This is a genomic window from Legionella sp. (assembly GCF_047605385.1).
In the GTDB taxonomy this organism is placed as follows: domain Bacteria; phylum Pseudomonadota; class Gammaproteobacteria; order Legionellales; family Legionellaceae; genus Legionella.
Genome location: NZ_JASGFU010000017.1, coordinates 1 through 51997, shown reverse-complemented (window position 1 = coordinate 51997; position 51997 = coordinate 1). Strand labels below are relative to the sequence as shown.

Here is a 51997-nt window from a genome sequence, read left to right as displayed (position 1 = left end):
TGCTACGATTGCTGGCTAATGACAGTGGGAAACTGCCGGTTAAATATTGTTTTGCATCGTTCAACTCTTGGTCACTTGGGCCATTTTCAATGTAGTTGTGTAACACATTTTGAATAACATCCAAAGCTTTAGGAGCTTGTTCATTGTGCGTAGACAAACTGATTAGAAACGGCCCTTCGCCAGGCATAGGAGCAAATTGACTGTCCACACCATAAGTCAAGCCACGTTTTTCGCGTACTTCAACAGCTAAACGCGAAACTAAAGAGCCGCCACCTAAAATATAATTACCTACCATTAAGGGAAAGTAATCAGAATTATGATGATCAATACCTAACTGACCAAGACGAATCATCGTTTGTGATGATGGGAATGGGGTATTAAGCGTTTCTGCTTTTGCCAATTGATGCGCCTGCATCACTGGGATTGCTTTTTCTCCCTTAGGTAATTCTTTGGTGAGCTTGTCAGCGAGCTGATGTGCTGTTTGACTGTTAATGTCGCCTACCAGAACTAAAACTGCATTATTAGCAATATAATAGCGATGGTAAAAATCCAGTAACTGTTGTTTACTGATGGTTTTTAATGTTTCTTTGGTGCCGTTTACCGGATGTGCATAGGGGTGATCCTGATATAAAGCTTGGAAAAAGTTAAGATCAGCCACTTCTTCCGGAGATTCTTTACTTTGTTCAATGGACATCAGCAATTGTTGTTTTTCACGATTAAAGGCGTCATCGGGAAAATCGGGATGATTGATAATCTGAGCAAGAGTGGTAGTGGATTGAGCCAAGGCTTCTTTAGTGACTAAAGTTCTTAGATTTAAAACGACCATATCTCGGCTGTTATCGATGTTAAATTGCGCGCCAGTATCTGCCAAAGAATCTGCAATTGCAGAAGCATCAAGACCTGCATTGCCTTGGTTTATTAAGCGACTAGTTAATGCGCTCAAACCATATTGCTTGCCATCATAGGAGGAGCCGGCAGCAAAAGCTAAGCTAATATCGAGCATAGGGACTTCTGGTGCAGGGTAAAAGATTACTTGTACACCATTGGCGGTGTGCCATTTTTCTGTTTTAAAAGTATAGGCCATCACTGTTTGTGAGAGACTAAGTGCGAGTGCCATTAGGCAGGTACTAAAAATTCTCATGGTTTTACCTTCGGTTGCGATTCAGGTTCTAATTCGGCTACCGTCATATTTTTTTCTTGGAAGTAGCGTTGTGCAGTTTGTTGTATTTGCTCTGCAGTAATTGAGTTGATAGCTTGAGTATATTCCTGCGCTTTTTTCCATCCTAGACCAACGGTTTCTAATAAGCCTAATTCATTGGCTTGGCCAAAAATGGAATCTTTTTCATAAATCTTTTGCGCAATAATTTGGTTTTTAACGCGCTGTAATTCTTTTTCGCTGACCGGATTTTTTTTCAAGTCATTCAATTCGTTAACTAAAGATTTTTCTAAGTTATGGATATTTTGATCTTCTGTGGGGGCGCCATAAACAATAAATTGCGTTTGATAGCGGGTGTATAGATTGTAATAAGTGCTGGCCCCATTAGCAATATGCTTGCCACGAATCAAATTTTTCGCAAAACGAGAGCTGTCACCCGCATCAAGAATACCGGCAATAAGCTCTAGTGCATAAGGCTCATAAGTTTTTTGGGCAGTGTTTAACCCTGGGACAGTATATCCTAGCACCACAATAGGCAATTTCGCATTGCTTTGCACATGCACTATTTTTTTCCCTAATCCTGGTGGTTCTAATTGCTGTTTTCGCTCAGGAATTAATTTCTTGGGAAGATCACCAAAGTATTGCGATGCTAAATGATGTACTGCGTCACTTTGAACATCACCAACAACTACAAGAGTTGCATTATTAGGTGCATAATAGGTTTCATACCATTTTTTAACGTCATCAACAGTCATTTGTTGCAGATCACTCATCCAGCCAATAACGGGATGACTATAAGGAGCAGATAAATGCGCTGTTGCTAGGAAGCGCTCAAAGGCTAACGCTTGCGGATTATCGTCTGTACGTAAGCGACGTTCTTCTTGAATAACCTTAATTTCTTTAGCAAACTCATTGGGATCCAGCAGTAAATTGTTCATTCGATCTGCTTCCAGTTTGAAGCTAGTTGCTAGCTGTGATGCTGCTGTTTTTTCAAAAAAAGCGGTATAATCGTTATTGGTAAATGCATTCGATTGGCCACCAATTGTAGCAATGGTTTTGGAAAAAACACCTAAAGGATAATTTTTGGTTCCTTTAAACATTAAATGCTCAATAGCATGGGATACGCCAGTAATGCCACCTGGCTCATCAGCAGAACCTACATGATACCAAATCATGGAAACGACAATAGGAGCACGATGATCTTCTTTGACCAATATTTTTAATCCATTATTCAAGGTATACTCTTGAACTTGGCTGAAGGTCTGGCAAGATAGTACCATTAATAAAGCGATGATTATTTTGCGCACAAATTAACCTCAAAGCAAAAAAGATGATAGAATTTCACATTTTTTAGGATTTGTACACTAACATGATTAAATGGTTTAAACGAAGCCGCGATGAAACCCAAACTAAAAATGATAACCCAGAGACTATTATAGCACCTTTATCTGAGAGTGCAGAACCTGCGATAGTTGAATCAGTGGTTGAAACGGCAAAAGAAGGCATTTTTGCTCGTTTTCGCAAGGGATTAAGCAAAACCCGCCACCAATTAGGAGATGGCATTGGTCGCTTACTATTGGGTAAGAAAGAGATCAGTCAAGAGCTATTTGATGAATTAGAGGCCCTCCTGATTACTGCAGATTTAGGCATTGACACAACGCAAGCGATACTTAAAGAATTAGCCGAAGGATTAGAGCGCAAACAGCTCACTAACGGGGATGCTGTTTATAAGGCACTTAAAGAAAAATTACAGGCTATTTTAAATAAAAATAATTATCCTTTGACTTTGGAAACCGAAGATCATTCACCTTTTGTTATTTTAATGGTTGGAGTTAATGGTGCAGGTAAAACCACCACCATAGGCAAATTAGCCAAGCAATTTCAACAACAAGATAAAAAGGTAATGTTGGCTGCTGGTGATACTTTTAGAGCAGCAGCAGTGGAACAACTGCAAATTTGGGGTGAGCGTAATAATATCCCGGTGATTGCCCAGCAAACAGGCGCAGACAGTGCTTCTGTAGTGTTTGATGCTTTGCAAGCGGCTAAAGCACGTAAGATTGATGTTTTGATTGCAGATACGGCCGGGCGTTTACATACGCAAGACAATTTAATGGATGAATTAAAGAAAGTGAAACGTGTGTTACAGAAGCTGTCAGTGGCTGCACCTCATGAAACAATGTTGGTTTTAGATGCAAGTATTGGACAAAATGCATTGGTTCAGGCACGCGAATTTCACGAAGCAATCGGTGTCACGGGTGTGACCATGACTAAGTTAGATGGTACAGCAAAAGGTGGAATTTTATTTGCCATTGCGAATGAATTAGGAATACCGTTTCGTTATCTAGGGATTGGTGAAGGAATAGAAGACTTACGTCCTTTTAATACTGAACAATTTGTGGGTGCCTTATTTGATGATCACATTTGAGCAGGTAAGCAAACGTTATCCTGGAGGCTTTGAAGCCTTGAGTAATGTTAATTTCTCTATGCAAAAAGGAGAAATGGTTTTTCTTACAGGGCATTCTGGAGCAGGTAAAAGTACCTTATTAAAATTAATCGCCTTGCTTGAGTGGCCTACTTCAGGACGAGTTGTCGTCAATGGTGTGCGTCTTAACCAGTTAAAGCAACGTGATGTAGCTGTACATCGTAGTCAATTAGGCATTACGTTCCAATCACCTTATTTGCTTAATGATCGTAGTGTTTTTGATAATGTCGCTTTGCCTTTACACATTCATGGAACTCATTATCCAATGATTGCAAAACGAGTGCATGCCGCATTGGATATGGTTGGTTTATTAAATAAAGAAAAAATGTTGCCTTCTCATTTATCAGGTGGTGAACAGCAACGTGTAGGAATTGCACGTGCAGTTGTACATAAGCCTGTGTTGTTGCTTGCTGATGAGCCAACAGGGAATTTAGATCCCAAATTATCTAGTGAAATCATGTCCCTTTTTGAGCAATTTAATCAAGTTGGCGTAAGTGTTCTTGTTGCCACTCATGATTTGCCGCTAATTGCACGTATGAAACATCGCATTGTTATGCTCAAAGGAGGTCGGTTAGTATGTTAAAAAAATGGCATTCACTTTTGGCTTTTCACCTCCAGGCAGCTACTCAGAGCTTCAATTATTTATGTAATCGACCTTTGGCGACCTTAATGACTTCTATTGTTATTGCCATTGCATTGGCATTACCCGCATTGTTTTGGGTCTTTAGCGATAATATTCATAAATTAACGGCTGACTGGCAGCGTGGTGGGTATATTTCCTTGTACTTAAAGGTTAATTTGGCTGATGCACAGCAGCAAAAAATAGTGCAACGTATCCGTGAAACAGAAGGTGTTGCCCAAGCTTCTTTAAAATCGGCAGCAGAAGGCTTATCGGAGCTAACGCAACAAGAAGGCATGCAAGACATTATGCAACATTTACCAGAAAATCCTTTACCAGCGGTGATTCATGTTGTTCCCGCGCTCAATATAGATTCGCCAGCGAAATTAGATTTATTATCAAGACAATTACAATCCATACCTGAAGTTGAACAGGCAAAAGTGGATATGGAATGGATTCGTCGTTTAGATGCAATTTTAGGTTTTGCAACTAATTTTGCCAATGCGTTATTGGCGTTATTAGCGTTAGCGGTAATTTTAATTATAGGTACTACCTTACGTTTAGCGTTACATAGCCGCCATGAAGAGATTCAGGTATTAAAATTGATTGGCGCTAAAGACCCCTTTATTTTGAGGCCTTTTTTATATTCAGGTGTTTGGTATGGTGTGATTGGGGCGATTTTTGCCGTGTTCTTAGTGAATATTTTTATTTTAAGTTTAGGTATGGCGGTTAATCAATTGGTAACTGTTTATCAAATACACTACTCGTTAAATTTATTATCGATAAGACAGGTGTTGATACTTATTATTTTTGCTATTATACTTGGCTTGATAGGGGCTCGTTTATCCGTTAAACGCCAGTTGGCCTCTATGGAGCCACATTTATAGTTTTTTTCAGATCTTATGACTAGAGGAAGTAGTATGAGTCAGCAATTGCAACTTACAGCAATAAATTTACCTATTGGTAGCCTTGATGCGTATATTCATAGGGTTAATCAAATTCCTATGTTAACGTTAGAGGAGGAACTCTCTTGCGCAGAACGTTTTCATTTGGAAGGAGACCTTGAAGCCGCACGCCGCTTGGTTCTTGCTCATTTACGTTATGTTGTTCGTGTCGCTCGTGGTTATATGGGCTATGGTCTACCATTAAATGATTTAATCCAAGAAGGTAATATTGGCTTGATGAAAGCAGTAAAACGCTTTGATCCTAAGATGGGAGTGCGTTTGGTCTCTTTTGCGGTACATTGGATTAAAGCAGAAATTCATGAGTTTGTGTTACGCAATTGGCGTATTGTTAAAGTTGCCACGACTAAGGCTCAGCGTAAATTATTTTTTAACCTTCGCCAAATGAAAAATCGTTTGGGTTGGTATACTAAAGAAGAAGTTGCTGCGGTTGCTGAAGATTTAGGTGTCAGTACTGAAGATGTGCTCCTGATGGAACAACGCATGAATGCGATGGACACCGCGTTTGATGCATCGGATGATGACAGTGATGATTTTCATATCGCTCCAGAGCGTTACTTATTTAATCCTGACGATGATCCAGCGGCGACAATCGAAAAAGAAAGAGTGGGCGATCAAGGACGTGAAAAGCTATTTTTGGCTTTAGAGCAGCTTGATGAACGTAGCCAGGATATTTTGCAACAGCGATGGTTGGCAGACAACAAGCTGACTTTATATGATTTAGCAGATAAATACGGTATATCTGCGGAGCGCGTTCGTCAGCTTGAAAAAAATGCGATGAAAAAGCTTCGTCAATTTATTGAAGCTTAAATACCGGTTTATGCTAACAAGGTAAAACTAAGGCTTATTCTAAAAAATCACAGACGATATGTTCCACACGTTCATCCATGAGTACACTGACATGATCTGCATCAGGCAAAATGCGTAAGTCAGCATTTTGATAAGTTCTGCAAAAGCGAATGGACTCGCGTGTATTTACCGTTTTATCTAATTCACCATGAACGCATAAAAAAGGAATATTAGGTGTTTGTGAAACGAAATGATTCAATTGCACCCGGTTTAAATCAATTTTAGCTTGTCCTTGTATGAGATGACGTAAGAGTAAATATCCATTACCACTTAATCTAAGTTTTTTCGCCATATGGTTTACTGGACTACGCATTTGAGTAGGGGAGGCAATTAATACTGCACGCTCAGGTTTATGGTTTAAGCGCCATTCAGGTAATTGTCCTGCCAAATTTAAGGTATTTAATAGCATGGAACCACCAAAGGAATGGCCAATAACTCCATAGAAGGGGCCGTAATGGTTAAGCGTTTTATTGATGACTGCTATTGCATCAGTCCAGGGTAATTGTAATCCTTTGGCCTCACCATGGGCAGGGAAATCCAAAGCATAGACTTCATAACCTTTAAGATGTAATGCATTAATAAAGCGTACCATATAAGCTGCACGTGACATCCAGCCATGAGTAATCAGAATTTTTTTATTTTTCATCTTGGTTTCGGGAACAAAATGATGCAATACATGGTGACGAGGAACATGCTCCTGAATAGCTTCTGTACGTTTTTCTTCCATAATGGAACATGCTAATCGTGCAAAATGGCGATATTCTTTTTCAATTGGTAAATGAATGGGTGTAATAAAAACCTGATAACAGAACTGCGCATGAAGTATATCTCTTACTTGAGCTAATGAATCAGTTATCATGATGTCTATTCCTTTAGTGTTTATTTTTAGTTTAGACCAATTTTTTAGTACGCAAGGAAGAAAAGTATGAATAAATTGATTAAGTTACTGTTCTAAAGTATTGGACATTTACATGGATTAACCTAGACTATCCATATCATTTATTTCAGGGATAAGATATGCATACCTCAAATCATATTTATCAACAAGGCGATCATGAATTACATGGTTTTCTAACCTATAACACAAGCACTAAAGAACCTCGTCCAGCAGTGATTGTGACTCATGATTGGTCGGGACGAGGGGAATTCGCATGCCAGAAAGCTACAATGCTTGCAGAAATGGGGTATATTGGTTTTGCGCTGGATATGTATGGAAAGGCTCATACTGCAATTACGACTGAAGAAAAATCAGCCTTAATCCAGCCTTTTTTTGCAGATCAAGCGATGCTTCGTGCACGTGTTACTGCTGCCTTCGATGCAGTGCGTTCTTTACCTGAAGTAGATAAAAATCGAATTGCAATTATTGGCTTTTGTTTTGGTGGCTTATGCGCCCTGGAATTAGCACGTTCTGGAGCAGATATTAAAGGTGCTGTAAGCTTCCATGGTTTATTGCATAAAACTGGCTCAATGAAGTCTGGAGCGATTAAAGCCAAAATCTTAGTGTTGCATGGTTATGATGATCCTCTGGCTAAGCCTGATGTAGTTCATGAGTTTTGTCAGGAAATGACTGAAGCACAAGTGGACAGGCAAGTACATATGTATGGCTTGGTACAACATTCGTTTACGAACCCACAAGCGCATGATATTCAATCAGGTTTAATTTATAATGAAATAGCTGCTAAACGTTCTTGGCAGGCAATGACTAATTTCTTGCAAGAAATATTTGTTTAGGTAGTCGATTGTCGTTAAAGAAAGAATTATAATCGCCGCAGAAATTGGCTCTGCGGTTGAGTTTTTTGTAATTCTTTTACTATTTGCCATAAATATAATATATTTAATCATACGATCTAACAGCTTCTTTTTAAAAATAAACAATAAAATAAATAATAATGTAAAAAACGATGCAATTAGTAGGAGCAAGCCAACTGTGAGTTTTTCATCCGGTGATAACACTATGTATTTGCATCAATTTTTTGAGCGGGCAGCTGATAACTGGCCCAGTAATATTGCTTTGGTTTGTGATAATGTATTTATTTCTTACCAAGAATTAGAATGTCGTGCTAATCAGCTAGCTCACTATCTTCAAGGCCAAAATATTAACCAGAACAGTATTGTCGGGATCCTTTTAGAGCGTTCTGTAGAGTGCTATGTAGCTATTTTAGCGACTCTTAAAGCTGGGGCGGCTTATGTGCCAATTGAGGTAGATTATCCGGAAGAACGGATTAATTATATTTTTTCTGATCTTCCTTTAAATGCGGTTTTGACTTCTTCGAGTCAATTAGCGCACAAAAAACTGGCATGGCCACAGGCTTTTGCTCTTGATCTTTTGAGTGAAGAAATTTCGCAACAGTCTACTAAACGTCTCATATTCGATAATCATGAGCAAGATGGTGATAAGCTCTGTTATGTTATCTACACTTCAGGTTCCACAGGTCAGCCCAAAGGTGTAGAAATTCCCCAAAGAAGTATTTGTCATTACGTGAGCGAAGCATCCAGGCTTTATGAGATGACTAGCGAGGATCGCGTTTATCAGGGATTTTCTTTAGCTTTTGATGCCTCACTTGAAGAGTTGTGGATGGCTTTTGCCAATGGAGCAAGTTTAATCGCATGCACTTCAAAAGAAGTTCGTTCTGGCTTAGGATTAGTTTCTTTTTTACAACAGCATCAAATTAGCGTTTTTTCCACAGTCCCTACGCTCTTATCCACTTTGGAAGGGGCGTTGCCTGCTTTGCGTTTGCTCGTCTTAGGTGGAGAAATATGCCCTGCTCGATTGGTAAAACAATGGAGTCGTAAGGGCTTACGTATTGTTAATACTTACGGTCCTACTGAAGCTACGGTCATTGCGACTTATGCAGAATGTTATCCTGACAAAGAAGTCACTATTGGTCAACCGTTACCTGGTTATGAAGTCTTAATTTTAAATGAGCAGTTACAAGAGGTAGAACCAGGGCAAGAAGGTGAGTTATGTATTGGTGGTCTGGCTTTGGCTCGTGGTTATGTGAACCGTCCAGAAGCCACTGCAGAAAAATTTATTGTTCATCTTGTCAATAAAAATCAACGCTTATATCGTACAGGAGACTTGGCTTCCAGAGCAGAGAATGGTGATTTACGTTTTGCAGGACGAGTTGATGATCAAGTCAAATTACGTGGATTTCGTATTGAATTAAATGAAATTGAAAACGTTATGATGCAGTTTGCAGGAATAAAGCAAGCTGTAGCTTCCGTACAAACTTTGGAGCAACCTACTTTAGTCGCTTATGTAGTTTTGGAGGAAGCCAAAGTCTTTAATGTGAATGAGCTTAAAACTTTTTTACGGGCCAATTTACCCGATTATATGCTTCCTGCCCTGATTGAAACTTTGGAATCGTTTCCAGTTTTATCTAGTGGTAAGGTAAACCGGAAGGCGTTACCTAAACCCACATTAACAAAAACAGAAAAGGCTTATGTTAAGCCTCAATCTGAATTGGCAAAAGAAATTTCTCGCGTTTGGGAAAAAGTTTTAGATTATCCGCAAATTTCTATAGACGCAGATTTTTTCTACGATTTAGGTGGTCACTCGTTGCTTGCAGCCAAAGCCATTTCTAACTTAAGAAAGATCCCGGCGTTAAAAAATATTTCCATTTTAGATCTCTATAAAAATCCTACAATTGAGCAATTAGAGCAAAAATTTAAACTTTTAAATGCCAATCATATGGAAGAAGAGCCAGTCAATAAGCCAAAATATCGTGCGCCACAGTGGAAATATTATCTTTGTGGTGTAGGACAATTTTTTGGTTGCTTATTACAATATGCAGTAGGTACTTTACAATTGTTAGCTGTAGTCTTGTGCTACAGCTGGATTACCTCTGAATATTCAATTATTTCTCGCGAATCACAACTCGCATTTTTAGGCTTATTTTTATCGTTACCTATCATTTCTTTGTTGATTACAGTAGGGCTGAAATGGATCTTGTTAGGGCGTGTGAAGCCGGGTGAATATCCGCTTTGGGGCTGGTTTTATTTTCGTTGGTGGTTGGTACAGCGCTTACAAAAGAACCTATTTTTAGCTAAGTTTTTAGTAGGATCGCCGCTTGCGAATATTTATTATAAGCTTTTGGGTGCAAGAATTGGAAAGAATTGCTATTTAGGTTCGATGCAAATTGCAACGCCTGATTTGTTAAATATAGGGGATAATACATCGATTGGCACCGACAGTCGCCTTTATGGTTATACCGTTGAAGATGGCTGGCTAAAAATTGGTACGATTGATATTGGTAATAATTGCTATATTGGTTCAAGAGCAGTTGTTGGTTTTAATACCGTGATTGAAGATAATGCGGTGCTTGATGAGATGTCGATGTTACCTGCGCAAGGCTTTATTCCTCATGGTACTTATTTTGCTGGTTCTCCTGCGATTCCAGGTATTCTACCAGCTGACCATGTCACTCGAAATAAAGTAAAGCCAAGTAATTCATCCCTAATCGAAAATACGCTGTTTGGCATTTTGCATTACTTGGGTGTCGTATTTGTCATGGTAATGTTTTATTTATGCTTTATTCCTGGCATTTCTTTGGTGACTTATTATTATGATCAAAATCGTTATTTTACCACCATGTTTTTCGCAATACCTTTAGGTTCAGTACTCTTTTTAAGTCTTTATTATTTATGCATTATTGTTTGTAAAAGATTACTTATGGATAAGATAAAACCTGGCCAATACACATTGAAAAGTTTTTACTATTTACGCCATTGGATCATTGTGAAAATGCTTGATAGCGATGAGATTTCAATTATGGCAGATACACTTTATCTGCCTGCATTTTTACGTCTGCTTGGTGCTAAATTGGGTAAAGGCGTAGAAATGGGTGAAACACCGCATATTATTCCTGATTTAGTAACTATTGAAGAAGGAGGATTTACCGCAAGCTCAGTGGCACTCGCTTGGCCTTTGGTACATCAAGGCATGATTACGTTTGCTCCAGTTACTATTGGCCGTAGAGGGTTTGTTGGTAATGTGAGTTTATTATCTTCAGGAAAAGCAATTGGTGAAAGTGCATTATTGGGATGTTTGTCGGTTACACCTCCTGGAGATAAGGCAACTGAACCAAATTCAGCTTGGTTAGGTTCACCTGCGGTTTATTTACCTAAACGGGAATTATTTGTTGGTTTTTCGGATAAAGATACTTTTTATCCCTCCAAGAAACTGTTTCTCACGCGTTTAGCAATTGAATTTTTCAGGATTCTCTTACCAACGGCTTTTTCCTTGATTGTTTTATTTAACATGCTCTATGTGTTGGATTACATGTTAAATAATTACTCATGGCTTGCAACAGCATTGGTATTGCCTGTTTCAGAGCTCTTTTTTACCGTGTGCTTAATTGGGGTATTAGTTGGCTTAAAGTGGATTTTACTCGGTAAGCTAAAACCATTAACCAAACCCATTTGGGATCCATTTATTTGGAAAAATGATGTAATTGAGTATTCCTATAACTATTATACTAATCCGCATTTCACGAATAAAGTTTTGGGTACGCCATTTGCATTGTGGGTTCATCGTTGCTTGGGAACTAAAGCTGGGAAACGTGTATTCACTGACAGTGCCGAATTTTCCGAATTTGATTTAATTACTATTGGTGATGATGTCTGTATTAATGCAGAAACAATCATTCAAACGCACCTTTATGAAGATCGTATCTTCAAAGTATCTAATGTGATCATTAATTCAGGATGTAATGTAGGTGTTGGCTCAATAGTCCTTTACAACACGGTAATGGAAGAAAATTCTGCCTTAGGTAGTCTTTCATTATTAATGAAGGGAGAATGTTTGCCTGAAAACACGCAATGGGCCGGTATCCCTGCACAATCTACGTTACTCTGCTCAAGCTATCTACAAGCTCCCCAAGCAGTCGTTGCTGAAGCAGTTGCTGCGGCTACTGCTGTTCCGGAACTATCATAAAACCTATAGATGCTACCAAAGAAAAAACTTTTCAAACAAGAACTTGCTTGACTACCAACAGGTTCTTGTTTAGTTTTGTCATTCACGTTCACTTTAGTTTTAATAAAAATCTAAAAGTATATTTTATATTAAATATGTTTATTTAATTTACACTTAATGATAGAGATAGTATAATTACCAAATTTCATTGAATAACTTGAATTTTGCCATGTATTTTTTTTCAGACGCTAAAAACTCTCGTAATGCAACAGCATATTCTGCAACTTTATACGACTTACAGAACCTATTAAAAAGCAGTTTTGTCATTGGCGAACGTCATTTTGATATTACACCTAAAAAGTTTTTAATCTTAAACATGGCTGCTTTAAAAGAGGCAGGTTTTACAACTTTATTTTTAGAGGGATTACCAACTACCATTCAAGAAAAACTCGATAGATTTATCTCAAGTAATGACGTTGAGCTGGATCCTGAAGTGCAAATAATATTAACCGAAATGGACCAATGCCTGCCGCTGCAACAAATTAGAGATAAAATATTAGAAGGTATGGATGAAGATTCGGAACATTGGCCATTAAAAAACTTCCGTAAGGAGTTAATCCTTAATGCAAAGCACATAGATCAAAATATGAAAACAATCTGTGATAAGGTAGAAAAAGATTTAATCCGTGCCAGTAAAATAGTTCGTCTTCATAGAGAAGAAAAAGAAGGGAAAGTATCCCCCTTAATTAAGCAGGTACAAGACAATAATTATACTCAAGTTGTTTTAGCTGCTAAAAAGAATGGAATAAGAATTATTGCCATGGACAGTCAAGAAATGCTACAAGAGGGTTCATCCATATTCAAGTCTTCTCTTTATATAGATCGAGGAGGTTTTGTAAATAAAAGAGTAAAAGAAGGTAATGCTTTTTTTTCTTCTGTTATTGAAAATAATCTACCTATAATTGGAGAAAAGTGGGTTGCGCTAATGGGAGAAGAGCATGCCAAAAATTCAGAACATCAAGGCATAGCTCAGCGGTTTAATGTAGGCTCGCTTTATTTTAAAACCTTTCTTAACGAGCAGCGTTGGTTAATCGAGCGTGTAGATAATTCTTTTTCGTCAACAGCCAAAAAAGCTGCTCATTTTTGTATTATCACAACATCTCAATATGATGTGCCTAGGTTTTGCTTATCCTTTCTACAAGAAATGAAATATAAAATGAGCAATTTAAGTTTAAGCAGCGCAATTGGTAGTTCCTTATTATATTTAGGAGAAAATTTATCCCACAGTAAAATTTACAATAAATTTTTTTTAATGTTCTGTGCTATTGATAATTTCCTCTTTCGGTCAAACTTTATGAAGCATCTTGATCAAGTAATCATCGAAAAGTTTCTTTCGAAAGGTAGTGTTGATGATTTACAAGATACTGGTTTGTCTCAAAGATAAGTTGAACAAAGTATCTAATGAACTGAGGGGGAACATATTAAATATGTTCTCCCCTGAATATGGTACAATAATTACACAGTTTCTTTAAGAGTTATAAAATAATTATCAATAAGACGAATTTCACCAATTTTCACCGCTGCAAAACGTCGTTCTTGATATTCTGCAATATATTCTACGTTAATGCCTTGAGCAGTAAGCTCCATTTTAATTTGTTCACTGCTTTTATCATGCTGTTGAAATATTTGCGCAAAAACTACAGCTAAAGCTTTTTGCTCTTGATTCAAGCGATTATTTCGTGAGCTGTAAGCTAATCCACTTGGTTCACGAATAATTGGGCAGGCAATGATTTGTATATTCATAAAAAATGCATGCACCATCTCGCGAATGAGTAAATATTGTTGATAATCTTTTTCACCAAAGTAAGCCCGATGAGGTTTCGTTAAATTTAATAACTTCATTACTACTGTTAATACTCCATTAAAATGCCCGGGACGGTGGGCTCCTTCCATTAATTGACAAAGTTGTTGTTCCTGTATTTGATAATTGTATTGATCCGGATACATTGCTTTGTCCGTCGGTAAAATACAAAAATCAACGCCAATTTCTTCCATTAACTGTAAATCTGTTTCTAAAGTGCGAGGATAGTGTTTGAAGTCATCTGCTTGATTAAACTGAGTGGGATTTACAAATAAACTAGAGATTGTAAATTGATTCTCTTTTTTACTTGCTAAAAACAGTGAAGCATGTCCGGCATGCAGATTGCCCATAGTTGGAGCAAAACCTAAGGATGCATCAACAGGTAAATTTTTACGAAAATGCATCCATTCGTTGAGATCATGGAAAACGCGCACAAATAACTCCTGATAATTAAAATGTATATTCTGGTGTTGGAAAGCTTACTTGATGCACTTGTTGAGCATAATTATTGATTGCACCAAGCAAAACTTCTTTGCCTTGGACATAACGCTTTACAAATTTAGGATTAAAGCTAGTTTGCAAACCAAGCATGTCATGCCATACCAACACTTGACCATCTGTGTATGGCCCTGCACCAATACCGATGGTGGGGATGCTTAGGACATTGGTGATTGCTTGTGCCACATGCTGAGGAACACACTCAATAACCAAAGCACAACAGCCTGCGTGTTCAAGTTGTTTTGCTTGTTGCAATAAAAGATCAGCTTGTTCTTGGCTTTTACCCTGAACTTTAAAGCCGCCTAATTGATGAATTGATTGTGGAGTTAAGCCAATATGCCCAATAATTGGAACACCAGCGCTAACTAAATAGGCTATGGTTTGACACGTATTGGCATCACCACCTTCTATTTTGATGGCTTGTGCACCAGCACATAACAGACTTCGCACGTTCTCAACAGTGTTCTCTAAAGCGATTTTATGGCTTAGAAAAGGTAAATCAGTAATCAAAAATTGTTGTTTTAAACCACGAGCTACTGCTTTTGTATGTAAAATCATCATGTCCATGGTTGCAGTAATCGTGGTGTCATGCCCATGAACTGCCATCGCCACCGAATCACCCACTAGCACACAATCTATATTGGATTCGGCAATAGTGCAAGCAGATGGATAATCATAGCAAGTCAGCATGGCAATTTTTTGCTGCTCTTGTTTTTTACGTTTAAAATCATGAACGTTCATGCTGCACTCCTTAATGGATTGAAGTGAGCATTAGTATGTACTACAGGTACCTGTCGCATGGATCAAGTCCTCCAAAAATAAGCGTGTTAAAGAGTCGCTGCCATGAAGGTCAGTGCTCCTTTATCATAGTTCAAATTCAGGTAATTGAGAAGGTGCTTCAGTAGTGGATTTTTTAGCAGGAGCTTTCAAAAAAAACAGTAAAGGCAGTGCAGAAAGCACGAGCATCATCATAAAGCGGAAATCTTGCAGGTAGGCCAGCAAAGTCGCTTGTGTGCTCACTTGAGTATTCAGGAATACTAATCCACTTGGTGAGTGAATATTATAAATTCCTGTTTCACTTGCTTGTTTAAGACCAATATTGATTGGGGTTATGAATGAAGCATAAGCGGCATGATTGATCTGAGCATTTTGCGCTAATTTAGTCATCACAATGGAAATGCCAATGCTACTACCAATATTACGGAATAAGCTAAACAAAGAGGTACCATCATTACGATATTGAGGTGAAAGAGTAGCAAAAGATAGTGTTGATAGTGGCACAAAGATAAATCCTAAACCAAATCCTTGAATTACCCCTGAGTAGATAATATCTTTGCTGGTAATGTCCGTGTTAAATAACGTCATAAGCCATAAGGAATAGCTAGTCAGTACCATTCCAAAGAAAATTTGGTAACGCGTATCTACTTTGCCAGAGAGTTTACCTACAATCATCATAGCAACCATAGTACCAATACCACGAGGAGCTAAGATAATGCCTACATCGATTACCGGATAATTCAACAAGTTTTGCATGTAGGGCGGCATTAAGGCCATAGTGGCTAATAAAATGATGCCGATAATAAAGATGAACATAAGACCAACGCTGAAATTACGATCCTTAAACATTGCCGGATCAATAAATGGGCTACGAGAGGTGAGAATATGTGCTATGAATAAGTACACGCATAAGATGGCTATTAATAGTTCAATCATAATTTCATTACTATTAAGCCAATTCAGGGATTCTCCACGATCAAGAAAGAGTTGCAGAGCACCGATGGCAATACTTAAAAAGGCAAAACCCATCATGTCAAAATGTTTGTTAAGTTTAAGTGAGTTTTCACGCAGAAACATAGAGAGTCCAAACCAGGCCAAGATGCCAAAAGGTAGATTAATATAAAATACCCAGCGCCAATTGTAATATTCTGTTAGCCAGCCGCCAAGAGAAGGGCCAAGAATAGGGCCAACCATAACTCCCATACCCCACATCGCCATAGCAGAACCATGTTTTTCTCGCGGAAAAGAATCTAATAATACGGATTGAGATAAGGGAACCAAACTGGCACCAAAGATCCCTTGTAATAAACGAAACAGAATAATTTGCACCAAGCTTTGCGCTACGCCACAAAGCATTGAAGCGACAGTGAAACCAACGACTGACCAGATAAAAATTCGCTTGCGGCCGAAGTGATCACCAAGAAAACCAGTCAGGGGCGTAAATATTGCAGCAGCAACAATATACGAAGTAAGCACCCAAGAAATTTGTTCTTGCGTAGCCCCCATTCCACCTTGCATATGTGGTAATGCGACGTTGGCAATGGTTGTGTCCAAAGATTGCATCACTGTGGCCAACATCACCGATAAGGTAATAAAAAGTCGGTCTGTTGTTTGCGGATATTGATTTAGATTTTCTGACATAACTTGGCCTTATTAGGCTGATTTCTTTAATGAATAACGTTTATGTTCAGTATCTATCTCTACCCAAGCACTCAATCCTGATCTTAATTGTGGCATATTGGATTTTTGGTTTATTTGAATGCGTACAGCAATGCGCTGAGCAATTTTAACCCAATTGCCCGTTGCATTTTGTGCGGGAATGATTGAGAACTCTGAACCGGTTGCAGGGCTTAAACTTTGCACAATGCCAGTCCATTTTTTACCGGGATAAAGATCAATTGTGGTAATTACTTTTTGTCCTGGGTGAACATAGGTTAGTTCTTTTTCTGTAAAATTGGCTTCGATCCATGGATGTTTATTAGCGACTAAAGACATGGATACGGTGCCTTGGGCTACATATTGGCCTTGTTTGGGTGGAATATTGATGGTTCCCGCGACAGGAGCTCTAACTTCGGTGTGTTCTAAATTAAGCTTTGCCTGTTCCAATTCTGCTTTTGCAATTGAATAGGTTGGATGTTCTTCAACTGGAGCATTGACATTTCCTGCGAGAGATTCAACTAAACTTTGTAAATTATGTTGACTCGTTACTATTTGTTGGGCAGCAATTTCTGCACTTTCATTAGCTTCATCTAGACTTGATTGAGAAGTAAAATGTTTCGCTGCCAGATCGTCTTGTCGTTGTTTATTGCGTAAGGAAAAATCATATTTAGTACGTGCTAAAGCAATTTCTGCTTGCTTTTCACGATAATTTGCTTTCATGGCCATAATGTCGGTGCGGGTTTGTGCCAGTTTTGATTCGGCTTTGGTAAGAGCAACTTTAAAGGGTTGTGGGTCAATTCGATACAATAATTCACCTTTTTTGACATTTTGATTTTCTTGGACAAATACTTTTTGAATCACTCCTGATACTTGAGGGCTTAAGGGAATTAAATCTGCTTTGACATAAGCATTATCAGTGGCAACATAGCGGCCACCAAGTAGATAAAGGAGAATACCAGAAAAAATGACGATTGTGGGTACAACTACAAGCAGGATGAAACGCTTAGACCAAAGGGTTTGTGGTGTAGAAGTAGATAAGTCTTTTTGTTTGTCATGCATTTTATTCATCGTTGATTCTGAGTTATCATTTATAGTCGTTATAATAACAGGTTTTTTATGCAAATCACTGAAAAGTTAGCTACTCCAGGTGAGCATCCATTATTCTTACAGGGTATGATCGGCCAATTGGAAGCTATTTTAACGGTTCCTGAGCAAATTCATGGAAACTTAGTAGCTATTTTAGGACACCCTCATTCGCTGCAGGGAGGAACCATGAATAATAAGGTCGTCACTACGTTGGCTCGTACTTTTAAAGACTTAGGTATTCCTTCATTACGATTTAATTTTCGTGGTGTGGGGCAGTCTGAAGGGGTTTATGATGCAGGGATTGGTGAAAGCGAAGATATGTTGGCAATTGCTCATGGCTGGCAGCAAGAAAACCCTTATGTTCAATTTATTTTTGCTGGTTTTTCCTTTGGTTCTTTTGTCGCTTATCGTGCGGCATCGCAGTGCACTAACCGCCTATTAATTACCATTGCTCCAGCAATTCATCACTATAATTATCAAGAGCTTACTTCCAATCCTTACCCATGGCTGATTATCCAAGGAGAGGAAGATGAAGTAGTGCCATCAGAACTTGTTTTTGATTTTGCCCGCCAAGCGCAACCAGAAATCCAGGTTTTTCATTTTGCACAAACAACACATTTCTTCCATGGTAAATTAATCGAACTGAAAGCCCGCTTGACTGACTATCTTCTTGCTCAGGTTCTACATATATGACATTAATAGCTCAGTATGATGCGGCAATTGTTCGAACTGAAATTAATGACGATCCTTTGCAGCGAGAAATACTCACTCATATGGAGCGGTTAGCAACAGATTTAACGAAAGCAAATGCATCCTGGTTTTCTCGTTTTCGCCGTGCCCATATTAAGGGCTTATACATCTATGGGCCTGTTGGGGTGGGAAAAACGTATTTAGTTGATTTATTTTATGAACATGTAGATGAACCTAAAAAAGCACGTTTTCATTTTCATCATTTCATGCAGCAAGTGGATGCAAAATTAAGGCGTTTACAAGGTCAAAAAGATCCACTGCAGCAGGTAGCGAAAGAAATTGCCCAATCTATTCGTGTTCTGTGTTTTGATGAATTTTTCGTACATGATGTGGCTTTTGCCATGATTCTAGCAGAATTATTGCAAGCATTAATTGCTCATGGGGTCGTTTTAGTGATTTCTTCGAATACAGTACCTAATGAGTTATACAAAAATGGGGTGCATCGTAAACGTTTTTTACCCGCAATCGCAGCCATTAATAAGCACTGTGAAGTATTAAATTTAAATGAGCAACGTGATTATCGCATAGGTAGAGAACCTTTAGTGGATGCTTATTTATATCCTTTAAATGAGCAAACCCAGCAAATCATGGAACAGCAATTTGTACATTTGGCCAGGGGGATTCATGAACAGGGTACTATTCACATTCAAAATCGGGATATTCCTTATCTAAAATGTGGTGAGCAATCGATTTGGTTTGCTTTTGCTGTGTTATGTAATTTGCCACGTAGCCAATTGGATTATCTAGAAATTGCGGACAAATTTGATACTGTTTTTTTAAGTGATGTGCCCGTTTTAACTGAAAGCCATACATTGCAAACCATTATGCTGATTTATTTTATCGATGTCATGTATGATCGGGGGATTAAGGTGATTATTTCGGCTGCAGTTCCAGTAATGGAATTGTATGTAAAAGGCGAAATGTTAGAGACGTTTAAGCGAACATTAAGTCGATTAATTGAAATGCAATCAGTGGATTATTTAAGCCGTCATCCCAAGCGAGAAGTGCAGGAAATTGCGTAACTTTTAAAATCAATAACTTTTACACATTACGTCTTTAGGAGCACTACGTCCAGGATGACCCAAGCTATTACACTCATAAAGCAAAATAATTGCTTTATGAGTTTGAATGAGAATTATATTTTTCCCTCTATTAAACTCACTGAGTATTGAATTCCAGAGTTAATTATTTCTTGTTTAGGGTTTTTGGATATAGGCACTAAGTGAATTTTGTTATTTTTTTCTATAAATTCTCTAAAAACAGGTTCTGTGTTAAAGGCGTGTTTTAAATAATCTGCTTTAGATAGGCCAATTATGTAGTTAGCTTGCTCAACAGTAGACTTATGCTCTAAAAATTTAGCAATGAAATGCCCAGCATCTTCGAGGGATGCAGAATTAATTAGTGCTGAAGATTCTAACCATGCTCCAAAAGTAAACATACTAGATGGTTTGTCTGTACTTACTAGCTTTGCATTCATTTTGTTGAATTTATGGTCAATCGATTTAAAATAGTTACGTATAATATTTTTATTTGTTGGAGATATGTTATTTATATTTCTTGAGAGTGCATCTTTAATATAAGAAAAAAATCGCTCATCCAATTGTCGATTATTCTCTTTAATTAATAAATGGATAATTTGTGGTACGTAAAAATCTTCTAGCGATTTTATATCAAGCATTAAATTACACTTATATCCTATCTGCTCATAAGGTTCGGCCATAGCAAAAATTAAGTTTATTTTTTCAATATTATCTAAGAGAGTTTCTTTGGATGCGATGTCGGTTAATCCGGTTGCTATAATTTGAGCATCACTAAATGGCATTTGATTTTTTGGGCTATTTTTATTTAATAAATCTAGATAAAAACTAATTAATTGTTCTTTTATGGATAAATTTTCTTGCAAATGGTGTTCTCTGGAATATATGACCTGGGTCAGAGAAAGCAAAGCATGCTTAATATCAAGATTTGTACTTTGATGATATTCTTTAATAACTTCAGGAAGTAAATTAGCGCTTCCAACGCCCCCTAAATAATCCAGTAAAAATGTTTTTTTATCAACATCTTCAATTTGATAATGTACATAAATTTCCCAAATTTTATTCGCAATATTTGGTGCTTTAGCATTGTCATGATTATCAATTACCAAAATAAAATTTTCTAAAGATAAATTATTAAGTTCAGTTGGTGAAAGAGTATTCAAAGATGATTGAGTGTCGGGAAGAACATCAGGGGTTACTTGAATATTATCAAATGCTTGAGGTCCATCACCATTACCTAAGGGAAAAGATGCAAAAACATTTTTGGGCAAGGCTGCTCCACTTTTCAATACCGAATAATTTCCTACAGAGTAAGTATAGATCATAAATGTATCGCATCTAAATTGTCCCATAGTTTCTGTTTTACATGTATCTGTAGGATAACCATCAAGACTTCCTGTTGCTGGGAAAAAGAAAGTTGTCAACGTATATTTTGATCGTAAACAACGTTGAGTATTTGCTTCTTTTAACACCAGAAGAGTTTTTTCTCTATCAGTTGCAATTCCATATCTGCTTCCCCAATATGGAGATTTTTTTTAAAAGTCATTAATATAATTTACTTGGATAACTCGATTAGGATCATTTAATGCTTCAACAACCCATGGAGCAACATCTGATAGATTTCCTGCCATAGTGATTCCCACGTGACCCAGCCATCCTAATTTAGAAACATCTAAATCACGACCGACTACCTCTGCTGGCAATATAGGTAATACTGTGGTACATATTCCATTTAGTGGACTTAATAGGACTGTAAATAAAAGACAACTTTTTATCATTTTTATATTTCCATTATATTTTTTGGAAAGCGATTTTAACTAAATATAGAAATATTTTTAAGCTGAAAGTGAATCTTTTATTTGCCAATATATTATGAATAAATCTAGATTGAATTTATTTAAGTGTATACATCCATTGTCCTTATGTTTGTTTGGATTTTACACAACATATATATTGTTAAATGTTTTTTCTGGTGTAACTACTGTCTTAGGTATTTTAATAACTTTTCCTCTTATTTGGTTAATTTGTGTATGGTCAAATAAGAGCTCTCCCTTAATAAAAGAGATACCTGAAAAGCATAATAAAAAAGATGAATTTTGGAAGGACTTGTTTTTGATTTTCTATAGTTTCATCATCAGTGTTCTTATCTCATTTGTAGTTCGATATTCAAATGTAGATCTTAGAGGATGGTGGCCCATTGCTTTATATTACTTAAGTTTTATAGGGATTGTTTATGCGTTCATCTACGCTTTTTTTGCAATGCTTTTAAAAGATCATAAAAAATACACATTCCTCTTTTTTTTTCTAACAATTACTGTGAATATCGGTATAAATTTGATTGCATATTATAATCCTCTATCGATGTATGTTCGAGATAAATTCTCTTATTCCATTCTTGGAGGATGTCTTATTATTCACATATTTTATTGTCTAACCTCTCATACGATAGCAAAATTTAAATAGTATCAAGACATTCATTATCGGACTGATGAACTAAGTCATTTTTCTTAATTGAGAATGATTCTCGATATCATTTGTGGTATAATCTAACCATTTCCTCTGTTGTTTTTATTATATACGATGCGAATTACTGAGTTGACTCAAGGCGATAGAGCGCGATTAATCAGTTTTAGTACTACTGATATTCAATACCGACGCAGGCTTTTATCGTTGGGCGTGACATGTGGTGCTGAATTTGTCGTTGTTCGCACCGCTCCTTTGGGATGTCCAATGCAAATTGAAATTAGAGGAACCTCTTTGACCTTACGTAAAGAGGAAGCAAGTCAGTTAGTTGTGGAGCGTATATGACTCATGTTCTATTGGTAGGTAATCCCAATTGCGGTAAAACAACTTTATTCAACGCATTAACTGGCGATAATCAACGCATTGGCAACTGGCCGGGAGTTACTGTTGAAAAGAAAACCGGGTCTTTTTCTTTGGGTTCACAACACATTGAGATTACCGATCTGCCTGGTGTGTATTCTTTAGTGGTTAATACGGAAGGTGTCAGTCAAGATGAGCAAATTGCGGCGCAGTCTGTGGCAACGATGCAGTCTGATTGCATCATTAATGTCATCGACGCCTGCCATTTGGAACGTCATTTATATTTAACTAGTCAAATATTAGAGTTAGGAAAGCCCGTAATTGTTGCCTTAAATATGACTGACATTGCCGAGCAACGGGGTATTGCTATTCATGTACCGGCTTTAGCTCGTGAGTTAGGTTGTCCCGTTATTCCCATTCAAGCACATAAAAAGCAAGGTATTGATTCACTGCGTCAGGTACTGACAAACTTACCTCAGGTTATTTTACCTTGGTCTTTCCGTGTACCGGTTGAAGTACAAAATGCATTGACCATTTTAGAAAAAAGATTGCTGAATCAAGGATATAGCCAAACACTTGCTTATTATTATGCTCGTCGTATTGCCGAAGGGGATATGTTGATTAACGACGTGGGATTACAACAAGATTTGGCTTCATTTAATCAAGATGAATTAAGCTTGGATATTTTACTTGCTGACGCACGCTACCAAAAAATTCATCAATTAGTTACTGCAATACAACGTAAGCACAATGATGTTAATGAGCATTTTACGGCAAAATTAGACCGCGTTGTGTTACATCGCTTTTGGGCTTTACCCATCTTTTTTAGTATGATGTATTTAATGTTTTTATTTGCTATTAATATTGGCGGTGCCTTACAGGATTTTTTTGATATCAGCACGGATACTATTTTTGTGCAAGGAACCGCTTGGCTTTTACAACAAATGCACGCACCTCATTGGTTGATTGCGCTTTTGGCAAATGGCATTGGCAAGGGGATTAATACGACACTGACTTTCATTCCGGTTATTGCCGCCATGTTTTTCTTTTTGTCACTGTTGGAAACTTCAGGTTATATGGCAAGAGCTGCCTTTGTTGTCGATAAAGTGATGCGCCTTCTTGGGTTGCCTGGTAAATCATTTGTACCCATGATTGTGGGCTTTGGTTGTAATGTGCCTGCTATTATGGCAGCGCGCACTTTAGACTCAGAGCGAGATAGATTACTCACTGTCATGATGAGTCCTTTTATGTCCTGTAGTGCTCGTTTAGCAATTTATGCCGTTTTTGTTGCCGCATTTTTCCCAACAGGTGGGCAGAATATAGTGTTTTCTTTATACCTTATTGGTATTTTAATGGCGGTGCTCACTGGTTTTATTCTTCGTAAGTCAACATTAAAAGGGCATGTGTCCCCATTAATTTTAGAATTACCTGCCTATCATAAGCCTACCTTGCATCGTTTGTTTAAAGAAACTTTGATGCGTTTGCGCTTTTTTGTGATGCGTGCTGGAACGTTAATTATCCCTATTTGTGTGATCTTGGGTGGTTTAAACGCCATTACGGTTGACGGCAGTGTTCATGCCAGTCAATCTTTATTATCCATTATTGGGCAATGGATTACTCCTGTGTTTGCACCTATGGGTATTCATCAAGATAATTGGCCGGCAACGGTTGGATTACTTACTGGAATGTTGGCTAAAGAAGTGGTTGTTGGTACTTTAAATTCATTATATGCACAGGTGGGGCATGTAGGAGAATTTGCTGCTGCCAATTTTGATTTTTTAGCAGGGATGAAAGCAGCTTTATGGTCCATTCCTCAAAATCTTGGGCAATTAGCTTCGGTTTTAGTTAATCCCGTATTGGCCAGTGCTGCAGATAACTCTGTTTCTCAATCAGTATATGGCATTATGACACAACGTTTTGATGGAAAAATTGGTGCTTATGCCTATTTATTATTTGTTCTTTTATATATTCCTTGTGTTTCAACTATGGCGGTGATTCGTCAAGAAGCGAATAAAAAATACATGTGGATGTCTGTAATTTGGTCATTTGTAGTTGCTTATCTAACGGCTGTTGGATTTTACCAAACAGCTAAATTGCTCCAACACGGTCCTCATCTTCTGGTGTGGATTATTGTCGCTGCGAGCATTTTAGTGTTTTTTGTATTCATGGGTCGTTATACTAAACGTAGTTCAGGGAGACAAAATGTTATTGCAAATACGTGATTATATTTGTCATCAGGGAACTGTCAGTATTCAGCAATTGACGCGTGAGTTTCATTTAGAATTGCAAGCACTCCAGCCTATGTTGGATATGTGGGTGCGTAAGGGAGTCATTCGTAAATGGCAGGAGAAAGCAAATTGTCAAAGCACATGCTTTAAATGCCAAGTGCAGACGCTTGATTATTACCAGTATGTTGCCTAATCGAGGTAATAAGCGAAGTTTTTACATTTTTTTTACCCTTATTTTATTTTATCTCTCGTGCTCATCGAGTAAATTTGGGCTAATATAAGCGTATACGCTTGAATGACTTTGGTAAGCTTATGGCAGATGCATCAGATATAGAACATCCAGATTATCCAACAGAAAATAGCCTTGAGCTGCGCAAATTGGAGATGGAAGCAGATTTAAATGATCCCATTACTTTAGTAGAGCGAGTGTATCAAATCTGGTGGCATTGGGCCGATTTTCACCTGTATATTGTTTCGCCAACAATACCTATTATTCATCCCCCACTAATCATTAAGCCTGAATTGATCTCAGGAACACATGAATATGAATTTGTTTACGATATTCATGATGCAGGTTCTAAACTCTCTACTTCCAAAGCTGGAGATATGCTGTGTGCAGGTATGTCAATGTATAAGTTATACATGACTATTGAAAAAATGATTTTCATTTTGGTGGAACGTTTAAAATCCGGGGGGATTAATACAGAAACTGAAGTACAAGTTGCATTTGGTGGGCATTTGTTGGCCCAAAGAAAGGCTTTTGAATCGATTATCAATTTAGCTTACAATGTAGTTGTTACCAATTTTGATCCAGGTAGCTGGGGTGAGCGTTATTTACAAATTGTCAAACAAAATGCCGAACGCTTCGGTTACCCTCCAGAAGCACCTCGTGCAGCATTTAAGCAACCCCATCAATCACCTGGAATCAAGATAAAATAGTTATTAGATCATTTTGACATTGAACGTTCACGAGGTATGTAAATTTCGTCATTGGGATCATCCCAAGGTTCTTCAAGCTCAGCTTCTTCTGCGTGAAAAAGCGTGCATGCTGAACGGCTAATCAAAGAACCTGCAGCCGTGAAAGGAGATAAAACTGTAAGAACACCATGAACTAGTGTAAGAGCAAGATGGTAAGAAGTGTTTGAAATACCGTCAGCAATATGTTTTATATTACTGTCAGGATCAGAATCAAACATTATCGTCATTCCTATCATTGCTGTATAGGTTGTTGCTGCCAAAGCATGGCTTAAGGTCAGAAAGCCGTTTTCCAAAGTATCTGTAACTGGTCTAGCACACCCTTTAAAAAATTCAGACTTAGAGTCATAAGGACTAAAAAAAGTTAGCATTGGTCTTACCGCTATTTTGACTCTGGAAGTAAAATGGAAGGTTAAACCAAGTTGCTCATCATACTTTTCTCGACTTTTTTCATCTCGCAAATGGTAATAAGCTAAGCTAAGTTGCATGAATTTTTCTTCAGCTTCTTTGTCATGAGAATTATTATAATATTCAACCGCTAATTTGTTATAAGCAGCGTCTATTTCTTTGTTACTTGCAGATACCTCAACTTCTAAAATTTCATAGTATGTTTGAGACATTAAAATTCCTCGTAGTCTTAAGAAGAAAGTCACTATAACATTCATAATGTTAAAAATTAATAAGTCTGGGACTAAAAATGATTATTTTTATCGTGAGGTATTCCTAGTTCACACTATGAAAGCAAATTAGGACTGCATTTAAAATGAATATTCATTGCCCAAAAAGTAAATTCCCTTATTCAAAGAACAATTAAAAATGTTAAAAAATCGCGCAAAATTTGTTGATTAGTTTGAATTTTGCGCATTTAATGCGTAATTTTTCCAGTCATTATGAGTAAATCTTGCGTCATAAAAACAGAGTGCTATACTTCGCAATTGTGCGTTATTTTATAACTTTTCTAATCTAAGGAAGAAACTAACAGTGAACAAGAAAAGACCCGTAAATCTTGATTTGGGTAGTTTAAAATATCCCCCTATGGCAATTGCCTCGATATTGCACAGGATTTCAGGGGTGATTTTATTCTTATTGTTGCCAATAATGTTGTTTATTTTTGGTCAATCAGTGCAGTCTGAAGAATCTTTTGCGCATATGAAAGATTTATTAGCTCATTCATGTTACAAGTTAATCTTATGGGCCTTTGGTGCGGCATTGATTTATCATGTGTTAGCCGGTATTCGGCATATGATAATGGATATGGGATTTGGTGAGCATCTTTGTGCTGGTCGGCGTAGTGCTGTGTTAGTGATTGTTCTTGCCGTAATTTTGACAATTTTTCTAGGATTGTGGATATGGTAACAAATATCACCAGCTTAACAGGTAACGGGTTAAAAGATTGGTTAGTTCAACGAGTTACGGCGGTATTTTTTGCAGCATACACTTTTTTTATATTGGGATATTTATTATCTCACCCCGGATTGGGCTATGAGCAATGGCATGCCTTATTTGCTCATCCTCTAATTCAGATTGCTACTGCAATTGCCTTATTAGCGCTGATTTTACATGCGTGGATAGGGATTTGGACAGTAACTACTGATTATATAAAGTGTACTGTGTTACGTATATCAGTACAAATGGCAGTTCTTTTATGGCTCCTGGTTCAATTAATTTGGGGCTTCATGATCCTTTGGGGGCGGTAAGCATGGCTATTGCACGTAATTCATTTGATGCAGTCATTATCGGTGCTGGCGGTGCGGGAATGCGCGCTGCATTACAGTTAGCTAAATCTGGTTTAAAAGTGGCACTTTTATCAAAAGTTTTTCCAACACGTTCTCATACAGTATCTGCTCAAGGCGGGATTACTTGTGCCTTAGGAAATGCACATGAGGACGATTGGCGTTGGCATATGTATGATACGGTCAAAGGCGCTGACTATATTGGTGACCAGGATAGTATTGAGTATCTATGTAAAACTGGTCCAGAAACTGTTTACGAGTTAGAGCATATGGGTTTGCCATTTTCGCGTACTGACGATGGTAAAATTTACCAACGCCAATTCGGTGGACAGTCAAAAAATTTTGGTGGTGAGCAAGCAGCACGTACTTGTGCTGCTGCAGACCGTACAGGCCATGCCTTATTGCATACTTTGTATCAACAAAACTTAAAAGCTAAAACTCATGTTTTTAGCGAATGGTATGCAATTGATTTGGTTAAAAGTGCTGAAGGTCATATTGCGGGTGTAACAGCCATGAGTATTGAAACGGGAGAAGTGGTATTCTTTCAGTCTCGTATCTGTATTTTGGCAACTGGTGGCGCAGGTCGTATTTATCAATCAACAACCAATGCTTTTATTAATACCGGTGATGGTTTTGGTATGGCGCTCAGAGCTGGCATTCCCTTGCAAGATATGGAAATGTGGCAATTTCACCCAACTGGAATTTCAGAAGCAGGTACTTTAGTTACTGAAGGCTGCCGTGGTGAGGGTGGTTATTTAATTAATAAAGACGGTGAGCGTTTCATGGAGCGTTACGCCCCACGCGCTAAAGATTTAGCTTCGCGAGATGTGGTTGCTCGTTCAATGGCTTTGGAAATGCGTGCCGGTAAAGGTTTTGACCCAGGTGGTATCGACTATGTGAAATTGAAACTGGATCATTTAGGTGCGGATTTGATTAAATCACGTTTACCAGGTATTCGTGAATTATCAATCAAGTTTGCTGGTGTTGATCCAATTGTTGAGCCTATTCCAGTAGTACCTACCTGCCATTACAGTATGGGTGGAATTCCAACGAACATGTACGGGCAAGTGGTTACCAAGACTGGTGGTAAAGAACATTTTGTTCAAGGCTTATATGCTGTGGGTGAATGTGCTTGTGTCTCTGTTCATGGTGCGAACCGTTTAGGTGGTAACTCATTGTTAGATCTAGTTGTTTTTGGGCGTGCAGCCGGAATTCATGTAGAAGAATTATGGCAAGCTCATGAATTACCAGACCTCGCATACATCAGTGATGATGATGTTGCTGCATCCTTGACCCGTTTTAATCGTTGGAATGATTCTACTGAAGGGGAAAGTATTGCCGTGATCCGTGCAGAAATGCAACGTGTCATGCAAGAGGATTTTGGGGTATTTCGTACTGGTGAAGTAATGGAGTCAGGTTTAAATCGTTTGCAAGCATTACGTGAACGCTTAAAGCATGCCAAATTAGAGGATAAAAGCCATGTGTTTAACACCGAGAGAGTAGGTGCCTTAGAATTAGATAACTTGATGGCTACTGCTTATGCTACTGCACATTCCGCGATTGCACGTACGGAAAGCCGTGGTGCTCATAGCCGTGAAGATTATCCTAAGCGCGATGATGCCAACTGGATTAAGCACACATTATATTTTGAGGAAGGTGAAAAAATTGATTTTCGTCCAGTCAATACATCACCCAAATATGTCGCGCCGTTTGAGCCGAAAGAACGCGTTTACTAAAGAGGATATATCTCATGGCAGATGATAGAAATTTGACCATATCAATTTATCGCTATAATCCTGAAGTGGATGCCAAGCCCTACATGAAAGATTATGAATTGGCGATACCGGCTAAAAGTGACCCAATGCTTTTGGTGCTCTTAGAGCGGTTAAAAGCAGAGCAAGATCCTTCAATTACTTACCGACGATCTTGTCGTGAAGGTGTATGTGGTTCTGATGGTATGAATATTAATGGCACGAATGGTTTGGCATGTATTACTCATGTTTCCGAGATAAAAACAGACAAAATCGTGATTCGTCCTTTGCCAGGTTTTCCGGTAATTCGCGATTTGGTTGTCGATATGTCGCAATTTTATCAACAATACGAGCGGATTGAGCCTTATTTACAAAATGATCAAGTAGCACCAGCACAAGAACGTCTACAATCACCAGAAGAACGTGCTCAGCTTGATGGTTTGTACGAATGTATTTTATGTGCGTGCTGTACTAGCTCCTGTCCTTCTTTCTGGTGGAATCCAGAAAAATTTGTTGGTCCAGCAGGATTATTACAAGCAAGAAGATTTTTAGCAGACAGTCGCGATACGGCGACGGATCATCGTTTAGAAAAACTGCAAGATCCGTTTAGTGTTTTTCGTTGTCGTACCATTATGAATTGTACGAATGTTTGTCCGAAAGGACTCAATCCGACAAAAGCAATTGCAGAAATTCGCACGCAAATGTTGAGACAAGAAACTTAGTAAAATCATTGGGCACCTCTGGATAAGTGGTGTTTCATTGAGCAATGCATTACTTATCCGTTGTAGCTACACCCTTTGGAGAAAAGATAATGAGCAGTTCCAATCTGCAAAATGAGTGGGCTTCTTCCTATTTGTCTGGTGGAAGTATGGCGTACGTTGATGGTCTTTATGAAGACTATCTAGTTGATCCTAATTCGGTCCCTGCCGATTGGAGAGAAGTTTTTGATTCCTTACCTAAGGTAGATGGTGCTTCTCAAGAATTGTCTCACCGCGATATCCGTGACTATTTTTTACATAATGCAGATAAAAAAGCTGTTCAGAGCGTTCACTCCGGTGATAGTCAGCAATATCAAGTGGCAAGTTTAATTAATGATTTTAGAGCATTAGGTCATTTGGCTGCGAAATTAGATCCTTTAGAGATGACCAAGCGTCCCCCAGTACCTAATTTGGATTTGGGGTATCATCAATTAAATAATGTGGATAAGAATCGTAAGTTTTTTGCTGGAACTTCATTTGATGGTCCAGAAATGCCTTTAGGTGAAATTGATGAATCACTACGCGAAACTTATTGTGGTAGTATTGGTATTGAATACATGCACATTTCTGATGTGGATGAAACAACCTGGTTGCAAAAAAAAATGGAAGAGGCACGTGGTCGAGGCCGTTTTAGCAATACCAAGAAATTAGCGATTTTAAAAGACTTGATTGCTGCTGATGGCTTAGAGCGTTATTTAGGTACACGTTATGTTGGACAAAAACGTTTCTCGCTCGAAGGTGGTGATTCCTTAATTCCGATGATGAAGGAAATCATTAACTGCGCAGGCAAAGATCATGTTAAAGAATTAATTATTGGTATGGCACACCGTGGTCGTTTAAACGTCTTAGTAAACGTCTTAGGTAAAGAACCAAACCAATTATTTCAAGAGTTTGAAGGTAAAATTAAATTAGAGCGTACGGGTGATGTGAAATACCATTTAGGATTCTCATCTGACATCCGAACTGAAACAGGTTCTGTACTTCATTTAGCGCTTGCTTTTAATCCATCCCACTTAGAAATCATTGGCCCTGTTGTTGAAGGCTCTGTGCGTGCGCGTTTACGCCGTCGTAATGATTTGGTGAAAAAAGATTCTGTAGTTCCCATCGTTATCCATGGTGATGCTGCATTTGCAGGTCAAGGTGTGGTGATGGAAACTTTTAACTTTTCACAAGCGCGTGGCTATTCTACTGGCGGTACGGTTCATATTGTTATTAATAATCAAATTGGATTTACCACCAGTAATCCATTAGATGCGCGTTCAACGATGTATTGTACTGACGTGGCTAAAATGGTTGGTGCACCCGTATTGCATGTGAATGGCGATGATCCAGAAGCAGTTGTGTTTGCAACGCAAATTGCTTTTGAATACCGTATGCGTTTTAATCGCGATGTAGTGATTGATTTAGTATGTTACCGTCGCCATGGCCATAATGAAGCTGATGAACCAGCGGTTACTCAACCAGAAATGTATAAAAAAATTAAATCCATGCGTACTTTGCGTGAAATTTACGCGGATCAACTAATCCAGCAAGGATTGATTACGAGCAAAGATGCAGAGCAAATGGTTGAGGCATATCGTGATACTTTGGATAAAGGTCAAGCCGTTGTTGATCTGGTGCATGGGGATTACGATGGTAAGTTTTCTATGGATTGGACTCCTTACGTTGGTGCTAAATGGACCGATAAAGCAGATACTACCATTACCAAAGCAATGTTACAGAAATTAGCGAAGCAATTAAATGAATTACCCAAAGATTTTAATCTGCATCCGGTAGTACAGCGTTTATTAAACGAGCGTGACAAAATGACTGCAGGAGAATTACCCATGAACTGGGGGTATGCGGAAATAATGGCTTATGCAAGTTTACTTGATGAAGGTTATGGAGTTCGTTTATCAGGACAAGACTGTGGTCGTGGTACTTTTGCCCACCGTCATGCGGTACTTCATGATGTAAAAAATGGCGAAATATTCATTCCTTTAGAACATATTAAAAATGAAGCCAAGCGCCCATTTACTGTGATCGATTCTGTTCTTTCCGAAGAAGCAGTTCTTGCATTTGAATACGGTTATGCCTCATCGGAACCTAATTTCTTAGTACTGTGGGAAGCACAATTTGGTGATTTCGCTAATGGTGCCCAGGTGGTTATTGACCAATTCATCAGTTCAGGCGAACAAAAATGGGGACGTTTATGTGGTTTAGTAATGTTGTTGCCTCATGGCTATGAAGGCCAAGGGCCAGAGCATTCTTCTGCTCGTTTAGAACGTTTCATGCAACTTTGTGCACAACATAATATTCAAGTATGTACGCCGACAACACCCGCGCAAATATTCCACTTGTTACGCCGACAAGTAATCCGTAACTTCCGTAAACCACTTATTGTGATGACGCCAAAGAGTTTATTACGTCATAAATTGGCAGTATCGCCTTTGGATGATTTATTCAAAGGAAAATTCCATACAATTATTCCTGAAATCGATGCTTTGGATGCGCAAAAAGTTACAAAAGTGGTGTTGTGTGGTGGAAAAGTATATTATGACTTGCTGCAGATGCGTCGTGATAAAAAATTGGATCAGATTGCCATTATTCGTATTGAGCAAATGTATCCATTTCCTAAAAAAGCGCTGACCACAGAGATAAATAAATATCCTAATGCGAAAGATGTTGTTTGGTGTCAAGAAGAACCAAAAAATCAAGGCGTTTGGTTCTCCTCTCAGCACAATATGAAAGACTGCTTGCGTTCAGAACAAACATTGCGGTATGCCGGACGTGAATTTGCTGCAGCCCCTGCAGTGGGAAATCCTGCGTTGCATGCTCAGCAACAACTTGCTTTAGTTGAGCAAGCTTTATTGGATAAATAAGCGAGCGCTCCCTCCTGAAAGAGTGCTCAAAACAAATTAATAATACATACAAAATAAGAAGGTATAACCATGTCGATTGAAGTCAAAGTACCTGTACTGCCTGAGTCAGTCGCTGATGCAACGGTAGCTGCATGGCATAAAAAAGTGGGTGATAAAGTTACTCGTGATGAGAATTTACTGGATTTAGAAACCGATAAAGTAGTTCTTGAAGTTCCCGCGCCAGCTGATGGCGTGCTTGCTGAAATTTTATTTGAAGCTGGCGACACGGTAACCTCTGGCCAATTACTTGCAAAAATTACTGAAGCTGCTGCTCCCACGGCAAAAGAAGAAAAAGCAGCAAATACCGATGTGGTGAGTGCTAAAGAGGAAAAATCGACTAGTCCTGTAGTACGCCGTATGATGGCTGAGCATGATTTGCATCCAGGGCAAATTCAAGGTTCTGGCAAAGAAGGTCGTATTACTAAAGAAGATGTAATTTCTTATATTGAATCTGGCAGAGAAAAATCTACAAAAGCCAGCACATCTACTACTGTTCCTGTAGCGGCAATGGGGACACGTGAAGAGCGTCGCGTACCTATGACTCGTTTAAGGGCTAAAATTGCCGAGCGTTTACTTGAAGCACAGCATAATGCAGCTATGTTAACTACTTTTAATGAAGTAAACCTAAAAGCAGTTATGGACATGCGTGTGCAATATAAAGACAATTTTGAGAAAAAGCACGGTGTTAAACTTGGTTTTATGTCATTTTTTACCAAAGCGGTGGTCGAGTCATTAAAACGCTTTCCAGCGGTCAATGCTTCGATTGATGGGCAAGATGTTGTTTATCATGGCTATTACGATATTGGTATTGCCGTATCTACAGAACGTGGTCTTGTTGTTCCTGTGATTCGTGATGCCGATCAAATGAGCATGGCGGAAATTGAGCTAGCAATTAACGATGCTGCTGGACGTGCCAGACAAGGTAAATTGTCTATGGAAGAAATGCAAGGTGGAACATTTACCATTACGAATGGTGGTGTTTTCGGTTCCTTATTAGCTACACCGATTATTAACCCACCACAAACTGGTATCTTGGGCATGCACAAGATTGAAGACCGACCTATCGTAGAGAAAGGCGAAATTGTGATTCGCCCGATGATGTATGTCGCCTTATCTTATGACCATCGCTTAATTGATGGTAAAGATTCAGTACAGTTTTTAGTGAGTGTTAAAGAATTATTAGAAGATCCGGCTCGTCTTTTACTTAATGTTTAATAATCACAATTAACCGCAAGGCCCGTAGTTATGGATCTTGCTTTTTAGAAAGGTAATTGCAATGAATTTACATGAATACCAAGCCAAACAGTTATTTGCTAGCTACAATTTACCAGTTCCACGTGGTGAAGTAGCTTATAACGTTGATGATGCACTTCAAGTTGCTTCCCAATTATCCACTTCACGTTGGGTTGTTAAAGCACAAGTTCACGCTGGTGGCCGCGGAAAAGCAGGTGGTGTTAAGTTAGTTTCTAATAAAGATGAATTGGCTGCAGCAGTTAAAGCTTTATTAGGTACTCGTTTGGTAACCTATCAAACAGATGCTCACGGGCAGCCAGTAAATGCAGTATTAATTGAAGAAACTTGTGATATTGGCAGAGAGCTATATTTAGGAGCCGTAGTAGACAGAGCAACTCGTCGTGTAGTGATCATGGCATCTACCGAAGGTGGTGTTGAAATTGAAAAAGTTGCCGAAAAAACTCCTGAGAAAATTTACAAAGTCATTGTGGATCCATTATTAGGTGTTATGCCTTACCAAGCACGTGAAATAGGATTTAAATTGGGGTTAGATGAACATCAAATCAAACAATTTTCGCAACTCATGGTTTGCTTAGGCAAAATGTTTGTAGACTGTGATTTAAGCTTATTGGAAATTAACCCATTAGTGGTTACTAAATCCGGCCAATTATTATGCCTCGATGGTAAAATTAACGTCGATGGTAATGCTTTATATCGTCAACCCAAGCTAAAAAGCATGCGTGATACTTCTCAGGAAGATGAGCGTGAAAATCGCGCAAGCGACTGGGAATTAAACTACATTCCATTAGACGGTACTATTGGTTGTATGGTAAATGGCGCTGGTTTAGCAATGGCAACTATGGATGTGATCAAATTGCATGGTGGCGAGCCTGCAAATTTTCTGGATGTAGGTGGTGGTGCTACTAAAGAACGTGTTAGTGAAGCACTCAAAATTATTTTATCTGATGATAAAGTAAAAGGTATTTTAGTGAATATCTTTGGTGGTATTGTTCGTTGCGACCTTATTGCAGATGGTATTCTTGCTGCAGTGAAAGAAGTGGATGTAAAAATCCCGGTAGTGGTTCGACTTGAGGGTAATAATGCTCAATTAGGCGCGGAAATTCTAAATAAGAGCGATTTAAACGTTATTGCTGCAACCAGCTTAACTGATGCAGCGAAGAAAATTGTGTCGGCTGTTGCTTAATTAATTATTGCTGTAGAGCGATTGCCCTGGCAATGAGCAGGGCTTTAAACTAAATTTCGAGGTTAACAATGAGTGTATTAGTTGATAAACAAACCAAAGTTCTTTGTCAAGGTTTTACTGGCAAGCAAGGTACTTATCATTCAGAGCAAGCTATTGAATATGGAACGCTTATGGTTGGAGGGGTGACCCCAGGTAAAGGTGGGCAAACTCATCTGGGACTGCCAGTATTTAATACGATGCGCGATGCAGTAGAAGTAACCCAAGCAGATGCCAGCGTTATTTATGTTCCTGCTCCTTTTTGTAAAGACTCAATTATTGAAGCTGCTGATGCTGGAATTAAATTAATCGTTTGTATTACTGAAGGTGTTCCAGTATTAGATATGCTTGATGTTAAAGTATATCTGGAAAAAAATACCCAAGCTCGTTTAATTGGTCCTAACTGCCCAGGTATTATTACTCCTGGTGAGTGCAAAATTGGAATTATGCCTGGTTCAATTCATTTACCGGGTAAAGTAGGTATTGTTTCACGTTCTGGCACTTTGACTTATGAGGCAGTAAAACAAACTACTGATAAAGGCTTTGGCCAAAGTACCTGTATCGGTATTGGTGGTGACCCAATTCCAGGAACAAGTTTTATTGATGCGTTAGCTTTATTTGAAAAAGATCCACAAACGAAAGCCATTATTATGGTGGGTGAAATTGGTGGTTCTGCAGAAGAAGAAGCTGCGCAATACATTAAAGCACATGTTAAAAAGCCAGTTGTTTCTTATATTGCCGGAGTTACTGCTCCCGCGGGTAAGCGTATGGGGCATGCTGGTGCGATTATTTCTGGTGGTAAAGGTACTGCGGCAGAAAAATATGCTGCTTTGGAAGCTGCTGGTGTAAAAACAGTTCGTTCTCCAGCAGATTTAGGTGATGCTGTTGCCGAAGTAACCGGATGGTAATCAAAAAATAGCTTCTTTTTCGGTGCTTCTGTAATTTTGTCGTTCCCGCCTTCGCGGGGATGACAATAAATATTTTAATTTAATGGCAGTGGTCCAGGCACATGCTTAGCTTAATAAGTAGTAAATGCGCAAAGGAAGTTATTCATATTGTTGAAGGTATTTCATGACGAATTTTAGAAGTATTGCCGATATTAGACGCGATTATGGTGAACTAAAACTCAATGATGAGTCGCTTCCAAGTGATCCCTTAACGCAATTTCAATTATGGTTTCAGGATGTATTAAAGAATGAGACTCATGATCCCACGGCCATGGTTTTATCGACCGTGGATGAGAATGGATATCCTGATTCACGAGTTGTTTTATTGAAAGGACTTGAAGGTGGAAGTTTTATTTTTTATACCAATTATCAAAGTGTAAAATCAGTACAACTACAAAAAAATCCTTATGCTGCCTTGAATTTCTATTGGCCGCACATGGCAAGACAAATTCGTATACGTGGAACTGTGCGTCTCGTTAGTGAAATTCAATCAGATCTTTATTTTGCTTCACGTCCAGTCAAAAGCCAATTTAGTGCTATTGCTTCGCCACAAAGTCGAGAAATTCCTAACCGTGAATTTTTAGAAAAAGTTCTAAATGACTTAATTCAAAAGCATGGTAAAAAGCCTGTAGTGCGACCTGAGTTTTGGGGTGGTTATAGGGTGATCCCTGAAGAAATTGAATTTTGGCAGGGTAGAGATAATCGTTTACATGATAGAATTAAATATTTCTATACAGATGGACAGTGGCATCATCATCGTTTGGCACCTTAACGGCAATAATTGCCGCCTACATTGAAATTTTTGCCTGTAAATAATTTTGTTACTTAATTATTGCAGTTCATTACAAAAACGTGGTGCGCAAAATAAAATCTAAAAAATAAGTTTATACCATAACCATTATATGTTTTTAAAAATATAATTCATTAAAATTCAATAGGTTAAAAATAAAATTAATATAATTATCAAGCTTGGCCTGCTAATTGCATCTATATAAGCAGAAATCATAAAAGGGAAATGAGATCTAAAGTGCTAATCTAAATTGTGAAAAATTAGTAAATGTTTTTAGTTTGGAAGTTGGCTGTATTTTAAAGTCGTAAAATTGATTTAAGTGTTTAAATAATTATCAAAACGGCACTTAATTTTAATTATAATACAATTTGGAGTAATGCAGTTGAATTGAGTAAATATAGAAAAGCTACATAATTGAGGGTACAAACATGAACGACACTACAGCCTTACTACCATATATCAAATTACACTTTAACATTGAGCATCCAAATTACGAAGAAAGCTATGCGGCAGGGTATGAATCTGCTTTAGCCTATGCGGCTGAAGAAGATAACCCCTTTCCAGCAGGATCTCAAGAAGCCGAACATTGGTTGGAAGGCTGGTGGGACGCATTATCAGGTGATGAGCCTTTATTTGAGATGAGCACTTATGTTACTGATGAGGCTCCAATAGCTAAAGAGATTGCTGCTAATGATAAACAATATTGCCAAAAGCATGGTTTCTTATCATTGGTGATTGAAATTAGTGGTGCTATTGCCGCTTCAGCAATCGTAGGTTATCAACTATTTGAGCTTGTTGCTTAAGAAGAGGAAAAAGTGTTCCGTATTAGCGCAGTATGATGCGGGCACTATTCCTCGGCTGTGTCTCATTCAAGATGCCGGTTTTTTAAGACCACCTCTCTTGGTTAGATGTAGTCTAGATAGCATTATTTAAATTTAGGCGCAGTATCTTTTTCTTTCTCACATTCTACATCTTCTCTTTGTGTCATTGGATCTTTAAATTTTGTTTTAAATTCTTTAAACGAAGTAGCTGCGTTGGCTTCTTTTATTTGACCTTTATCATTCTTAGTCTGTGTAAAGAAAGATATCCTATGAGAAGCAATAGCCTCAAATACAGATGTGATGCGCGCATCTTTAGATTGTAATAATTGAGCTCTTTCTTCTATAGGCACGTTTGCCAAAGCAAATTCAATTTTGCGTGCTTTTCTGTGCATACCGATGGTATGCCAACTGCTTTTTTTATCAAATTTATCTATAATTGCTTTTATCTCTTGGTTTTCTGGAGAATTTAAACCAGTAAGAATTCGTTGCATTTTATTAACTTGAGTGGTTATGTTTTTCAATTGTTCATCGATGTTTGTGTTTTTAGTTACCGCTTTATTACAGGCATCTAGAAACTTATCCATTTCTTTATCGTTCTTACCTACTTTTAAAGCATTTAAACTCTTTTGCAGCATTTCATATTCAGAAAGTTTATCAGCTATGGCCAGATGTTTTTGTAAATTTTCTGTAAATCGTTGCATTTTGCCTTTTAAAACATCTATTGAGGTAATGCTATTTGTTACAGGCTTTTCTCTTTGAAGTGGTGGTAGAGAAGTAATATATTTATTATCGGAAAATTTTGAGGAATTTATTTTGTTTATTAGTTCATCGCATTTCTCAGAAATTTTTTTATATTCTGTTAACTTAACTTGATTTTGTTCTACATTTGAAGAAAATTTATCCAACTTGAATTTCAAATCATTTATTGAGGTTGCACCAAGTACTGCTAGATATCTTTCTCTTGCCAGATTCTCGATAGTGATAACCGGTTGGCTGTTCACTTTAATTGCACTAATTTGTTGCATTTTTTGCGCACATTGATTAACACTTTCTTCCAATTTATCTAATGAATCACTAATTTTTGCCAATGTATCACTTTGACTTATACCTGTTTTCTTATCTGTCTCAATGCTCTTATCCACGAGAGAGCGTAATGAAATTTTTAAATCAAGACTTAAATTTCTTGCTCTATCACATATTTTTTTATATTCCGAATTAGAAAGAAGAGATAATTGTTGGAGTTTATTATCAGCATCTTTCATACTCATTCTGGAGTCAGGAGGATCTTGGATAAGCTGTTCTATAAGTCGCTTATATTCTTTACCAATATCAGTTTGAAATATTGGCTTGTTTAAATCAATTTTATCGGGCCAATCCCCTGTAAGGTATGTATATATATTGCGCCCTAAAAGAGAAGAGTGTAACTGTTTCGCATTAAATGACGGATTATTAATTTGATTATTAATTTCTTGGGGCCTAAATCCAGGTGTCCTCATTACCCAAACATGTTCATTTCCAGGAATTGTGTGGCTATATATCCCGTTCTTACTAGTAAATACAAAACTTTTTGTATCAGCCAAGCGAATTTTCCCATTGCCATCCACCAACCAATTAGTTAACTTGGAATCTGGGAAGCAACAATTGGCTTTTTGAATATCCATAAATACCTGAGCCATTTGACGCATAATATCACTGCACTCTCTAAATGTTTCCTCTTGTCCTTTTTCTCTAATTTTTTTACTATGCTCGTTTGCTGAACCTGAAGTACATAGATCGGTTACAAGTAATGTTCTGGATGCGAGAGCCCCTTTATCATCTGTTCCTCTAACTTGACGAGCAGCATAAATAGGAATGAAAACATCTCCAAGAGCATCCCGTAAATGTTGCTCTACATTTCTTGGCATTTCAAGACGATTATCTATTTTTAGAACTTTAGCATTTCCATAATTTGGGTCAGTAGGATCAATATTTATAATTTTATAATTCCTGGAATTAGCACCTCCTAGAAACTCAATTGAATGTTTGTTTAGAAACTCTCTCCATTGATTGGCTTCTACAGAGATATCTTTAGGATCATATAATTCTATCAAATCTTGTTGAATTCTGTTTTTTTGTGAGGGCATGTCTTTGTGTAAAATACTCATTAATTTGTCAGCTTTTTTAGGTGACATATCAGAGAGGATATGGGCAATAGGAATATCGGCACTTCCGACTTTTAACATAGTATTGACATTATTTTCAGTAAAAGCTTTTTTTATCTGAGTAAATAAATCTCCTTTTACAGTATGAAATTTTTTTGCTTTAACTAAAATATTTGGTGGTGTATATAAATCAACATAATCTATGGCTTGTTGCATTTTGATTAATGCAGCCTTCTTGGTGCTGGAATCTTTGGCAGAGTTAAATTCATTTATAGCTTTATTGATGTCTTCTCGAAATTTATTATAATGAAGAGGAGGTAAGCCTAAATTATCATATGCTTTTGAAAGTTCATCAAATTTTATCTTTTTAGGAGGCCGTATTTTAGGCTCTTGAAGTAAATTTTTAACCATATGAATTCCTTGCGTAGTTCATAAGCATAATTATAGATCAGAAAGGGTTGAAAAAGAACATCATTGATTGTTTTTTAATAATTTTGGACATATATTTATAATAACATGATGGATTGATGCCTTTTTTATTTGGAGCTAATTATGGTAACGACCTTTGAGGAACTTTGTAGAGAGCTGGATATAAAATCTTCTTCATCAAATCAAGATTTAGAAAAGTTAATCCATTGGTGTGAGAATACAATAAGTACAGATATTCATTTTCAAGGAGCTCTTCAGGAGCGTTTGGATTTTTATAAGGATCTAGCCACAGATTTTCTTGAGTATATTAAACCAAATGTGCTAGTGGATAATTTAACTGCTCCAGTTTCTCTTTTTGAAGAGAAAACATCGTTACAAGTTATTGTTGACTCTGGATTAAACATCTATTTAAAAGCACTCAACCCGTCCGCAATGCAAGTAAATAGTAAAGTAAATGGAGTGACATTACTTCTTTTATCCGCGGTTAGAGGTCATTTACATACTACGGAAACATTATTATCTCTAGGAGCCAATCCTAAAGAAAAAAATAATAAAGGTGCTCCTATTTTGTTTGTTACATTAGCACTCCCCATCGATCATGATGAGCAAATGAAAATCAATAAACAATCAATTTACATCTTGCTTAGTCCTTATTTTGATAATATTTTGAATGAAAGAAATGAATCTGGCGATACAATTTTGCATATTATGTCCCTAAACGGGTATGACCAATTGATTGATAGCCTACTTTCTGAAGAGCAGACAAAAGAGCTTGCTTTTATTGCAAATAATTCAATACATTACCCTATACATGCAGCCATTTTAAATGGCCAGCATCATTGTGTTAATTCACTGATAAGAGTTGATGGAGTAGAAAAATTAACGGATGCCAAAGGACGTAATGCACTGCATTATGCAGCCTTATATAGTGATAGAGAGATGGTAAAAAGTTGCTTAAAATTTTGCTCCAAGGATTCATTTGATATACATCATCAAAACCCATTAATCTTGGCATCTATTGCAAATAATGCTGATGTTGTTGCAGAATTACTTAATTGTGGCTCTGAGATTAATGCAACAGATGATGAACATAGAAGTGCCTTACACTATGCTGTTGCATTGAATAAGTTGAGCGTGGTTAAACAATTATTGGAAAATCCAAATATTAATGTAAATATTAGTGATAGCTATTCTCAGAATCCTCTTGATTTAGTGCAACAAAACACTACAGAAGGAGCGCAGATTAATGAATTATTAATTGCTCATAGAGCAACGCATGGCCAAAGCCTAACAAATTCAATGTGTTGACATCATTCGTTACTTAGTCTTTGAAAAATTTTAATACTAAAGAGCGCATTCTGGCAATTTCAGAGGCATTAAATTCTTTATAGGTATCACTTCCAATATTGAGGCAAACAGTCACGTTTTCTCCAATTCCTTTAATTAAATCTACCCCTGATAGTTTAAGAATATTGATTTCTTGAGTAATTTGACCTGCCCATGCATCCAGGTAACTCATTTTTGTAAAGACAGGCAGAAAAATTTCATTTTGTTCCTGTAAAAATAAAACTTGTGGTTCTTTTTCAGCAGATGTACGTTCTATAGGAATAATAAAATTGGCTTTAATGAATTCAATATAAGCCTTATTCGCTTCTTTGGTATTTCCCGCAGTCTTAAAGGCTTCTTTAATTGCTTGATCCAGTGCATTCATAATAAAAAGATTGAACAAAGTAAAAAAGAGAATTATAACTGACTATTTTGATTAATGAAATCAAACTATATGTTGAAATAAGTGTCAGCAACAGTATAATGTAATGTTGATCTTGTCGATTTATTGGTCATTTTTTAAATAAATATGGCAAATGGAGTTTTGTTTTTATTGATGTACCAGTGGCTGGCAATAATTTTTGACTGAGCTCATAAAACAAAGCAAATTAGGGCTTTCTGTAAGTAGAGATTTTATGAATAAAGTAAATGAGTCAACAACAGGCAACCGTAAGAGCCATTTAGAATATGCATGGTTGATATGGGGGCTTGCTGCTGCTTTTTATTTTTCAGATTATATGGCACGAGTTGCACCAGGCGTAATGCATCGTTATTTACAAATCGATTTTGGTATTAATGAAGCTGAATTTGGCATTTTGACCGCATCTTTCTATGTACCTTATATTTTCATGCAAATTCCTGTAGGTTTAACTGTGGATCGAATCAGTATCCGTGGGTTATTAACGGTGATGTCTTTAATTACTGCATTTGGCTGCTGTGTTTTTGGTTTAGCTGATGGGCTATTAATGGGATCCATTGGCCGTATGTTGATTGGTTTTAGCGCCGCGTTTGCTTTTGTTTGTTCTTTACGTTTGGCTACTTCCTGGTTTCCACCAACCATGCTTGGCTTGCTTGCTGGCTTAACTCAATCTTTGGGAATGCTAGGGGCTGCAGCAGGTGAAGCACCTGTATCTTTCCTGGTGAGCAATGTGGGCTGGCGTCATAGTATGTTGATTATTGCTTTTCTTTTCATTGCCTTGGCAGGGTTACTCTATCAATTTATCCAGGATACTCCAGAAGGGCATAGTAGTAATGTGCATCCAGTGAATAGACTGAGTATTCTTGAAAGTTTAAAAGTTATTCTTTCATGCAAACAGACCTGGATTAATGCTTTGTATGCGGGCTTTTTATTTGGCCCGACGGCTGTGATCGGTGAGGCAATAGGCCCTGCTTACTTACAATTTGGCCGTGGATTAGGAGCGCATGCTGCTGCTTTTGCGACAGGATTGATTTTCATTGGTTGGGGAATTAGCGGTCCTATCTCTGGTTGGATTTCTGATCGTATAGGCCGTCGTAAGCCACTGATGATTTTTTCTGCACTTTCAGGCATTATATTGACTTCTATATTTGTATTTAGCCCCAATCTCACACAAAATTGGACTTATTTTATTTTCTTTGTTTTTGGTCTAACAAATACAGGTGTAGCCATTGCTTATGCAGTTTCTACTGAATTGCATCACCGAAACGTTGTGGGTACCTCAATTGCGTTTACCAACATGATTTCGATTTTTGTTGGTGCATTATTACAGCCGTTAGTTGGTCATTTAGTGGATATCGTTTCAGGAGGGCGTGCTTTTAATGTAGAGTCGCTATTACTCTCTGATTTTCAGGCAGGTTTAAAGCTATTACCTATATGTTCATTGATTGCCCTTATTTTAGCATTCGCTGTTAACGAAACTTATTGTAAACCTGTAAAATAGTTTTAATTTTCACCTTGATGCTTGGTTTTTTGGCTGAGCATCTCCTTCCCCATCCTCTTGTTTTTATTTCTCTTTAAATCATATCGCGCTACTATAATATTTACTGTTATACTTCACTCTATAATTTTACGAATGTATCACTAACATGGAGAACAGAATGAAAAAATTGGCAGGATTAGTCATTATCCTGGCCGCTTTACTTGTAGGCGGATACTATGGTATGGGTGTTCTAACTGAAAAAACCATTAAAAAGAATATTGAAGTAATGGATCAGTCAAATGGACTGCATGCGCAAATTGATAAGTACGACCGAGGCTTGTTTAGTTCAGAGGCAAAAATTAATTGGCAATTACATATTCCTGCTCGTGTCGTAACTGATGCTAATGGACAAACGCAGTCAATTCCCTCACAAGATTTCAAGATGGATATGCCACTGACTATTCATCATGGCCCAATTATCTTAACCAATCATGGAGTACGTTTCGGTTTGGGTTATGCAGAGTCTGTATTTCCATTTCCAAAACAATATGAAGATCAATTTGATGCTACTTTTTCAAAAGAATCTACCAAGCCTCAATTGGATATGAGTATTTTTGTAAATTATTTCAATCAAAGTACTCTGGATGCGAAAGTACCTCAATTTAAGTTATTTACTAAAGAAGGCAATGGCCAGATTGATTGGTTAGGTATGAATGCAACTAATACCATGTCGCCTGAAATGAAGAAAGTTGATGGTACCTTAACTTTAGATGGTGTACATGTAAGCAAAGGTGATTCAACTCTTAATTTAGGCCAAATATCAACTGAGTATAATTTGCATAAAACCGACTCAGGGTTGTATTTAGGCAGTGCAAATTTTGATTTACCTTCTTTTAGTAGTGTTGATAAAGGACAGAAAGTATTTGCAATTACGGATCTGGTCTTTAAATCAGATAGTGATATTAAGGAGCATTTGTTTAGTACAAGTTTGACTTTAAGTGTTAAGTCAATTTTAGTTAACGCAAAAACTTATGGTCCAGGAGATTTTGCAGTAGCAATAAGAAACCTTGATGCGGATGTATTAGCAAAAATCAATCAGCAAGCTGCTGCAATGCAAAATGCACCTGATGCGCAACGTCAGCAAGCGGTTATTGCTTTACTTCCAGAGATTCCCAAGTTATTTAGTAAGGGTGCTGAATTTGAAATTTCTAAGTTTAATTTAACCTTACCTGAGGGACAAGTTGACGGCAATCTCTTTGTATCTTTGCCTAAACAGGAGAATGCGAATCCATTTGAATTAATGCAAAAAATTCAAGGTAAAGCGAGGTTGAAAGTTCCTGCAGCAGCAGTAAAATCTCTTGTTCAACAATCTGTAGTACAACAAATGGCAAGACAGCCTGATTACCAAAACGCTTTGGTTCAACAATTACAAGGAGCTCAAACGACTACAAATCAAGGAAGTCAGCCCACTACACCTAGCATTGATCAACTTGCAGCAATACAAGCAGATAAGCAATTAAATGCATTGCAACAAAATGGCTTAATTATCACACAAGGTTCAGATTATTTAATTGAAGTTAGTCTGGAACAGGGCAAATTTATTGTTAATGGCAAACCATTTGATTCTTCGATGTTGAAGTTCTAAGTGATAGCAAGGCAGGCTGCTCCTGTAGCCTGCTGTGATTTATATAAAAAGGGAATTCGAATTAGTAGTTTTTTATGATCTGGGTATTAAATGTTGATTTTTAACATGGTTTTTTTAATTCTACCCTTGTCTGATACTGTTTGATTCGGTACTATACTGTTTTTAAAAGGAGGAGCTAATCATAATGACAACAATCAGTAATGAAGTTGGGGATACTACCGCTTCACTAGCCGAGAGCGTAACACTTTCAGTACAAAAATATTTTTCAGAGCTTAAGGGAACTGATCCTGTTGACTTATACCAGTTTGTGCTTGAAGAAATAGAGACTCCTCTATTTCGTGCAGTAATGGAACACTGTAAGTACAATCAGTCACGTGCTGCAATTATGCTGGGAATTAGTCGTGGAACATTGAGAACTAAGCTGCGACGTTATTTTGATGATAAATATGTTGGTACGCGTGATTAATTAATTTTTTAAAAAAAGAGGGAGCTTAGGCTCCTTTTTTTGTATACAGTAACAAATGAATAAAATGGGGGCCGTCACAGACCGTCTCTCTAAAGTGAATAATTTACATTAATTAAGAATACAGCTCTTTCGTATACATCACAAAAACGTATAAATTTCTCAGGAGCGAATGTTGCCTCTTCATCTACAATTGAGTCATCAAAAACGGCAATGATAAGTTGAGAATATCGTGCATCCACATGAGTTATTGGTGTCACTGAATCTCTGTTCAGCTTAGCAAGCTCTTTGATTTAAAGATAATTCTCTATTAATTGCCAGGAGATGATTGTTGTTAAATTCAGAAATAATTGCATTAATAGATTTATTATCACCTACAATTATAATACCAATCATCTCTATTTTCTTTGAGGAGAAATAAACGGGCTAATAAGTTCATCTTCAATACCTGGCTGTACGGATAAAGCCATTGCTGTTTGATGATAGTGAATTCTGGTTTGCAAATTTGAACGAAGTTCTGCATCTGAAGTAAGTAACATAAATAGTTTGAGATCTTCTACCTTTTCATTTTCTGTATGTTTCTTTATTTGGGTCGTTCTACTGACTTTAAGTAATTCCTTTACGCACTGAGCATCTTCCTTAGTACATTTAGGGTTCATTAATCCATGATAGATATCTTTAAATGAGTTGATTTTAGTTTGTTTTGGGCAAGAAAGTTCATCTAAAAGACCCGTCTCATTTTTTATTTTATGAATTTTTGTTTGGCATGCTTGTACTAAGGTTTTAAATTGTTCCGATGTTACTTTAAAAAGAGAAGCTTGTTTGTCAATAAATTCTTGCTGATCTGTTTCAGAAAGGTTGATCTTGTAACCATCGGCATTCGTATGGCCATAACGAATTTTATAATAGAGTCGCATGCATTGTTTTGCGGCAATATTAGTAATAAAGGCAAAAGCAGCCATCGAAATAAAAACTACATCTACCGTTAAAGGAATGGGTATGGGTAATCGTGAGATCATAAAAATTCCGAGAACCATACCAAGAGCAGGACTGAGTTTATTACTCATGTGTGCCACTACACTACCAACTATAGCTCCTATAGATATGAGCAATGGAGAGCGCGTCGCACTAATAAAATTTGTCAATAACCCCATTAGAACTGGCATTTGGCTAAATATCAGTAAGGCTAATATTCCTCCTGTAAGAGCAGCAAGCAAGGTACTTGCTAAAATGATGCTGGATTTTAGTTTTTTGCGTTCATGATATAAGTTATTGCTTGCATTAACAATACTCATGAGGGGAGTTAAAAGTAAATTATTAAAGACAAAAGTAGTAGAGAGCCATAAAGCCCATGTAATTGGTAAAACACTTATATAGCTTAGACCTAAAATAAAAACACCTAAACTTAAGGTAAATAGAAGGTTTGCACGATACGAAAATCTTTTATAACGCTCGACTGGAAAATGCTGTAATACATCATTTTTACTCATAAATTCTCTTTTTATTATAATCAGATTGGATAATTAAAATGCATTATTGTACTTTGCTAATTCTTTTAGGTCAAATAATTATCGAATGAATGTCGAATACAAATTCAGGTAGTGATTTCAATTCTTTGAGGAGCTATGTTGGAGGTAGTGTTTAAAAAATATGAATGTTCGCTATAAGGAATAAAGGCAAAGGGCAGTATCTGATTTCTCGCATTAGACATATGTTGCCTAATATGAGAAATCAGAAAATATCATTCAGCAAACATTGAACTCACGGATTCTTCTACATTTACGCGTTTAATTGCTTGTGCCAACATATCAGAAAGGCTAACAACGCGAATTTTATCGCAAGTGCGTGCTTCTTCAGATAAAGGAATTGTGTCAGTAATGACTACTTCATCAAGACCTGAATTCTTGATGTTCTTCACAGCTGGGCCAGATAAAACTGGGTGCGTAATATAGGCTCTAACAGTTTTAGCACCACTTTTCTTAAGCTCATGAGCAGCAGAACAAAGTGTTCCCGCAGTATCGACAATATCATCAATAATAATGCAGTTTTTATTAGTAGGATCACCAATGATATGCATGACTTCTGATTTGTTTGGGCCACTACGACGCTTATCAATAATCGCTAATTCAGCATGTTCAATACGTTTAGCAACCGCGCGAGCTCTAACAACCCCACCAACGTCAGGTGATACGACCATAATGTTGCCGAGATTTTGCTTGCTAATATCATCCAGTAATATTGGTGTTGAATAGACGTTATCTACAGGCATGTAGAAAAAGCCCTGAATTTGATCTGCGTGTAAATCAACAGTCAATACACGACAGATACCTACAGAGGCCATCATGTCTGCAACAATTTTTGCTGTAATTGGTACACGAGCTGAGCGAACTCGTCTATCTTGACGCGCATAACCAAAATAGGGAACAACTGCTGTAATACGTGCTGCAGAAGATCTTCTCAAGGCATCTGCCATGGTTAGAAGTTCCATTAGGTTATTATTGGATGGAGCGCAAGTGGATTGAATAATGAAAACGTCCCTACCTCGGACATTTTCTAAAATCTCAACCATAGTTTCGCCGTCACTGAAGGTACCGACAGTCGCTTGGCCAATAGGCAATTGTAAGTGTGCAGAAATCTTTTGAGCTAATTCCGGATTGGCATTACCGGTAAATATCATCATTGTGGACATGTGTAAAAAGCCTTAGATTTAGGGTCATCGTTAACTTAAACACATAGCAGAAGACAGCCAAAAAATATTATTATTATTTGAGCACCAACAAGAATGCATCCTTCCAGGTTATCTTCTGCTGTCTGTTTACTTGTGAATCAACAAGAATGTGGCAGGGGTGCTAGGATTCGAACCTAGGTATGCAGGGATCAAAACCCTGTGCCTTACCGCTTGGCGACACCCCTAAAAATTTGCAGATTCTTAAAAACTTTAAATAAGTAATTAAAAAGCTTTTATCCCTGCGATGTGCTGCGTATTTTGCAGATGTTTTACGTGCATGTCAACTTTGAAAGCAATAATTTTTTGTATTTTTTTAATTTTGATTGGGAGTAAATACACCATTAGGTTTTTGCTTGTAAATTTGGTATAATTTATAAGCAAAAACCTGATGATAGAGTAGGCTCTGTTAACATTTTTGAACTTTTTTTGATGCCTAAAACGACATGTCAACAGACCTTAGTTAATGCGTTTTCTAAATAGACCAGTTTTTAATCATTACCTTGACCATTAAACCATCGCCATCCAGACGTACTATTCCTGGAAGAGCGATACCTTTCACTGAAGTGTAATTACCAAAAGTAATGGTGTAACCACTTTGCCTTAATTGTACTAAGTTATTGTTTTGGTCACGTTGTTCGGAGCTGACTTTTCCAGGTGCTGGCAAACCTCTAACCCAATAATAAAGGTTATTTACCGGAAGTCGGACGCCAGTTTGTCGCTGTAATAACTCTTCAGCGTTGTTGGAGGTAATTCGCTTTGGCCCATCTTGATAAGAGATCGTGCTTCCTTTTTTATCAATAAGTACTGTACCTGCTCCCAAGGGACCCATTAAACGAATATGATAGGAGCTTGGGCCATTTTGCACCCAATTCATTGATGCAGACCAACCTTTTGATTTATTTTTTGCAGCCATTCCTCCACGAATTTGCCATGAAGAAACTGTATTCGCTTGTCCTTTATGTTGTTCTCCAGGAGTTACTTTATTAGCCGTAGTTGGTTCAGATTGTTTCAGTAAAGGTTGTTTTAGTAACGGTTGCTTTTCTAAAGATTGTTGTGTTTGTTGATCCATCACTGGCCTGGTTGTGGTACAGGCAGTTAATAAACAGATTGGAATTATTATGAAACGTTTTAAGTTATCCATGTTCACCTCAAGTCCGTGTAGTTTTTCGGTTAATAATACGCTAGACTGTTTGCCTACATAATCAGTCTTAAACTAAGTATGAAATCTAAAGCTATATATCCAGGAACCTTTGATCCGGTGACCAATGGTCATGTAGATATTATAGGCCGTGCTGCCACTATTTTCCCAGAAGTTATTGTAGCCGTTGCTAGTAATAAAGCAAAAAAGCCTTTTTTTCCTTTAGAAACAAGGATTAAATTAGTCAAAGAAGCTGTAGCACATTTATCGGGGGTTACCGTTTTGGGGTTTGATAATTTATTAATCGAATTTGTTCAAGAACAAAAAGCAGATGTCATTTTGCGTGGCTTGCGTGCTGTTTCTGATTTTGAATATGAATTTCAACTGGCGGGTATGAATCGTAAATTATACAAACGGGTAGAAACCCTATTTTTAACACCTTCAGAACATGTCATGTTTATCTCTTCCACTTTAGTGCGTGAAATAGCCTTATTAGATGGCGATATTTCACAATTTGTTCCAGCGTGTGTTGTCAAAGAAATCGAAATGAGACAGAAAAACAATGGTAGTGTATAGTCAAAAATTACGATATTTATTGCAAGTTATTGTAATTTCTAGTAGTTTCTTGGCTTGCTATAGTGCTTATCCCAGGCAGTTACCCACTCATCCTCCAGGTTATGCTGTTGCTACAGCAAATCCATTGGCAACGAACGCTGCTTTGGGAATTCTAGCACAAGGAGGTAATGCTTTTGACGCGGCAGTGGCGGCAGCTGCAGTGTTGGCGGTGGTAGAACCTTATCATACAGGTTTGGGCGGAGGAAGTTTTTGGTTGCTGCATCAAGAACGCACCCATAAAAACATTTTTGTTGATGCACGTGAAACAGCTCCTCTTGCTGCGACAAAAGGCATGTATTTAGACGCTCAAGGAAAAATTATTCCTGGTTTATCTTTAAATGGGGGGTTGGCCGCTGCTATTCCTGGGCAGCCGGCAGCATTGGTTTACCTTGCTAGAAATTATGGTCGCTTACCTTTAGCCACAACTTTGGCCCCAGCAATTAAATTCGCTCGGAAAGGCTTTCTTGTGGATAAGCAGTTAAATCGCTTTCTCAATATGGGGGATCGCCTGGAGCAAATAAAAAAATATCCGGCAACGGCAGCGCAATTTCTTAAAGAAGGCAGATCCTATCAAATTGGTGAGCGTTTAGTACAAACTGATTTGGCAAATACCTTACAGGCTCTTAGTGAACAAGGGGAGCAAGGTTTTTATGCAGGTAAAATCGCTGAGCGATTAGTTAAAAGCGTTAATGCCGCTGGGGGAAAGTGGACTTTGGCTGATTTGAGTCAATACCGCATTAAAATTCGAGAGCCATTAATTGGTGCATATCAAAATATGCTAATCATCACAGCCCCACCGCCATCTGCTGGAGGCGTGGCTCTATTAACCATGTTAAATATTCTTTCGCAATATCCCTTGGCAACGATGACCAAAGTGCAATGGATTCATTATGTAGTTGAATCCATGCGCTTGGCTTATTGGCAGCGTGATGAGTTCTTAGGTGATCCTGATTTTGTTGATGTACCTGTAGAGAAATTAATTTCTGCGGATAATGCAAAGCAATTAAGTTCGCTTATTCCTGAAAATAAGGCCATTCCTAGTAAAGTATTAAATGCCACAGGCTCACTGAATTGTAAGCCTTCAAACACAACACATATGTCAATTATTGATGCTGAAGGTAATCGGGTTGCGGCAACGATGACGGTTAATTTTATTTTTGGCTCAAGTGTGGTTGCTGAAGGAACGGGAGTGTTATTGAATGATGAAATGGATGATTTTACTGCAAAAGTAGGTGAAGCAAACGTGTTTGGCATTGTTGGTACTGACAAAAATGCAATCGCGCCAGGAAGACGGCCTGTATCTACCATGACCCCCACTTTTTTAGAAACTCCTGATCGAGTGGCAATTCTTGGTACACCAGGTGGTAGTCGTATTGCTACAATGGTTCTTTTGTCTTCCTTGATTTTTAAAGAAGATTTTGGTGCTATTAGTATGGTTTCCGGTATGCGATTCCATCATCAATTTTTGCCGGATGTACTGCAGTTTGAGCCGGATACTTTTTCACCAGTCATCCAGAATGCACTTAAAGCCATGGGTTATGATTTAATGCCTTTAAATCAATATTATGGTGATATGCAAGCGATCACTTGGGATAAAGGAGCCAATATATTAACAGCGGCATCAGATCCACGTGGAATTGGTTTGGCTGCTATGGTGGTTAGTACCACTGGTGGTTATGGTGTCAGATATTGACTGTTTTATGAGTTTTTTCGTAACTCCCCAGGTATTTAATTGAGCTCACCGGGCTTCCCCTCTCCACCGCGC

General features: G+C 37.7%; 44 protein-coding genes and 1 tRNA gene. 29 read left to right on the top strand and 16 right to left on the bottom strand.

Annotation, left to right across the window (positions count from 1 at the left end):
* The coding region (locus tag QM652_RS05910; protein ID WP_415073796.1) for a M16 family metallopeptidase at nucleotides 1–1141 on the bottom strand (1141 nt) is incomplete at its 3' end.
* The gene (locus QM652_RS05905) at nucleotides 1138–2463 is read right to left on the bottom strand and encodes a M16 family metallopeptidase (RefSeq protein WP_415073795.1); all 1326 of its coding nucleotides are present in this window, start codon (nucleotides 2461–2463) and stop codon (nucleotides 1138–1140) included. The genes QM652_RS05905 and QM652_RS05910, both read right to left, overlap by 4 nt.
* 62 nt (nucleotides 2464–2525) lie before the next feature.
* Between QM652_RS05905 and ftsY the strand changes: the two genes are divergently transcribed.
* The 4 genes from ftsY to rpoH are packed head-to-tail and all read left to right on the top strand — an operon-like array spanning nucleotide 2526 to nucleotide 6029.
* Nucleotides 2526–3581, top strand: coding sequence for a signal recognition particle-docking protein FtsY (gene ftsY / locus QM652_RS05900; protein WP_415073794.1), 1056 nt, complete (start codon nucleotides 2526–2528; stop codon nucleotides 3579–3581).
* Entirely contained in the window at nucleotides 3568–4221 is a 654-nt protein-coding gene (ftsE, locus tag QM652_RS05895) for a cell division ATP-binding protein FtsE (RefSeq protein ID WP_415073799.1), read from the top strand. The genes ftsY and ftsE overlap by 14 nt, the downstream gene beginning before the upstream one ends.
* Nucleotides 4215–5144, top strand: coding sequence for a permease-like cell division protein FtsX (gene ftsX / locus QM652_RS05890; protein WP_415073793.1), 930 nt, complete (start codon nucleotides 4215–4217; stop codon nucleotides 5142–5144). The genes ftsE and ftsX overlap by 7 nt, the downstream gene beginning before the upstream one ends.
* 33 nt (nucleotides 5145–5177) lie before the next feature.
* On the top strand, nucleotides 5178–6029 hold the full coding sequence (rpoH, locus tag QM652_RS05885; protein ID WP_415073792.1) for an RNA polymerase sigma factor RpoH: 852 nt from the start codon (nucleotides 5178–5180) through the stop codon (nucleotides 6027–6029).
* Nucleotides 6030–6063: 34 nt separating this feature from the next.
* On the opposite strand, the gene QM652_RS05880 is transcribed toward rpoH, so the two are convergent.
* On the bottom strand, nucleotides 6064–6927 hold the full coding sequence (locus QM652_RS05880) for an alpha/beta hydrolase (RefSeq protein ID WP_415073791.1): 864 nt from the start codon (nucleotides 6925–6927) through the stop codon (nucleotides 6064–6066).
* 158 nt (nucleotides 6928–7085) lie between these two features.
* Here QM652_RS05880 and QM652_RS05875 point away from each other — a divergent pair, with 158 nt between their 5' ends.
* The 3 genes from QM652_RS05875 (at nucleotide 7086) to QM652_RS05865 (ending at nucleotide 13426) form a co-directional block, all read left to right on the top strand.
* Nucleotides 7086–7799, top strand: a complete 714-nt coding sequence (locus QM652_RS05875) for a dienelactone hydrolase family protein (RefSeq protein ID WP_415073789.1) — start codon at nucleotides 7086–7088, stop codon at nucleotides 7797–7799.
* 196 nt (nucleotides 7800–7995) lie between these two features.
* Complete coding sequence (locus QM652_RS05870) at nucleotides 7996–12003, top strand: Pls/PosA family non-ribosomal peptide synthetase (protein ID WP_415073787.1); 4008 nt, start codon at nucleotides 7996–7998, stop codon at nucleotides 12001–12003.
* A gap of 208 nt (nucleotides 12004–12211) precedes the next feature.
* A complete protein-coding gene (locus QM652_RS05865; protein WP_415073785.1) occupies nucleotides 12212–13426 on the top strand; it encodes a hypothetical protein in 1215 nt (404 codons plus the stop codon).
* A gap of 71 nt (nucleotides 13427–13497) precedes the next feature.
* Here QM652_RS05865 and panC read toward each other — a convergent pair whose 3' ends face one another.
* From panC to QM652_RS05845, 4 genes are all read right to left on the bottom strand, one after another.
* A complete protein-coding gene (gene panC / locus QM652_RS05860) occupies nucleotides 13498–14277 on the bottom strand; it encodes a pantoate--beta-alanine ligase (protein WP_415073783.1) in 780 nt (259 codons plus the stop codon).
* 16 nt (nucleotides 14278–14293) lie between these two features.
* The gene (gene panB / locus QM652_RS05855) at nucleotides 14294–15082 is read right to left on the bottom strand and encodes a 3-methyl-2-oxobutanoate hydroxymethyltransferase (RefSeq protein ID WP_415073781.1); all 789 of its coding nucleotides are present in this window, start codon (nucleotides 15080–15082) and stop codon (nucleotides 14294–14296) included.
* A 123-nt stretch (nucleotides 15083–15205) separates the two neighbouring features.
* Complete coding sequence (locus QM652_RS05850) at nucleotides 15206–16759, bottom strand: DHA2 family efflux MFS transporter permease subunit (protein ID WP_415073779.1); 1554 nt, start codon at nucleotides 16757–16759, stop codon at nucleotides 15206–15208.
* Nucleotides 16760–16771: 12 nt separating this feature from the next.
* Entirely contained in the window at nucleotides 16772–17845 is a 1074-nt protein-coding gene (locus tag QM652_RS05845; RefSeq protein ID WP_415073777.1) for an HlyD family secretion protein, read from the bottom strand.
* A gap of 48 nt (nucleotides 17846–17893) precedes the next feature.
* Between QM652_RS05845 and QM652_RS05840 the strand changes: the two genes are divergently transcribed.
* Together QM652_RS05840 and zapE are read left to right on the top strand one after the other, a co-directional pair.
* Nucleotides 17894–18556: an alpha/beta hydrolase gene (locus QM652_RS05840; protein WP_415073775.1), complete on the top strand. Its 663-nt coding sequence runs from the start codon at nucleotides 17894–17896 to the stop codon at nucleotides 18554–18556.
* On the top strand, nucleotides 18553–19635 hold the full coding sequence (gene zapE / locus QM652_RS05835; protein ID WP_415073773.1) for a cell division protein ZapE: 1083 nt from the start codon (nucleotides 18553–18555) through the stop codon (nucleotides 19633–19635). The genes QM652_RS05840 and zapE overlap by 4 nt, the downstream gene beginning before the upstream one ends.
* A gap of 113 nt (nucleotides 19636–19748) precedes the next feature.
* Here the strand turns inward: zapE and QM652_RS05830 are convergent, their stop codons facing one another.
* Nucleotides 19749–21122, bottom strand: a complete 1374-nt coding sequence (locus tag QM652_RS05830) for a hypothetical protein (RefSeq protein WP_415073771.1) — start codon at nucleotides 21120–21122, stop codon at nucleotides 19749–19751.
* 63 nt (nucleotides 21123–21185) lie between these two features.
* A complete protein-coding gene (locus tag QM652_RS05825) occupies nucleotides 21186–21428 on the bottom strand; it encodes a hypothetical protein (RefSeq protein WP_415073769.1) in 243 nt (80 codons plus the stop codon).
* Between the two features lie 802 nt (nucleotides 21429–22230).
* Between QM652_RS05825 and QM652_RS05820 the strand changes: the two genes are divergently transcribed.
* From QM652_RS05820 to QM652_RS05805, 4 genes are all read left to right on the top strand, one after another.
* Entirely contained in the window at nucleotides 22231–22458 is a 228-nt protein-coding gene (locus QM652_RS05820) for a FeoA family protein (RefSeq protein WP_415073767.1), read from the top strand.
* Nucleotides 22455–24695, top strand: a complete 2241-nt coding sequence (feoB, locus tag QM652_RS05815; protein ID WP_415073765.1) for a Fe(2+) transporter permease subunit FeoB — start codon at nucleotides 22455–22457, stop codon at nucleotides 24693–24695. The genes QM652_RS05820 and feoB overlap by 4 nt, the downstream gene beginning before the upstream one ends.
* Nucleotides 24676–24894, top strand: coding sequence for a FeoC-like transcriptional regulator (locus QM652_RS05810; RefSeq protein ID WP_415073763.1), 219 nt, complete (start codon nucleotides 24676–24678; stop codon nucleotides 24892–24894). The genes feoB and QM652_RS05810 overlap by 20 nt, the downstream gene beginning before the upstream one ends.
* Before the next feature lie 119 nt (nucleotides 24895–25013).
* On the top strand, nucleotides 25014–25640 hold the full coding sequence (locus tag QM652_RS05805; protein WP_415073761.1) for a virulence factor: 627 nt from the start codon (nucleotides 25014–25016) through the stop codon (nucleotides 25638–25640).
* 8 nt (nucleotides 25641–25648) lie between these two features.
* Here the strand turns inward: QM652_RS05805 and QM652_RS05800 are convergent, their stop codons facing one another.
* The gene (locus QM652_RS05800; protein WP_415073759.1) at nucleotides 25649–26296 is read right to left on the bottom strand and encodes a J domain-containing protein; all 648 of its coding nucleotides are present in this window, start codon (nucleotides 26294–26296) and stop codon (nucleotides 25649–25651) included.
* A gap of 361 nt (nucleotides 26297–26657) precedes the next feature.
* On the opposite strand from QM652_RS05800, the gene sdhC reads away from it, so the two are divergent.
* From sdhC to QM652_RS05750, 10 genes are all read left to right on the top strand, one after another.
* Nucleotides 26658–27032 carry a succinate dehydrogenase, cytochrome b556 subunit gene (gene sdhC / locus QM652_RS05795; protein ID WP_415073757.1) on the top strand — a complete coding sequence of 125 codons (375 nt, stop codon included), beginning with the start codon at nucleotides 26658–26660 and terminating at the stop codon, nucleotides 27030–27032.
* Nucleotides 27026–27373, top strand: a complete 348-nt coding sequence (gene sdhD, locus QM652_RS05790; protein WP_415073755.1) for a succinate dehydrogenase, hydrophobic membrane anchor protein — start codon at nucleotides 27026–27028, stop codon at nucleotides 27371–27373. Before sdhC ends, sdhD begins: the two co-directional genes overlap by 7 nt.
* Before the next feature lie 2 nt (nucleotides 27374–27375).
* The gene (gene sdhA, locus QM652_RS05785; protein WP_415073797.1) at nucleotides 27376–29145 is read left to right on the top strand and encodes a succinate dehydrogenase flavoprotein subunit; all 1770 of its coding nucleotides are present in this window, start codon (nucleotides 27376–27378) and stop codon (nucleotides 29143–29145) included.
* A gap of 14 nt (nucleotides 29146–29159) precedes the next feature.
* Nucleotides 29160–29882 (top strand): succinate dehydrogenase iron-sulfur subunit, encoded by a 723-nt coding sequence (locus QM652_RS05780; RefSeq protein WP_415073753.1) that lies wholly within the window; start codon nucleotides 29160–29162, stop codon nucleotides 29880–29882.
* 89 nt (nucleotides 29883–29971) lie between these two features.
* The gene (locus tag QM652_RS05775; RefSeq protein ID WP_415073751.1) at nucleotides 29972–32779 is read left to right on the top strand and encodes a 2-oxoglutarate dehydrogenase E1 component; all 2808 of its coding nucleotides are present in this window, start codon (nucleotides 29972–29974) and stop codon (nucleotides 32777–32779) included.
* Between the two features lie 69 nt (nucleotides 32780–32848).
* Nucleotides 32849–34033, top strand: coding sequence for a 2-oxoglutarate dehydrogenase complex dihydrolipoyllysine-residue succinyltransferase (gene odhB / locus QM652_RS05770; protein WP_415073749.1), 1185 nt, complete (start codon nucleotides 32849–32851; stop codon nucleotides 34031–34033).
* A 61-nt stretch (nucleotides 34034–34094) separates the two neighbouring features.
* Nucleotides 34095–35255: an ADP-forming succinate--CoA ligase subunit beta gene (sucC, locus tag QM652_RS05765; protein WP_415073747.1), complete on the top strand. Its 1161-nt coding sequence runs from the start codon at nucleotides 34095–34097 to the stop codon at nucleotides 35253–35255.
* Between the two features lie 68 nt (nucleotides 35256–35323).
* A complete protein-coding gene (sucD, locus tag QM652_RS05760; RefSeq protein WP_415073745.1) occupies nucleotides 35324–36199 on the top strand; it encodes a succinate--CoA ligase subunit alpha in 876 nt (291 codons plus the stop codon).
* Nucleotides 36200–36362: 163 nt separating this feature from the next.
* Nucleotides 36363–37010, top strand: coding sequence for a pyridoxamine 5'-phosphate oxidase (gene pdxH / locus QM652_RS05755; protein WP_415073743.1), 648 nt, complete (start codon nucleotides 36363–36365; stop codon nucleotides 37008–37010).
* Between the two features lie 446 nt (nucleotides 37011–37456).
* Nucleotides 37457–37831, top strand: coding sequence for a transmission trait enhancer LetE (locus tag QM652_RS05750; RefSeq protein WP_415073741.1), 375 nt, complete (start codon nucleotides 37457–37459; stop codon nucleotides 37829–37831).
* Nucleotides 37832–37953: 122 nt separating this feature from the next.
* Here the strand turns inward: QM652_RS05750 and QM652_RS05745 are convergent, their stop codons facing one another.
* Entirely contained in the window at nucleotides 37954–40401 is a 2448-nt protein-coding gene (locus QM652_RS05745; RefSeq protein WP_415073739.1) for a hypothetical protein, read from the bottom strand.
* A gap of 141 nt (nucleotides 40402–40542) precedes the next feature.
* Here QM652_RS05745 and QM652_RS05740 point away from each other — a divergent pair, with 141 nt between their 5' ends.
* Complete coding sequence (locus QM652_RS05740; RefSeq protein WP_415073737.1) at nucleotides 40543–41727, top strand: ankyrin repeat domain-containing protein; 1185 nt, start codon at nucleotides 40543–40545, stop codon at nucleotides 41725–41727.
* A gap of 13 nt (nucleotides 41728–41740) precedes the next feature.
* On the opposite strand, the gene QM652_RS05735 is transcribed toward QM652_RS05740, so the two are convergent.
* Nucleotides 41741–42130, bottom strand: coding sequence for an SseB family protein (locus tag QM652_RS05735; RefSeq protein ID WP_415073735.1), 390 nt, complete (start codon nucleotides 42128–42130; stop codon nucleotides 41741–41743).
* Nucleotides 42131–42380: 250 nt separating this feature from the next.
* On the opposite strand from QM652_RS05735, the gene QM652_RS05730 reads away from it, so the two are divergent.
* The 3 genes from QM652_RS05730 to QM652_RS05720 all read left to right on the top strand — a co-directional run bounded on the left by QM652_RS05730 (nucleotide 42381) and on the right by QM652_RS05720 (nucleotide 45754).
* The gene (locus QM652_RS05730) at nucleotides 42381–43664 is read left to right on the top strand and encodes an MFS transporter (protein WP_415073733.1); all 1284 of its coding nucleotides are present in this window, start codon (nucleotides 42381–42383) and stop codon (nucleotides 43662–43664) included.
* Between the two features lie 157 nt (nucleotides 43665–43821).
* Nucleotides 43822–45288, top strand: coding sequence for a YdgA family protein (locus QM652_RS05725; protein WP_415073731.1), 1467 nt, complete (start codon nucleotides 43822–43824; stop codon nucleotides 45286–45288).
* 184 nt (nucleotides 45289–45472) lie between these two features.
* Nucleotides 45473–45754 carry a helix-turn-helix domain-containing protein gene (locus QM652_RS05720; protein ID WP_415073729.1) on the top strand — a complete coding sequence of 94 codons (282 nt, stop codon included), beginning with the start codon at nucleotides 45473–45475 and terminating at the stop codon, nucleotides 45752–45754.
* A gap of 395 nt (nucleotides 45755–46149) precedes the next feature.
* On the opposite strand, the gene QM652_RS05715 is transcribed toward QM652_RS05720, so the two are convergent.
* The 4 genes from QM652_RS05715 to lolB all read right to left on the bottom strand — a co-directional run bounded on the left by QM652_RS05715 (nucleotide 46150) and on the right by lolB (nucleotide 49620).
* Nucleotides 46150–47241, bottom strand: coding sequence for a hypothetical protein (locus QM652_RS05715; protein ID WP_415073727.1), 1092 nt, complete (start codon nucleotides 47239–47241; stop codon nucleotides 46150–46152).
* Between the two features lie 251 nt (nucleotides 47242–47492).
* The gene (locus QM652_RS05710) at nucleotides 47493–48440 is read right to left on the bottom strand and encodes a ribose-phosphate pyrophosphokinase (protein ID WP_415073725.1); all 948 of its coding nucleotides are present in this window, start codon (nucleotides 48438–48440) and stop codon (nucleotides 47493–47495) included.
* Nucleotides 48441–48589: 149 nt separating this feature from the next.
* Nucleotides 48590–48664 (bottom strand) — tRNA-Gln (locus QM652_RS05705).
* A 287-nt stretch (nucleotides 48665–48951) separates the two neighbouring features.
* The gene (gene lolB, locus QM652_RS05700) at nucleotides 48952–49620 is read right to left on the bottom strand and encodes a lipoprotein insertase outer membrane protein LolB (RefSeq protein ID WP_415073723.1); all 669 of its coding nucleotides are present in this window, start codon (nucleotides 49618–49620) and stop codon (nucleotides 48952–48954) included.
* A 78-nt stretch (nucleotides 49621–49698) separates the two neighbouring features.
* Here lolB and coaD point away from each other — a divergent pair, with 78 nt between their 5' ends.
* The gene (coaD, locus tag QM652_RS05695; RefSeq protein WP_415073721.1) at nucleotides 49699–50193 is read left to right on the top strand and encodes a pantetheine-phosphate adenylyltransferase; all 495 of its coding nucleotides are present in this window, start codon (nucleotides 49699–49701) and stop codon (nucleotides 50191–50193) included.
* Nucleotides 50180–51925, top strand: a complete 1746-nt coding sequence (gene ggt, locus QM652_RS05690; protein ID WP_415073719.1) for a gamma-glutamyltransferase — start codon at nucleotides 50180–50182, stop codon at nucleotides 51923–51925. Before coaD ends, ggt begins: the two co-directional genes overlap by 14 nt.
* Nucleotides 51926–51997: the final 72 nt, after the last annotated feature.

Coding starts and splice junctions, on each gene's coding strand:
- ftsY (WP_415073794.1), top strand. CDS start 2,526: ATGATTAAATGGTTTAAACGAAGCCGCGATGAAACCCAAACTAAAAAT.
- ftsE (WP_415073799.1), top strand. CDS start 3,568: ATGATCACATTTGAGCAGGTAAGCAAACGTTATCCTGGAGGCTTTGAA.
- ftsX (WP_415073793.1), top strand. CDS start 4,215: ATGTTAAAAAAATGGCATTCACTTTTGGCTTTTCACCTCCAGGCAGCT.
- rpoH (WP_415073792.1), top strand. CDS start 5,178: ATGAGTCAGCAATTGCAACTTACAGCAATAAATTTACCTATTGGTAGC.
- QM652_RS05880 (WP_415073791.1), bottom strand. CDS start 6,927: ATGATAACTGATTCATTAGCTCAAGTAAGAGATATACTTCATGCGCAG.
- QM652_RS05875 (WP_415073789.1), top strand. CDS start 7,086: ATGCATACCTCAAATCATATTTATCAACAAGGCGATCATGAATTACAT.
- QM652_RS05865 (WP_415073785.1), top strand. CDS start 12,212: ATGTATTTTTTTTCAGACGCTAAAAACTCTCGTAATGCAACAGCATAT.
- panB (WP_415073781.1), bottom strand. CDS start 15,082: ATGAACGTTCATGATTTTAAACGTAAAAAACAAGAGCAGCAAAAAATT.
- QM652_RS05850 (WP_415073779.1), bottom strand. CDS start 16,759: ATGTCAGAAAATCTAAATCAATATCCGCAAACAACAGACCGACTTTTT.
- QM652_RS05845 (WP_415073777.1), bottom strand. CDS start 17,845: ATGAATAAAATGCATGACAAACAAAAAGACTTATCTACTTCTACACCA.
- QM652_RS05840 (WP_415073775.1), top strand. CDS start 17,894: ATGCAAATCACTGAAAAGTTAGCTACTCCAGGTGAGCATCCATTATTC.
- zapE (WP_415073773.1), top strand. CDS start 18,553: ATGACATTAATAGCTCAGTATGATGCGGCAATTGTTCGAACTGAAATT.
- QM652_RS05825 (WP_415073769.1), bottom strand. CDS start 21,428: ATGATAAAAAGTTGTCTTTTATTTACAGTCCTATTAAGTCCACTAAAT.
- QM652_RS05820 (WP_415073767.1), top strand. CDS start 22,231: ATGCGAATTACTGAGTTGACTCAAGGCGATAGAGCGCGATTAATCAGT.
- feoB (WP_415073765.1), top strand. CDS start 22,455: ATGACTCATGTTCTATTGGTAGGTAATCCCAATTGCGGTAAAACAACT.
- QM652_RS05810 (WP_415073763.1), top strand. CDS start 24,676: ATGTTATTGCAAATACGTGATTATATTTGTCATCAGGGAACTGTCAGT.
- QM652_RS05805 (WP_415073761.1), top strand. CDS start 25,014: ATGGCAGATGCATCAGATATAGAACATCCAGATTATCCAACAGAAAAT.
- QM652_RS05800 (WP_415073759.1), bottom strand. CDS start 26,296: ATGTCTCAAACATACTATGAAATTTTAGAAGTTGAGGTATCTGCAAGT.
- sdhD (WP_415073755.1), top strand. CDS start 27,026: ATGGTAACAAATATCACCAGCTTAACAGGTAACGGGTTAAAAGATTGG.
- sdhA (WP_415073797.1), top strand. CDS start 27,376: ATGGCTATTGCACGTAATTCATTTGATGCAGTCATTATCGGTGCTGGC.
- QM652_RS05780 (WP_415073753.1), top strand. CDS start 29,160: ATGGCAGATGATAGAAATTTGACCATATCAATTTATCGCTATAATCCT.
- QM652_RS05775 (WP_415073751.1), top strand. CDS start 29,972: ATGAGCAGTTCCAATCTGCAAAATGAGTGGGCTTCTTCCTATTTGTCT.
- odhB (WP_415073749.1), top strand. CDS start 32,849: ATGTCGATTGAAGTCAAAGTACCTGTACTGCCTGAGTCAGTCGCTGAT.
- sucC (WP_415073747.1), top strand. CDS start 34,095: ATGAATTTACATGAATACCAAGCCAAACAGTTATTTGCTAGCTACAAT.
- sucD (WP_415073745.1), top strand. CDS start 35,324: ATGAGTGTATTAGTTGATAAACAAACCAAAGTTCTTTGTCAAGGTTTT.
- pdxH (WP_415073743.1), top strand. CDS start 36,363: ATGACGAATTTTAGAAGTATTGCCGATATTAGACGCGATTATGGTGAA.
- QM652_RS05750 (WP_415073741.1), top strand. CDS start 37,457: ATGAACGACACTACAGCCTTACTACCATATATCAAATTACACTTTAAC.
- QM652_RS05745 (WP_415073739.1), bottom strand. CDS start 40,401: ATGGTTAAAAATTTACTTCAAGAGCCTAAAATACGGCCTCCTAAAAAG.
- QM652_RS05740 (WP_415073737.1), top strand. CDS start 40,543: ATGGTAACGACCTTTGAGGAACTTTGTAGAGAGCTGGATATAAAATCT.
- QM652_RS05735 (WP_415073735.1), bottom strand. CDS start 42,130: ATGAATGCACTGGATCAAGCAATTAAAGAAGCCTTTAAGACTGCGGGA.
- QM652_RS05730 (WP_415073733.1), top strand. CDS start 42,381: ATGAATAAAGTAAATGAGTCAACAACAGGCAACCGTAAGAGCCATTTA.
- QM652_RS05725 (WP_415073731.1), top strand. CDS start 43,822: ATGAAAAAATTGGCAGGATTAGTCATTATCCTGGCCGCTTTACTTGTA.
- QM652_RS05720 (WP_415073729.1), top strand. CDS start 45,473: ATGACAACAATCAGTAATGAAGTTGGGGATACTACCGCTTCACTAGCC.
- QM652_RS05715 (WP_415073727.1), bottom strand. CDS start 47,241: ATGAGTAAAAATGATGTATTACAGCATTTTCCAGTCGAGCGTTATAAA.
- QM652_RS05710 (WP_415073725.1), bottom strand. CDS start 48,440: ATGTCCACAATGATGATATTTACCGGTAATGCCAATCCGGAATTAGCT.
- lolB (WP_415073723.1), bottom strand. CDS start 49,620: ATGGATAACTTAAAACGTTTCATAATAATTCCAATCTGTTTATTAACT.
- coaD (WP_415073721.1), top strand. CDS start 49,699: ATGAAATCTAAAGCTATATATCCAGGAACCTTTGATCCGGTGACCAAT.
- ggt (WP_415073719.1), top strand. CDS start 50,180: ATGGTAGTGTATAGTCAAAAATTACGATATTTATTGCAAGTTATTGTA.